This is a genomic window from Kitasatospora purpeofusca (assembly GCF_042691725.1).
Classification (GTDB): domain Bacteria; phylum Actinomycetota; class Actinomycetes; order Streptomycetales; family Streptomycetaceae; genus Kitasatospora; species Kitasatospora purpeofusca_B.
On record NZ_CP170483.1, the window covers coordinates 3057379 to 3113938 of the forward strand.

General features: G+C 74.3%; 45 protein-coding genes and 3 tRNA genes (1 of these 48 cut by a window edge). 23 read left to right on the forward strand and 25 right to left on the reverse strand.

Features of this window, described 5'->3' with window-relative positions:
* Positions 1-71: 71 nt before the first annotated feature.
* From ACFCLZ_RS12755 to ACFCLZ_RS12765, 3 genes are all read left to right on the forward strand, one after another.
* Positions 72-2003 (forward strand): galactose oxidase-like domain-containing protein, encoded by a 1932-nt coding sequence (locus ACFCLZ_RS12755; protein WP_380285017.1) that lies wholly within the window; start codon positions 72-74, stop codon positions 2001-2003.
* A gap of 27 nt (positions 2004-2030) precedes the next feature.
* Positions 2031-4388, forward strand: coding sequence for a Dyp-type peroxidase (locus ACFCLZ_RS12760; protein WP_380285018.1), 2358 nt, complete (start codon positions 2031-2033; stop codon positions 4386-4388).
* A gap of 241 nt (positions 4389-4629) precedes the next feature.
* Entirely contained in the window at positions 4630-5841 is a 1212-nt protein-coding gene (locus tag ACFCLZ_RS12765; RefSeq protein ID WP_380285019.1) for an alpha/beta hydrolase, read from the forward strand.
* A gap of 3 nt (positions 5842-5844) precedes the next feature.
* Here the strand turns inward: ACFCLZ_RS12765 and ACFCLZ_RS12770 are convergent, their stop codons facing one another.
* Positions 5845-6822, reverse strand: a complete 978-nt coding sequence (locus tag ACFCLZ_RS12770) for a helix-turn-helix transcriptional regulator (protein ID WP_380285020.1) — start codon at positions 6820-6822, stop codon at positions 5845-5847.
* A 101-nt stretch (positions 6823-6923) separates the two neighbouring features.
* Here ACFCLZ_RS12770 and ACFCLZ_RS12775 point away from each other — a divergent pair, with 101 nt between their 5' ends.
* Positions 6924-7514, forward strand: coding sequence for a TIGR03086 family metal-binding protein (locus ACFCLZ_RS12775; protein ID WP_380285021.1), 591 nt, complete (start codon positions 6924-6926; stop codon positions 7512-7514).
* Between the two features lie 10 nt (positions 7515-7524).
* On the opposite strand, the gene ACFCLZ_RS12780 is transcribed toward ACFCLZ_RS12775, so the two are convergent.
* On the reverse strand, positions 7525-7986 hold the full coding sequence (locus ACFCLZ_RS12780) for a MerR family transcriptional regulator (RefSeq protein WP_380285022.1): 462 nt from the start codon (positions 7984-7986) through the stop codon (positions 7525-7527).
* A 123-nt stretch (positions 7987-8109) separates the two neighbouring features.
* Here ACFCLZ_RS12780 and ACFCLZ_RS12785 point away from each other — a divergent pair, with 123 nt between their 5' ends.
* Entirely contained in the window at positions 8110-8937 is an 828-nt protein-coding gene (locus ACFCLZ_RS12785; protein WP_380285023.1) for a serine hydrolase domain-containing protein, read from the forward strand.
* Between the two features lie 18 nt (positions 8938-8955).
* Here the strand turns inward: ACFCLZ_RS12785 and ACFCLZ_RS12790 are convergent, their stop codons facing one another.
* On the reverse strand, positions 8956-9732 hold the full coding sequence (locus ACFCLZ_RS12790) for a pirin family protein (protein WP_380285024.1): 777 nt from the start codon (positions 9730-9732) through the stop codon (positions 8956-8958).
* 320 nt (positions 9733-10052) lie between these two features.
* Here ACFCLZ_RS12790 and ACFCLZ_RS12795 point away from each other — a divergent pair, with 320 nt between their 5' ends.
* From ACFCLZ_RS12795 to fabF, 5 genes are all read left to right on the forward strand, one after another.
* Complete coding sequence (locus ACFCLZ_RS12795) at positions 10053-11249, forward strand: PucR family transcriptional regulator (RefSeq protein ID WP_380286153.1); 1197 nt, start codon at positions 10053-10055, stop codon at positions 11247-11249.
* Positions 11250-11339: 90 nt separating this feature from the next.
* Positions 11340-12290, forward strand: a complete 951-nt coding sequence (locus tag ACFCLZ_RS12800; protein ID WP_380285025.1) for an ACP S-malonyltransferase — start codon at positions 11340-11342, stop codon at positions 12288-12290.
* Positions 12287-13321: a beta-ketoacyl-ACP synthase III gene (locus tag ACFCLZ_RS12805; RefSeq protein ID WP_380285026.1), complete on the forward strand. Its 1035-nt coding sequence runs from the start codon at positions 12287-12289 to the stop codon at positions 13319-13321. Before ACFCLZ_RS12800 ends, ACFCLZ_RS12805 begins: the two co-directional genes overlap by 4 nt.
* A 79-nt stretch (positions 13322-13400) precedes the next feature.
* On the forward strand, positions 13401-13643 hold the full coding sequence (locus tag ACFCLZ_RS12810) for an acyl carrier protein (RefSeq protein WP_380285027.1): 243 nt from the start codon (positions 13401-13403) through the stop codon (positions 13641-13643).
* Positions 13644-13785: 142 nt separating this feature from the next.
* A complete protein-coding gene (gene fabF, locus ACFCLZ_RS12815; RefSeq protein WP_380285028.1) occupies positions 13786-15051 on the forward strand; it encodes a beta-ketoacyl-ACP synthase II in 1266 nt (421 codons plus the stop codon).
* 75 nt (positions 15052-15126) lie between these two features.
* On the opposite strand, the gene ACFCLZ_RS12820 is transcribed toward fabF, so the two are convergent.
* Together ACFCLZ_RS12820 and ACFCLZ_RS12825 are read right to left on the reverse strand one after the other, a co-directional pair.
* Entirely contained in the window at positions 15127-15621 is a 495-nt protein-coding gene (locus tag ACFCLZ_RS12820; RefSeq protein WP_350566458.1) for a DUF3145 domain-containing protein, read from the reverse strand.
* 355 nt (positions 15622-15976) lie between these two features.
* Positions 15977-17017 (reverse strand): NADP-dependent oxidoreductase, encoded by a 1041-nt coding sequence (locus tag ACFCLZ_RS12825; protein WP_380285029.1) that lies wholly within the window; start codon positions 17015-17017, stop codon positions 15977-15979.
* Between the two features lie 89 nt (positions 17018-17106).
* On the opposite strand from ACFCLZ_RS12825, the gene ACFCLZ_RS12830 reads away from it, so the two are divergent.
* On the forward strand, positions 17107-17571 hold the full coding sequence (locus ACFCLZ_RS12830; protein ID WP_380285030.1) for a MarR family winged helix-turn-helix transcriptional regulator: 465 nt from the start codon (positions 17107-17109) through the stop codon (positions 17569-17571).
* Positions 17572-17720: 149 nt separating this feature from the next.
* The gene (locus ACFCLZ_RS12835) at positions 17721-19250 is read left to right on the forward strand and encodes an LCP family protein (protein ID WP_380285031.1); all 1530 of its coding nucleotides are present in this window, start codon (positions 17721-17723) and stop codon (positions 19248-19250) included.
* 16 nt (positions 19251-19266) lie between these two features.
* Here ACFCLZ_RS12835 and ACFCLZ_RS12840 read toward each other — a convergent pair whose 3' ends face one another.
* Positions 19267-20190, reverse strand: coding sequence for a 1-aminocyclopropane-1-carboxylate deaminase/D-cysteine desulfhydrase (locus ACFCLZ_RS12840; RefSeq protein WP_380285032.1), 924 nt, complete (start codon positions 20188-20190; stop codon positions 19267-19269).
* Between the two features lie 377 nt (positions 20191-20567).
* Here ACFCLZ_RS12840 and ACFCLZ_RS12845 point away from each other — a divergent pair, with 377 nt between their 5' ends.
* Positions 20568-22517: a hypothetical protein gene (locus ACFCLZ_RS12845; protein ID WP_380285033.1), complete on the forward strand. Its 1950-nt coding sequence runs from the start codon at positions 20568-20570 to the stop codon at positions 22515-22517.
* A 264-nt stretch (positions 22518-22781) separates the two neighbouring features.
* Here the strand turns inward: ACFCLZ_RS12845 and ACFCLZ_RS12850 are convergent.
* Positions 22782-22855 (reverse strand) — tRNA-Ile (locus ACFCLZ_RS12850).
* 194 nt (positions 22856-23049) lie between these two features.
* Between ACFCLZ_RS12850 and ACFCLZ_RS12855 the strand changes: the two genes are divergently transcribed.
* Positions 23050-23841, forward strand: coding sequence for a trypsin-like serine peptidase (locus ACFCLZ_RS12855; protein WP_380285034.1), 792 nt, complete (start codon positions 23050-23052; stop codon positions 23839-23841).
* 99 nt (positions 23842-23940) lie between these two features.
* Here the strand turns inward: ACFCLZ_RS12855 and ACFCLZ_RS12860 are convergent.
* A tRNA-Asn gene (locus ACFCLZ_RS12860) sits at positions 23941-24013 on the reverse strand.
* Positions 24014-24072: 59 nt separating this feature from the next.
* Positions 24073-24145: transfer RNA gene (locus tag ACFCLZ_RS12865), tRNA-Asn, on the reverse strand.
* A 248-nt stretch (positions 24146-24393) separates the two neighbouring features.
* On the opposite strand from ACFCLZ_RS12865, the gene ACFCLZ_RS12870 reads away from it, so the two are divergent.
* The 4 genes from ACFCLZ_RS12870 (at position 24394) to ACFCLZ_RS12885 (ending at position 29331) form a co-directional block, all read left to right on the forward strand.
* Entirely contained in the window at positions 24394-24687 is a 294-nt protein-coding gene (locus ACFCLZ_RS12870; RefSeq protein ID WP_380285035.1) for a hypothetical protein, read from the forward strand.
* A gap of 166 nt (positions 24688-24853) precedes the next feature.
* Positions 24854-26287 carry an FGGY family carbohydrate kinase gene (locus ACFCLZ_RS12875; protein WP_380285036.1) on the forward strand — a complete coding sequence of 478 codons (1434 nt, stop codon included), beginning with the start codon at positions 24854-24856 and terminating at the stop codon, positions 26285-26287.
* Between the two features lie 166 nt (positions 26288-26453).
* Entirely contained in the window at positions 26454-27860 is a 1407-nt protein-coding gene (locus tag ACFCLZ_RS12880; protein ID WP_380285037.1) for a glutamate decarboxylase, read from the forward strand.
* Between the two features lie 433 nt (positions 27861-28293).
* Positions 28294-29331 carry a DUF2690 domain-containing protein gene (locus tag ACFCLZ_RS12885; RefSeq protein ID WP_380285038.1) on the forward strand — a complete coding sequence of 346 codons (1038 nt, stop codon included), beginning with the start codon at positions 28294-28296 and terminating at the stop codon, positions 29329-29331.
* 29 nt (positions 29332-29360) lie between these two features.
* Here the strand turns inward: ACFCLZ_RS12885 and ACFCLZ_RS12890 are convergent, their stop codons facing one another.
* The 5 genes from ACFCLZ_RS12890 to ACFCLZ_RS12910 all read right to left on the reverse strand — a co-directional run bounded on the left by ACFCLZ_RS12890 (position 29361) and on the right by ACFCLZ_RS12910 (position 36201).
* Positions 29361-30527 carry an RNA polymerase sigma factor gene (locus tag ACFCLZ_RS12890; RefSeq protein ID WP_380285039.1) on the reverse strand — a complete coding sequence of 389 codons (1167 nt, stop codon included), beginning with the start codon at positions 30525-30527 and terminating at the stop codon, positions 29361-29363.
* A gap of 119 nt (positions 30528-30646) precedes the next feature.
* Positions 30647-32551, reverse strand: a complete 1905-nt coding sequence (gene dnaG, locus ACFCLZ_RS12895; RefSeq protein ID WP_380285040.1) for a DNA primase — start codon at positions 32549-32551, stop codon at positions 30647-30649.
* Between the two features lie 67 nt (positions 32552-32618).
* Entirely contained in the window at positions 32619-33935 is a 1317-nt protein-coding gene (locus tag ACFCLZ_RS12900) for a deoxyguanosinetriphosphate triphosphohydrolase (protein WP_380285041.1), read from the reverse strand.
* Positions 33936-34055: 120 nt separating this feature from the next.
* Positions 34056-35060, reverse strand: coding sequence for an SGNH/GDSL hydrolase family protein (locus ACFCLZ_RS12905; protein WP_380285042.1), 1005 nt, complete (start codon positions 35058-35060; stop codon positions 34056-34058).
* Between the two features lie 196 nt (positions 35061-35256).
* Positions 35257-36201, reverse strand: coding sequence for a proteasome assembly chaperone family protein (locus tag ACFCLZ_RS12910; RefSeq protein ID WP_380285043.1), 945 nt, complete (start codon positions 36199-36201; stop codon positions 35257-35259).
* 706 nt (positions 36202-36907) lie between these two features.
* Here ACFCLZ_RS12910 and ACFCLZ_RS12915 point away from each other — a divergent pair.
* Positions 36908-37636, forward strand: a complete 729-nt coding sequence (locus tag ACFCLZ_RS12915) for a GNAT family N-acetyltransferase (RefSeq protein WP_380285044.1) — start codon at positions 36908-36910, stop codon at positions 37634-37636.
* 3 nt (positions 37637-37639) lie between these two features.
* Here ACFCLZ_RS12915 and ACFCLZ_RS12920 read toward each other — a convergent pair whose 3' ends face one another.
* The gene (locus ACFCLZ_RS12920; RefSeq protein ID WP_380285045.1) at positions 37640-38887 is read right to left on the reverse strand and encodes an ADP-ribosylglycohydrolase family protein; all 1248 of its coding nucleotides are present in this window, start codon (positions 38885-38887) and stop codon (positions 37640-37642) included.
* A gap of 111 nt (positions 38888-38998) precedes the next feature.
* On the opposite strand from ACFCLZ_RS12920, the gene ACFCLZ_RS12925 reads away from it, so the two are divergent.
* The gene (locus ACFCLZ_RS12925; RefSeq protein ID WP_380285046.1) at positions 38999-40000 is read left to right on the forward strand and encodes a hypothetical protein; all 1002 of its coding nucleotides are present in this window, start codon (positions 38999-39001) and stop codon (positions 39998-40000) included.
* Between the two features lie 24 nt (positions 40001-40024).
* Here the strand turns inward: ACFCLZ_RS12925 and ACFCLZ_RS12930 are convergent, their stop codons facing one another.
* The 6 genes from ACFCLZ_RS12930 to ACFCLZ_RS12955 all read right to left on the reverse strand — a co-directional run bounded on the left by ACFCLZ_RS12930 (position 40025) and on the right by ACFCLZ_RS12955 (position 48202).
* The gene (locus ACFCLZ_RS12930) at positions 40025-40579 is read right to left on the reverse strand and encodes a ribonuclease domain-containing protein (protein WP_380285047.1); all 555 of its coding nucleotides are present in this window, start codon (positions 40577-40579) and stop codon (positions 40025-40027) included.
* 257 nt (positions 40580-40836) lie between these two features.
* The gene (ppdK, locus tag ACFCLZ_RS12935) at positions 40837-43563 is read right to left on the reverse strand and encodes a pyruvate, phosphate dikinase (protein ID WP_380285048.1); all 2727 of its coding nucleotides are present in this window, start codon (positions 43561-43563) and stop codon (positions 40837-40839) included.
* Between the two features lie 546 nt (positions 43564-44109).
* Entirely contained in the window at positions 44110-45183 is a 1074-nt protein-coding gene (gene dusB / locus ACFCLZ_RS12940; protein WP_380286154.1) for a tRNA dihydrouridine synthase DusB, read from the reverse strand.
* Positions 45184-45489: 306 nt separating this feature from the next.
* Positions 45490-46338: a DUF4097 family beta strand repeat-containing protein gene (locus tag ACFCLZ_RS12945; RefSeq protein WP_380285049.1), complete on the reverse strand. Its 849-nt coding sequence runs from the start codon at positions 46336-46338 to the stop codon at positions 45490-45492.
* Positions 46339-46340: 2 nt separating this feature from the next.
* Positions 46341-46985: a response regulator gene (locus ACFCLZ_RS12950; protein WP_380285050.1), complete on the reverse strand. Its 645-nt coding sequence runs from the start codon at positions 46983-46985 to the stop codon at positions 46341-46343.
* Positions 46973-48202 (reverse strand): histidine kinase, encoded by a 1230-nt coding sequence (locus tag ACFCLZ_RS12955; protein WP_380285051.1) that lies wholly within the window; start codon positions 48200-48202, stop codon positions 46973-46975. Before ACFCLZ_RS12955 ends, ACFCLZ_RS12950 begins: the two co-directional genes overlap by 13 nt.
* 134 nt (positions 48203-48336) lie before the next feature.
* Here ACFCLZ_RS12955 and ACFCLZ_RS12960 point away from each other — a divergent pair, with 134 nt between their 5' ends.
* A complete protein-coding gene (locus ACFCLZ_RS12960; RefSeq protein ID WP_380285052.1) occupies positions 48337-48978 on the forward strand; it encodes a hypothetical protein in 642 nt (213 codons plus the stop codon).
* A gap of 389 nt (positions 48979-49367) precedes the next feature.
* On the opposite strand, the gene ACFCLZ_RS12965 is transcribed toward ACFCLZ_RS12960, so the two are convergent.
* Positions 49368-50270, reverse strand: coding sequence for a helix-turn-helix transcriptional regulator (locus ACFCLZ_RS12965; RefSeq protein WP_380285053.1), 903 nt, complete (start codon positions 50268-50270; stop codon positions 49368-49370).
* Between the two features lie 100 nt (positions 50271-50370).
* On the opposite strand from ACFCLZ_RS12965, the gene ACFCLZ_RS12970 reads away from it, so the two are divergent.
* Complete coding sequence (locus ACFCLZ_RS12970) at positions 50371-51822, forward strand: MFS transporter (protein ID WP_380285054.1); 1452 nt, start codon at positions 50371-50373, stop codon at positions 51820-51822.
* 62 nt (positions 51823-51884) lie between these two features.
* Here the strand turns inward: ACFCLZ_RS12970 and ACFCLZ_RS12975 are convergent, their stop codons facing one another.
* From ACFCLZ_RS12975 to ACFCLZ_RS12985, 3 genes are all read right to left on the reverse strand, one after another.
* Positions 51885-52151: a hypothetical protein gene (locus tag ACFCLZ_RS12975; RefSeq protein WP_380285055.1), complete on the reverse strand. Its 267-nt coding sequence runs from the start codon at positions 52149-52151 to the stop codon at positions 51885-51887.
* Complete coding sequence (locus tag ACFCLZ_RS12980; RefSeq protein WP_380286155.1) at positions 52151-52657, reverse strand: RNA polymerase sigma factor; 507 nt, start codon at positions 52655-52657, stop codon at positions 52151-52153. Before ACFCLZ_RS12980 ends, ACFCLZ_RS12975 begins: the two co-directional genes overlap by 1 nt.
* A 1000-nt stretch (positions 52658-53657) precedes the next feature.
* On the reverse strand, positions 53658-55967 hold the full coding sequence (locus tag ACFCLZ_RS12985; protein ID WP_380285056.1) for a hypothetical protein: 2310 nt from the start codon (positions 55965-55967) through the stop codon (positions 53658-53660).
* 224 nt (positions 55968-56191) lie between these two features.
* On the opposite strand from ACFCLZ_RS12985, the gene ACFCLZ_RS12990 reads away from it, so the two are divergent.
* On the forward strand, positions 56192-56560 hold the 5' portion of the coding sequence (locus ACFCLZ_RS12990; RefSeq protein WP_380285057.1) for an NADAR family protein. 246 nt of this gene lie beyond the right edge of the window; 369 of the gene's 615 nt are visible here — the first part of the coding sequence; its start codon is at positions 56192-56194; the stop codon falls past the right edge of the window.

Genomic DNA, 56560 nt, shown 5'->3' on the forward strand with positions numbered 1-56560 from the left:
GCCCGTGGCCGTTCCCCCTCGCCCGCCCGGAGTTCCGAGCCGGACGGCCCCTGTTCTGTTCGAGGAGTTCCATGTCCCTGCCCCCGCCACGGCCCGGCCGGCGCCTTCCGAGCGTGCTCGCCGCCGCCGTGGTCTGCACGCTGACCGCCGGCACCGCCCTGACCGCCGTCGTACCCGCCGCCGCCCACGGTCCCGGCGGCCATGACACCCCCGACGGCGCGACCGCCGTCGCCCCCAAGGTCGCCGACCCCCGGGTGCTCGCCGAGCTGCGCGACGACGAGGTCGCCGCGCTCGGCCAGGAGCACGCCGAGGAGCACGCCCGGATGCGCGCGGCCGTCCGCGGCATCGGCGACTACCCGCAGACCACCCGCACCAACCGGCTGAACGCGCTGACGGAGTCCCAGGCCAGCCACAACAAGGGCTTCGCCGCCGGGACCTTCGGGACGTTCAACCAGTACTTCCCCTCCCCCGACTTCGGCGACCACGTCGCGCTGCTGCCCACCGGCAAGGTGCTGCTGTTCTCCTTCGAGCGGATCGAGACCAACCCGGAGAAGGAGCCCGCCCCCACCCAGACCACCGGCCGGGAGAACGCCGGCCGGGCGTTCCTCTGGGACCCGGCGGCGGGCTACGGCAAGGACGCGTTCAAGCAGGTCACCCCGCCCGTGGTCAACATGCCCGACGGCCTGGACCAGCCCCGCCCGGCGCCGTTCTTCTGCGCCGGCCACTCCTTCCTGCCCAACGGCATGCTCGGCGTCTTCGGCGGCAACCTCGGCGGCAACGGCGGCACCGGCGCCAAGCTCTCGCTGATCTTCGACCCGTGGACCGAGACCTGGACCCGCAACCCCGACATGTCCGTCGGCCGCTGGTACCCCACGGTGGTGACCGGCGCGGACGGCCGGCAGCTGATCATGTCCGGCCAGTCCGAACTCGGCTGGGGCACCCCCACCCCGGTGGTCGAGCGCTTCCCCGCCAAGAACTACCCGGTGCCCTCGCTCAAGACCGACACCCCGAAGAACACCCCCGTCGACCGGTTCAAGGTCGACGCCCCGTTCACCCTGGACTACCCGCACCTGTTCTCGCTCAACGACGGCAACATCTACGGCTTCGGCCGGCAGGCCCCCGAGCAGTGGAAGTTCGACCCGGTCGCGGAGTCCCGCAGCGACCTGCCCGCCCGCCCTGACGGCCGCAAGCGCAACTACGGCTCGGCCGTCCTGCTGCCCGGCGGCGCCAACGGCCCGGACTCCGCGCTGATCCTCGGCGGCGACCGGGACAACCCCAGCACCCTGCGCTTCTCCAACGGCAGCTGGACCGCCGAGAAGTCCCGCGCCTTCGGCCGCACCCAGGACGACACCCTGCTGCTGCCCAACGGCCGGCTGATGACCGTCAACGGCGCCTACGACATCCGCGACTACGGCAACGGCCCGTACAACCCGAACGCCGACCTCAAGTACCGCCAGGTCGAACTCCGCGACGACCAGGGCAACTGGCAGCTCGGGCCGGTCCAGCGGCTGCCGCGCGGCTACCACTCCAACGCCGTCGTCCTGCCCGACGGCCGCATCATGGTCACCGGCGACGAGCTCCAGCAGCTCGCCAACAACCCGGACATCAACGGCACGGTGGCCGACATCCCCGGCACCCAGGGCCCGGTCACCATGAACGGGACCATCGAGATCTACGAGCCGGCCTACCTCCACCAGGGCGACCGCCCGTCCCTCGACCGGGCCCCGACCACCCCCGTCGGCTACGACAAGACCTTCCAGGTCACCACCGACACCCCCGGCCTGGTCTCCAGGGCCGTGCTGCTCGCGCCCACCACCTCCACCCACTCGATCAACACCAGCCAGCGCCACCTCGACCTGAGGCTCAGCAGCCGGGCCGGCAACCGGCTGGAGTTCCAGGCCCCGCCGGACGCCAAGGCCGCGCCGCCCGGCTGGTACATGCTCTTCCTGCTCAACGACCAGGGCGTGCCCTCCGTCGCCAAGTGGATCCAGCTCACCGCCTGACCCCGCACCGAAAGGAACCCCACCCCCATGGCAACGGATCTGTTCCTCCGCGACAGCGAGGAGATCCAGGGCGACATCCTGGCCGGCTTCAAGAAGGACAACGTCAGCGTCCTGTTCCTCAAGTTCGAGGACGCGTCCCGGGCCCGCGACTGGCTCCGGCAGCTCATCCCGCAGATCGCCACCACCCGCGAGGTCGCCGCGTTCAACGAGGCGTTCAGCGAGGCCCGCAGGACCTCCGGCGGTGACGACCCCAAGACGCTCAAGGCGACCTGGCTGGGCGTCAGCCTCACCTACGAGGGCCTGCGGACGCTCTCCACCACCGACCCGTTCCCGCAGCCCCCGCCGGTCGGCAGCGGCCTGGAGGCGTTCAAGGAGGGCTCGGCCAAGCGGGCCGGCGCGCTCGGCGACACCGGCGAGAACTCCCCGGCGAACTGGCTGTTCGGCAACGGGCGGAGCCAGCCGGTGCACGCCGTGCTGAAGCTCTCCGCGGACACCGAGACGGACCTCCGCACGGCGATCGAGGCCCAGCGGATCGCCGCCGCCGAGTACCGGGTGCTGATCGTCTACCAGCAGAACGCGCAGACCCTGCTCGGCAGCCGCCGCGGCAAGGAGCACTTCGGCTTCAAGGACGGCATCAGCGAGCCGGGCATCCGGGGCTTCGATCGGCCCGACCCGAACCGGCCCGAGGAGGTCGAGGGCCACCCGGGCACCCGGATCATCCCGGCCGGCGAGTTCGTCTGCGGCGAGGAGCCGGCCCCGGGCAGCTTCCGGGACTTCCCCGACTGGGCGCGCGCCGGCTCCTTCCAGGTGGTCCGCCGGCTCGCCCAGGACGTCCCCGGCTGGTGGTCGCAGGTCGCGGTCAAGCTGAAGGAGCTCAGGCTCGCCAAGGCCGTCCCGGACACCGCGACCACCGAGTGGCTGGCGGCCCGGCTGGTCGGCCGCTGGCGCTCCGGCGCCCCGGTCTGCCGCTTCAGGGACCACGACGTCCCCAACACCCCCGGCGCCGCCTCGGACAACGACTTCGACTTCCGGGACGACCTGGAGGGCCTGGTCACCCCGCTCTGGTCGCACCTGCGCAAGACCAGCCCGCGGGCCGGCCTCCAGGCACCCGACCCCAGCCACCCGCCGTTCGACGCCGGCGAGCTCGACGGCCGCCGGATCATGCGCCGCGGCACGCCGTACGGGGCGCCGTTCGACCCGGCCTCGGAGGGCCCGGGCGGGCCCGACGACCCGCGCGGCCTGCTGTTCGTCTGCTACCAGGCCGACATCCAGCGGCAGTTCGAGTTCATCCAGGCCGACTGGATGGACCAGCCGGACTTCCCGCCCGGCCGCAATCCGGTGCCGGGCAAGGACCCGGTCACCCAGGAGGCCCCCGACGTCGACTTCGAGAGCCGGGAGTCGGACGGCACGGTCAAGCACACCCCGCTGAGCTTCGCCCAGTTCGTGCAGACCACCGGCTCGGTGTACGCCTTCATGCCCTCCCTCAGCACCCTGCGCGGGCTCGCCGACGGACGGCTGGTCGGCCCCGACCGGACCGCCGCGGGCGGCCAGACCGGCCAGACCGGCCAGGGCAGCCAGGGCGGCGGGCAGAGCCAGACCCAGACCCAGCAGGGCGGCCAGACCACCGCCCCGGGCGGGCCCGCCTACCCCTGCGACGACTTCCTCGCCGTCCCGGACCAGTGGCGGCGCGACGGCCAGAGCCGGTTCTGGGCCTACCACGGCGACCGCTACCGGCAGATCTCGGTGGCCGACGGCACCGCCCACACCGACCGGGCGGTCGACGGCGACGCCCCGCTGAGCGGCCACCCGGCCTTCCAGGGCATCGGCCGGATCGACTGCCTCCTGCCCATGCCCGACCTGCAGAACCCCGGCGGCAAGAGCTGGTACTGGGCGTTCCACAGCACCGGCGGCGGTCAGCGCTACCGGGCGGTCTCGATCACCTCCGGCAGCGGGTACACCTTCGCGCTGGAGCGCCCGGACCGCGACCTCGGTGCCTGGCCCTCGCTGTCCGGCGTCGACCGGGTGGACTGCTTCCTGCCCGTGCCCGACCAGCAGCGGGTCGGCGGCAAGAGCTGGTACTGGGCGTTCCACACCACCGGCGGCCGCCAGCGGTACCGGCTGATCTCGGTCGCCGACGGCGCCGCCCACACCGACGTGCTGGAGCGCACCGACCGCGAACTCTCCCAGTGGGGCTCGCTGAACGACGCCGCCGCGGTGGACTGCTTCCTGCCCGTCCCCGACGCCCAGCGGGTCGGCGGCAGGAGCGAGTACTGGGTGTTCCACGGTGACAGCTACCGCCGGATCTCGGTCGCCGACGGCAGCGGCCACCCGGACCGCCTGGTCAGCGGCTCGCGCTCGGTCTCGGCCTGGAACTCGCTGCTCTGAACCGGGCCCCGCGCCCACCGCCTCCGCCCCCGCGGCCACCCCGGCCGCGGGGGCGGAGCGCTCTTCGCGCGAACGACCACGACGCATCCGGGACACCTGCGGTTCATGTGATCCTTCCCACAGTTTGAGCCGGACTCAGCGCGCCTCCTGGCCCCTAGGCTTGCACTGGGAAGTTGGCAGTCGTACCACCCTCCGGGCTCCCGTCCGGGATCGGTGACGGGACTCTCAGGGAGTTGAGGCGATGCGCCGTCGGCGGTGGAAGCACGTCCTGATCGGCGCCTTCGCGGGTGCCGCCGTCCTCGCCGACGCCGGCGCGGCGGCCGCCCAGGCCGCGGCCGCCACCGAGCAGTTGGCCATCTCCACCCCACCCGCCGGCAGTGCCGCCTGGGTCGAGGACCACTCCTACGGGCACGACCTGCCCGACCCGGCCACCACCGCCCCGGCCGCCGTCGCCGAGTTCTTCGCGCAGCTCACCCCCGCCGAACTGAACCGGCTGGTCGAGGCCTACCCGCTGGTGGTCGGCAACTTCGACGGCGCCCCGCTCGCCGTGCGCTACCGGGCCAACCGGATCGCGCTGGCCGCCGATCGCGACCACGCCCGGACCCGCGCCGGCGACCAAACCCTCCCCCCGGAGCAGCGCGCGCTCGCCGTCTCCCGGGCCAACGACGCGCAGAGCCTGCTCGCGCCCGGCCGGCAGATCCTCGCCTTCGACCCGCGCGGCCGCGGCCTGCTCACCGAGGTGTGGGGCGATCTCGGCGGCGCCGACCGGGTCGCGGTGCTCGTCCCCGGCTCCGACGCCGACCTCGGCCACTTCGACCAGGCCGTCGAGCCGCTGCGCTCACCCGCCGGGATGGCCCGGGCGCTGTACCAGGAGGAGCACCGGCAGTCCCCGGGCACCCGCACCGCGGTGGTCGCCTGGACCGGCTACGTCACCCCCTCCGGCCTCGGCCCGGACGCGGTGACCTCCCGGCTCGCCGACGTCGGCGCACCCCGGCTGCGCCGGCTGCTGGCCGGCCTCAAGGAGACCACCCGGCCCCAGGCGCCGCCCACGCTGTTCTGCCACTCCTACGGCTCGGTGGTCTGCGGCACCGCCGCACCCGACATCCCCCGGGCGGCCGCCTCGCCGACCGACACCACCGGGATCACCGACCTCGTGGTGTTCGGCTCCCCCGGCATGGGCGTGGAGAGCACCTCGGAGCTGGGCGACGGCGTGCACGTCTGGGCCACCCGCAACGAGACCGACTGGATCGGCAACGTGCCGTACCTGGAGGTCGGCGGGCTCGGCCACGGCGCCGACCCGACCTCGCTGGACTTCGGCTCCGAGCGGCTCTCCTCGGCCCGTTCCTCCGGCCACAACGGCTACTTCGCCGCCGGCACCGACAGCCTGCACAACTTCGCGGCCGTCGCCCTCGGCGCCTACCAGGACGTGCTGCGCCCCGCCCCGGAGGCCTGACGCCTACCTGGCCTCCGGGTAGAGCCGGACGGCCTCGGCGGCGGCCCGGCCCATCTCCCGGCGCGCGGCCGGCGGGGAGAGCACCTCGGCGTCCGCGCCGAACGCGAGCAGCGCCCGGACGGCCGGCAACGACTGGAAGCCGAGCGCGAGTTCGACCCAGTCGTCGGGCGCCCCGCCCCCGGTCTCCGGCGGCGGGGCGGCGAGCCGGGTGCCGTGGATCCGGACGAACATGTCCAGCCGCCCGCGCCGCACCCGCACCTTCACCGTCAGCTCCCTGGGCAGCCGCTCCACCTGCTCGCGCAGCACCGCCCAGACCTCGCCCAGGCCCACCCCCGGGCGTCGGCGCACCGGTTCGTCCGAGGTCTGCGCGTCCAGCACCCGGTCGGCCCGGAACAGCCGCGGCTCGCCGTGCAGATCGGCCACCAGGTACCAGACCGCCGCCTTGCTGACCAGGCCGTACGGGTCCACGGCGTACTCCACCGGCGCGGGCGTGCCGCTGTGCCGGTAGCGCAGCCGCAGCCGGCGGTCGGCGAACACCGCGTACTGCAGCTCGCCCAGGTCCGGCCCCGGCGGCACCCCGGCCTGCAGCCAGCGCGCCGGGTCGACCAGCACCCGCTCGCTGATCCGCTCGGCGCCCGGCCGGTGCGGGGCGGGCAGCGCGGCCATCACCTTGCGCAGCGCCGAGCCCAGCGCGCCGTCCAGCCCCAGGTCGCTGTGCGCGCCCTGGGCGGAGAGCACGAACAGGGCGCGCGCCTCGTCGGCGGTCAGGCCGCTCACGTCGGTGCGGTAGCCGGGCAGCAGGCTGATGCCGCCGTGCCGGCCGCGTTCGGTGTAGACGGGCACGCCGGCCGCCGAGAGCGCCTCGACGTCGCGGTAGATGGTGCGGACCGACACCTCCAGCCGTTCGGCCAGTTCGGTGGCGGGCACCCGGCCGCGGGTCTGGAGCAGCAGCAGGATCGAGAGCAGGCGGTCGGCCTTCATGGCACGAGGATCCCAGCAATCATGACGAGGGCTGTCAGGTTTTACCGGGAGATTGCCTCCCGAAACGAAAACCTTCCGTACCAATGGAGTTGACCCACCCCATGGACACCACCCAGGACCCGCGCCCGCTGTACCGGCTCGCCCTCGACCAGCTGGAGAAGCTGATCGCCGAGGCCGGGCCGGAGCATCTGGACCGGCCCACCCCGTGCACCGAGTACGACCTGCGGGCCCTGCTCGGCCACGTGGTCGGCGGCATCCACCGGCTCGCCCACACCGGCGAGGGCGGGCTCTGCACGGACGTCGCGGCCGCCACCGGCGGGGTCGCCGACGACGGCTGGCCGGCCGCCCTCGGCCGGGCCCGCGCCCGGGTGAGCGCCGCCTGGGCCGAGGACGCCAAGCTGGACCGTCCGACCTCCGTCCCCTGGGGCGAGGTGCCCGGCCGCGACGCGGTCGGCGGCTACGTCCTGGAGACCGTCGTCCACTCCTGGGACATCGCCCGCGCGCTCGGCACCGGCTTCCCGCTGGACGAGCGACTGGACGAGCGGCTGGGCGAGGCGGCGCTGGCGATCGCCCTGGCCGCGCTGCCGGCCGAACCGCGCGGCGGCGACGTCCCGTTCGGCCCGGTCCGGCCCGCCCCGGCCGGCTCCGACGCCTACACCCGGCTCGCCGCCCACACCGGCCGCGCGGTCTGACGCACACGCCTCAGTGGCTCCGCGCGCACTGCGCGAGCCGCCCGTTGTACACGTCGATCTTGTGGTCGAGCACGGCCAGCGTGGCGTGCAGGTCCGCGATCTGCTGCCGCACCGCCTCCCGGTGGGCGAGCAGCAGGTCGCGGCGGTCCGCCGAGGTCCGCTCGCCCTCCCGGGCCAGCTCCACGTACCGCAGCATGTCGGCCACCGGCATCCCGGTCAGCCGCAGCCGCCCCAGGAAGGCCAGCCGGTGCAGGTCGGCGTCGCTGTACCGGCGCTGGCCCGAGGCCGAGCGGTCGACCGCGTCGAGCAGTCCGATCCGCTCGTACCAGCGCAGGGTGTGCGCGGTCAGTCCGCTGGCCGCCGACACCTCGCCGATGGTGTGCCGCGGCGTGCGGTCGGGCGCGCCGACCGGATCCCGGAACACGTCCCAGCAGGTGCGCAGCTCGGCCTCGAACGATGCGAGTACGGTCATGGTCGGTCCCCCGGTGGTGAGCGTGGCGACGACGCTAACGCCTTGGAGTGCACTCGAAGCAAGTGCGCCGCGGCCAAGCCTGCCATCCCGCCGGGCCGGCGGCCCCGGTTAGAGTCGGGCCCCATGGAGAGCTTGCGGAAGATCGAGACCTGGCCGGTGCCGCACGCGGCGGCGGCCGTCGTACGGGGCGCGGACGGCGCGGTGCTGGGCGCCCACGGACCGCAGGACCACCTGTTCCCGCTGGCGTCCGTGACCAAGCTGCTCACCTCGTACGCCGTGCTGGTCGCGGTCGAGGAGGGCGTCTTCGAGCTGGACGACCCGGCCGGGCCGGAGGGCTCGACCGTCCGGCACCTGCTGGCCCACACCTCGGGCCTGGCCTTCGACGAGCACCGGGTGATGGCCGCGCCCGGCAACCGCCGGCTCTACTCCAACGCCGGTTTCGACGTGCTGGCGCAGACCCTGGAGCGGGCCGCCGGCATCGAGTTCGGCCGGTACGCCGCCGAGGCCGTGTTCCAGCCGCTCGGCATGCACGCCACCCTGATCAACACCGCGCACCGCTCCCCCGCCGGCGCCGGCGGCCTGTCCACGCTCGCCGACCTCACCCGGTTCGCCGCCGAACTCCAGGCGCCCAGGCTGCTCGACCCGGGCACGCTGGCCGCCGCCACCCGCGAGGTCGCCTTCCCGGGCACCAGCGGGGTGCTGCCCGGCTTCGGCCACCGCCGGCCGAACGACTGGGGCCTCGGCTTCGAGATCCGCGACGGCAAGGCACCGCACTGGACCGGCACCGCCAACTCCCCGGCCACCTTCGGCCACTTCGGCCAGTCCGGCACCTTCCTCTGGGTCGACCCGCAGGCCGGCGCGGCCTGCGTCGCGCTCACCGACCGGGACTTCGGCCCGTGGGCCGCCGAAGCCTGGCCGGCGCTGAGCGACGCCGTCCTCGCAGAGCTCTAGACGCCGCGCCGCAGGCCGTCAGCCGTACGAGACCGGCGTGTGCATCTCCCACAGGAGCAGCTCCGCGCCGGCCTCGCCGGCCGTCGGCGCCGCGAAGGCGTCCCCGGTGATCCGCACGCTGTCGCCGGGCACCATCGAGCGGCCCCCGCCCTGCGGTCCGGGCACCGTCCGGTAGCCGAGCGAGCCGGCCGTCAGGTGCGCGTAGCGGTAGGCGGCGGTCGGCAGCGCGGGCAGCGGCTGCCACGGCCCGGCGGTCACCAGCCACAGCGCGGCGTCGCCGCGCCGCAGCCGCAGCGCCCCGGTGCCGGTGTCCCGCGCCAGCCCGGAGGCGAGCAGCGTCAACCCGTCGGCCGCGCGCTCCACCCCGCGCAGCCCGTACGCGGGGGGCGCGTCGAAGACATCGGGCTGGAGCCACATCTGGACGAAGCGGACCGGCCCCTCGGCGCCGCCGACGTTCCGCTCGGTGTGGGTGACGCCGGAGCCGGCGCTCAGGTGCTGGACCATGCCGGGCCGCACCACCCCGCCGTGCCCGCAGGAGTCCCGGTGGGCGAGCGCGCCCTCCAGCACCCAGGTGAGGATCTCGGTGTCCCGGTGCTTGTGCTCGTCGAACCCGCCGCCGGGGGCGAGGAGTTCCTCGTTGCACGCGAGAAGTGCCCCGAAGTGGGTGTTCTTCGGGTCGTAGTGCCCGGAGAAGGAGAACGCGTGCCGGGTCTCGACGCCCTCGGCGGGCGTCGAACGGTAGCGCTCGGCGGCGCGGCGCAGGTCGGCACGGGGGCGGGCGGGGACGTCGGTCACGGACCCACCGTAGCCTGCTCGATGGCTCGGTCCGGGCGCTCCGGACCCGGTGCCGACGCTCTCCCCCAGCCTGGCGGCCGGGAGGTGCCCCCATGCTCCGGCCCTCCCACTCGCGTGGCACCCGTGACGGGTGTGACCGCCACCACCCCGCCCGTCCACCGGGGGCTGTGCACGAGCAGTCACTCCGGTGAGGCAGTCTTGTCCCTGTGCCAGCCGCATCCGCGAACTCCAAGAGCGATCCGACCGCCAATCCCGACAAGAGCGGGAAGAGCCCGACACCGGGCGCCGGGAGAGACCGGCCCGGACGGGCGGCGCCGCGCCTGACCGCGCAGGAGCGCCGGCTCGCCGCCGAGCGCGCCGAGCGCCGGGCCGCGACCCTCAAGCGGCTGGAGAAGTCCTCGGGCAAGCTCGCCTCGGCGGCGATCGCCCGGATGGACGACCAGCTCGGCTGGTACCGGCGGATGCCCCCGGAGCACCGCTCCTGGATCGGCCTGGTCGCCCAGGCGGGTATCGCCGCCTTCACCGAGTGGTACCGCAAGCCGGACGCCCCCCAGGCGATCTCCACCGACGTCTTCGGCACCGCCCCGCGCGAGCTGACCCGGGCGATCACCCTGCGCCAGACCGTCGAGCTGATCCGCACCACCATCGAGGTGATGGAGGAGGCCATCGAGGAGGTGGCCTCCCCCGGTGACGAGGCCGACATGCGCGAGTCGGTGCTGGTCTACGCCCGGGAGATCGCCTTCGCCACCGCCCAGGTCTACGCCCAGGCCGCCGAGGCCCGGGGCGCCTGGGACGCCCGGCTGGAGGCGCTGGTGGTCAACTCGCTGCTCTCCGGCGACGCCGACGAGGGCGTGCTGTCCCGGGCCGCCGCGCTCGGCTGGGGCCAGCCCAGCCAGGTCCGGGTGGTGATGGGCTCGGCTCCGGACGGTGACAGCGAACTGGTGGTCGAGGCGATCCGCCGGGCCGCCCGGTACGCCAAGCTGCACGTGCTGACCGGGGTGCTGGGCAAGCGCCTGGTGGTCGTGGTGGGCGGCGAGAAGGAGCCGGTGCACGCGGCCCGGGCGCTGATCGGCCAGTTCGCGCCGGGTCCGGTGGTGGTCGGCCCGACCGTGCCGGACCTGCTCTCGGCGACCCGCTCGGCGCACGCCGCGGCGGCCGGCCTGCGGGCCTGCGCGGCCTGGCCGGACGCACCGCGACCGGTGCTGGCCGACGACCTGCTGCCGGAGCGCGCGCTGGCCGGGGACCAGGCGGCCCGGCGCCAGCTGGTGGAGGAGATCTACACACCACTGGACGAGGCGGGCTCGGCACTCCTGGAGACCTTGAGTGTCTACCTGGAGCAGGCCTCCTCCCTGGAGGGAGCCGCCCGGATGCTCTTCGTCCACCCCAACACGGTGCGCTACCGGCTCCGACGTGTGACCGACGTCACGGGCTACGCCCCCTCCGACGTACGTTCGGCGTTCACCCTGCGTATCGCACTGGCACTGGGGCGGCTCACGGCCTCGGGGGAGCCAAGCTGACCCCGCTGTAGGGACCTTACAATCCCGGATGCTTTTCTTCGTTACCGTCGCCTACCCGCCCCCGGGCGCCTGGCGAGAGAGGGTTGAACCGTGCTCGTAATCGTCGCCCCTGGACAGGGTGCCCAGACCCCCGGTTTCCTCAGCCCCTGGCTGGAGCTCGACGGTGTCGCCGACCGCCTGCAGGGCTGGTCGGAGGTCGCCGGGCTCGACCTCGTGCGCGCCGGAACCGAGGCGGACGCCGAGGAGATCAAGGACACCGCCGTCGCCCAGCCGCTGCTGGTGGCGGCCGGTCTGGTGACCGCGCGTGCGCTGTTCCCGGACGAGGACGCCGCCCGCGCGCTGGTCGGCGCGGTCGCCGGCCACAGCGTCGGCGAGATCACCGCCGCGGCCGGCGCCGGTGTGCTGAGCGCCCGCGACGCGCTGACCTTCGTGCGCGAGCGCAGCCTCGCCATGGCCGAGGCCGCCGCGGCCACCGAGACCGGCATGCTCGCCGTGCTCGGCGGCGACGCGGAGGTCGTCGCGGCGAAGCTCGCCGAGCACGGCCTGACCCCGGCCAACAACAACGGCGGCGGCCAGATCGTCGCGGCCGGCACCCTGCCGCAGCTGGACGCGCTGCGCGAGGACCCGCCGGCCGGTGCCCGGCTGATCGCGCTGAAGGTCGCGGGCGCGTTCCACACGACCCACATGGCCCCCGGTGTCGAGCGGCTGGCCAAGCTGGCCCCGACCCTGCCGGTCGCCGACCCGAAGGTGGCGTACGTCTCCAACCAGGACGGCGGAGTCGTCACCTCCGGCGCCGAGGTGCTGAGCCGCCTGGTGTCGCAGGTCTCCAACCCGGTCCGCTGGGACCTCTGCATGGAGACCCTGCGGGAGCTGGGCGCGACCGCCGTCATCGAGCTCGCCCCCGCGGGCACCCTCACCGGACTGGTCAAGCGCAACCTCAAGGGCGTGGCGACGCTTGCCCTCAAGACCCCCGCCGACCTGGACAAGGCCCGCGAGATCGTCGCGGAGCACGGCGGTCAGGAGCAGGAGCAGCAGGCATGAGCAACACCCCCCAGATCCGCCCGGTCACCGGGGCGCGGTACGCGCGCATCCACGGTGTGGGCGGCTACCGCCCGGTCCGGGTGATCCCGAACGCCGAGGTGCTGACCTGGATCGACTCCTCGGACGAGTGGATCCGCACCCGCAGCGGGATCGCCGAGCGCCGCTGGGCCGGCCCCGAGGAGTCGGTCGCCGAGATGTCGGTGCAGGCCGCCGGCAAGGCGATCGCCCAGGCCGGGATCGACCCGGCGCGGATCGGCGGCGTGATCGTCGCCACCGTCTCGCACCTCAAGCAGACCCCGGCCATCGCCACCGAGATCGCCGAGCGGCTCGGCTGCGGCACCGCCCCGGCCTTCGACATCTCGGCCGCCTGCGCCGGCTTCGGCTACGGCCTCGGCCTGGCCGACGGCCTGGTCCGCGGCGGCAACGCCGAGTACGTGCTGGTGATCGGCGTGGAGCGGCTGAGCGACCTGACCGACACCTCGGACCGCTCGACCGCGTTCATCTTCGGCGACGGCGCCGGCGCCGCGATCGTCGGCCCGTCCGACACCCCCGGCATCGGCAAGGTCGTCTGGGGTTCGGACGGCTCGCAGAAGGACGTCATCTCGCAGACCCAGGCCTGGGACACCGCGTTCGCCAAGGAGGACGCCGTCAACGGCGCCGGCGAGCGGCTCACCTGGCCCGCGCTGCGGATGGAGGGCCAGACGGTCTTCCGCTGGGCGGTCTGGGAGATGGCCAAGGTGGCCCAGCAGGCGCTCGACGCCGCCGGGATCACCGCCGACCAGCTCGGCGCGTTCATCCCGCACCAGGCCAACATGCGGATCACCGACGCCATGATCAAGGCCCTCAAGCTGCCCGCCTCGGTGCCGGTCGCCCGCGACATCACGGAGACCGGGAACACCTCGGCGGCGTCCATCCCGCTGGCGATGGAACGCATGCTGGAGAGCGGAGAAGCCCGCAGCGGCGACCTCGCCCTGATCATCGGGTTCGGGGCGGGTCTCGTGTACGCCGCGGCAGTCGTTACGCTCCCCTAGGCGTTTTCGCCCGATCCACCCGCAAACCTGCGTCCGTCCGCCGGGCGGCCGCATTCACCACCGAAGAGGAGCAGCCAGTATGGCTACCAAGGACGAGGTTCTGGAAGGTCTCGCCGAGATCGTCAACGAGATCGCCGGCATCCCGGCCGAGGACGTCGAGCTCGACAAGTCCTTCACCGACGACCTGGACGTCGACTCGCTGTCCATGGTCGAGGTCGTCGTGGCCGCCGAGGAGCGCTTCGACGTCAAGATCCCGGACGACGAGGTCAAGAACCTGAAGACCGTCGGCGACGCCGTGGACTACATCCTCAGCCACGCCTGAGCAGTCGACGCGTTCGACGCCTGACCTCGGCCGGCTCCTCCGAGCCGGCCGACCCGCCGGCCGGGACGCCCCACCGGGCGCCCGGCCGGGCTCACCTTCGGCCGCCGCCGACCCCCGCACAAACGTGAGAGAAGAAGATCCAGTGACTGTTGAGAACCGTACCGTGGTCGTCACGGGTATCGGCGCCTTCACGCCGCTGGGCGGCGACGCCGCCACCACCTGGGAGAACCTGCTCGCCGGGCGCTCCGGGGTGGCTGCCCTGACCGAGGAGTGGGCCGCCGAGCTGCCCGTGCGGATCGCCGCGCGGACCGCCGTCGAGCCGGGCGAGATCCTGCCCCGCCCGCTGGCCCGCAAGCTGGACCGCTCGGCCCAGTTCGCGCTGATCGCCGCCCGTGAGGCCTGGGCCGACGCCGGCTTCGAGACCCCGGCCACCGACGAGTCGTCCAAGCTGGCCCCGGAGCGCCTGGGCGCCGTGATCGCCTCCGGCATCGGCGGCGTGACCACCCTGCTCGACCAGTACGACGTGCTGAAGGAGAAGGGCGCCCGCAAGGTCTCCCCGCACACCGTCCCGATGCTGATGCCCAACTCCCCGGCGGCCAACGTCGGCCTGGAGGTCGGCGCCCGCGCGGGTGTGCACACCCCCGTCTCCGCCTGCGCCTCCGGCGCCGAGGCGATCGGCTACGCGATCGAGATGATCCGCAGCGGCCGCGCCGACGTCGTGATCGCGGGCGGCACCGAGGCGGCGGTCCACCCGCTGCCGATCGCCGCCTTCGCCAACATGATGGCGATGTCCAAGAACAACGACGAGCCCGAGCGCGCCTCCCGCCCGTACGACAAGGGCCGGGACGGCTTCGTGCTCGGCGAGGGCGCCGGCGTGGTCGTGCTGGAGTCGGTGGAGCACGCCGAGGCCCGCGGCGCCCGGATCTACTGCGAGGCGGTGGGCCAGGGCCTGTCCTCGGACGCCCACCACATCGCCCAGCCCGAGCCGACCGGCGCCGGTGTGGCCCGCGCGCTGGCCGACCTGTTCGACCGCAACCAGCTGGACAAGGCCGAGATCGTGCACGTCAACGCGCACGCCACCTCGACCCCGCAGGGTGACACCGCCGAGCTGAAGGCGCTCCGCAAGGAGCTGGGCGAGGACCTCGGGCACATCGCCATCTCGGCCACCAAGTCGATGACCGGTCACCTGCTGGGCGGCGCCGGCGGCATCGAGACGGTCGCCACCGTGCAGGCGCTGTACCACCGCGTCGCCCCGCCGACCATCAACGTCGACGAGCTGGACGAGGACGTGGACGCGGACATCGTCCGCGGCGAGGCCCGCAAGCTGCCCGAGGGCCGGATCGCCGCGCTGAACAACTCGTTCGGCTTCGGCGGCCACAACGTGGTGCTGGCCTTCCGCACCCGCTGACCCCGGGCCCGGACGACGGGGAGAGGGGGCCGGCGCTCATCGCGAGCGCCGGCCCCTCTCCCCGTCTCCGTCCGGTCAGACCACCTGGTGCAGCCAGCGCACCGGCGCGCCCTCCCCGGCGTACCGGAAGGGCTCCAGCTCGTCGTCCCAGGGCTTGCCGAGCAGCATGGCGATCTCCGCCTCCAGGTCCGCCCCCTCGCTGCGGGCGCGCAGCAGCACGGCCCGCAGCCGGTCCTCGGGGATCAGGATGTCCCCGTGGATGCCGGTGACGGCGTGGAAGATGCCGAGCCCGGGCGTGCTGCTGTACCGCTCGCCCTCGGCCGCGGCGCAGGGCTCGCTGGTGACCTCGTAGCGCATCAGCTGCCAGCCGCGCAGCGCGGAGGCGAGCTTCGAGGCCGTACCGGGCTCGCCCTGCCAGGAGAGCTCGGCACGCCAGTGCCCGGGCGCGGCCGGCTGGCGGATCCAGTCCAGGCTCACCCGCACGCCGAGCACCCCCGCGACGGCCCACTCGACGTGCGGGCACAGCGCGCGGGGCGCGGAGTGGATGTACAGGACTCCACGTGTCGTCACCGGGACCTCCAGGCTGTGGACGAGGGTCGCCTTCCCCAGCTGCCTCGTGTTCGTGCCCGTAGTTGATCCACAGTTACCCACGTTAGCCGACATTAAGCCACTAAATTGAGCAAAACGGACAGGCTTTCGCTCAATGCTAGTCGAAACCGCAACGAGGTCCACCCCTCGGTCGGATCTCTCCCCCGAACGGCCCCATCGCCGGGCGGGACCACCGTACCGCGCCGCCCCGTAACAGGGATGACGCACTTTCGGATCCGGCCGGAATGCGGTAGTGCGGCCGGAGCCCCTCCGCCGGGTACGCAAACCGCCTCGCGCCGGCCGGGCCGGTGCGAGGCGGAATGGAGCCGACGCCGCGTCAGCCGTCCAGGCGGACCACCATCTTGCCGGTGTTGCCGCCGCGCAGCAGGTCCAGGAAGGCCTGCGGGGTGTTCTCGAAGCCGTCCACCACGGTCTCCTCGAAGCGCAGCTTCCCGTCCTTCAGCCAGCCGCCCACCTCGGCGAGGAACTGCGGCCGCAGCGCGTCGTGGTCGCCGACCAGCACGCCCTCCAGGCGCAGCCGCTTGCCGATGGCCATCGCCAGGTTGCGCGGACCGGGCGCCGCGGAGGTGTCGTTGTACTGGGCGATGGCGCCGCACAGCACGGCCCGGCCGTGCACGCCCAGCGCGCTGATCGCGGCCTCCAGGTGCTCGCCGCCGACGTTGTCGAAGTAGAGGTCGATGCCCTCCGGGGCGGCCTTGGCGAGCTGCTCGCCGACCGGGCCGTCCTTGTAGTTGAAGGCGGCGTCGAAGCCGTACTCCCCGGTCAGCCGGGCGACCTTCTCCGCCGAACCGGCCGAGCCGACCACCAGCGAGGCGCCCTTGAGCCGGGCGATCTGGCCGACGATCGAGCCGACCGCGCCGGCCGCGCCGGAGACGAACACCCGGTCGCCCTCCTTGAGGGCGCCGACCGCCAGCAGGCCCGCGTACGCGGTCAGGCCGGGCATGCCGAGCACGCCGAGGTAGGCGGAGAGCGGCACGCCCTCGATCCGCGGCACCTTGACCGCGTGCTTCGCCGGCACGGTGGCGTACTCGCGCCAGCCGAGCCCGTGCAGCACCGCGTCGCCCGGGGCGAAGCCCTCGTCGCCGGAGGCGACCACGTACCCGACGGCGCCGCCGTCCATCGCCTCGCCGAGCCGGAACGGCGGGATGTAGGACTTCACGTCGTTCATCCGGCCGCGCATGTAGGGGTCCACCGACAGGCGGGTGTTGCGGACCAGGACCTCGCCCGGGCCCGGAGTGCGGACCGGCGCCTCGACGAGGGCGAAGTCGGCCGGGACCGGCCAGCCCCGGGGGCGGGCGGCGAGGTGCCACTCACGGGCGGTGGCGGGCGCTTGCGGCACGGTCGGCTCGGCAGCCATGATGATTCTCCACATGAAAGGTTGAGCTGGTGAAGTAACAATGGGCATGAAAGGTTCACGTTGTCAAATGTTCAGGTAGACTGGTTGCCATGAACGCCCAGCCGATCCGGGACACCGCGCAGCCGGCCGACGAGATCACCCGTGAGGTCGTCGACCTCATGGCCAACCTGGTCGCCCTCTTCCACCGCGAGTACGAGGAGGCCGCCGCCGCCCGCTCGCTCACCGGTGCGCAGGCCAAGGTCCTCGCCCTGCTGCGGCGCGGCCCCATGCCCATGCGCCAGATCGCCCAGACGCTCAGCTGCGAGCCCTCCAACATCACCGGCATCGTCGACCGGCTGGAGACCCGGGGCTTCGTCACCCGCCAGCCCGACCGGCAGGACCGCCGGGTCAAGCTGGTCGCCACCACCGACACCGGCAGCACCGCCTCCGAGGAACTGCGCGAGTCGCTGAACTTCGCCCGCGAGCCGCTGGCCGCGCTCGGCCCGGACGAGCGGACCCAACTGCGCGACCTGCTGCGGCGGATGCTCGCCGGCGCCTCCGGACCCGGCGCGTGAGGAGCATCACAGCTCCGGCCGCCGAATTCTCGGCCGATCGGAGGTAACCGAACACTCCCCCGAAACGTCTAACGTTCGAAAGCCGACACCCGCCCGCGAGCAGGCGGTACGGGTGGGGAAAGAGAACGGAAAACGGGGGGACGGGAAGGATGAGCAGCAGCTCGCGCCGTCGGCGTGTCATACGGACCGTCATAGGACTCGCCGCCGTTCTGGTGCTGTCCGTGGCCGGGGCGGGGGCCTGGTTCTACCACCGGCTCGACACCAACATCACCACCTTCGACGCCGGCGGCGTCGCCACCGAACGCCCGCCCGCGCCCGTGCCGGCCGCGCCGGGCGCCTCGGTGCCGGTCAACGTCCTGCTGCTCGGCTCGGACACCCGCAACGACGGCAACGCCGACCTCGGCGGCGGCGACGAGGGCGTCGGCCACTCCGACACCGCGATCCTGCTGCACGTCTACGCCGACCGCAGGCACGCCGTCGGCGTCTCCATCCCCCGCGACACCCTGGTCACCATCCCGTCCTGCCGGCTGCCCAGCGGCGACTGGACCAAGCCGCGGACCAACCAGATGTTCAACGAGGCCTTCACCATCGGCGAGTCCGCCCAGGGCAACCCGGCCTGCACCCAGAACACCGTCGAGGCCCTCACCGGCCTGCGCATGGACCACACCATCGTGGTCGACTTCAAGGGCGTCGCCGCGATGACCGAGGCCATCAACGGCGTGGACGTCTGCGTCCCCAACGACGTCAACTCGCACAACATCAAGCTCAAGAAGGGCCTGCAGAAGATCGCCGGCCAGCCGGCCGTCGACTACCTGCGCGCCCGCTACGGCTTCGGCGACAACTCCGACATCGGCCGGATGAAGCGCCAGCAGGCCTTCCTCTCCTCGATGATCCGCAAGATCCAGTCCCAGGGCTTCTCGCTGCCGACCCTGCTCCCGCTGGCCGACGCCGCGACCCGCTCGCTCACCGTCGACGAGGGCCTGGGCACCGCGATGAAGCTGGTCGACTTCGCCCAGTCGATGCAGCAGATCAAGCTCTCCGACATCACCTTCGTCACCGCCCCCTGGCGGTTCTCCACCGTGCAGACCGGCCGGATCGACCTCGTCCACCCCGACGTGGACACCCTGTGGCGGCTGCTGCGCGAGGACCGCACCCTGGACGGCCAGGCCACCGGCGAGCTCGCCGACCCCGCCGGCCCGAGCGCCGACCCCGGCGCCGCCGGGCCGACCACCGCCGGGCCCTCCCCGACGGCCACCCCGCTCACCGCCGAACAGCTCGCCACCCCGGTCACCGTGGTCAACGGCGTCGGCACCGACGGACTCGCCGGCCGCGGCTCCGCGGCGATCCGCGCCCAGGGCTTCCAGAACGTCTCGCTCGGCCAGACCACCGGCGGCCGGCTGAGCACCGAGATCGCCTACGACCCGCTGTTCAAGGCCGTCGCCGAGCAGCTCGCCCCGCTCTTCCCGGGCTCCCGGACGGTCGAGGAGCCGGGCTCCGAGGGCATCACCGTCACCCTCGGCCGCGACTACCGCCCCACCGCCGCCGCCCCCTCCCCCGGCACCCCGGGCGCCCCGTTCGCCGCCCCCACGGTTCCGCTGCCCACCGGCGTCCCCAGCGCGATAGCCGAGAACAGCCGCAGCGCCGACAGCGCCCCCTGCAGCGACCTCACCTTCGGCTAGGGCGTGTCCGGACGGGTCACGCCGGATCGGGCAGCCCGGTGACGACGGCGGTCAGCCGGGTGCCGGGCGGGAAGGCGCCGGCCGCCGTGAGGTCGTACAGGGCGGCCAGCGTCTTGGCCACGTAGCGCCGCTCCAGGGCGATGCCGTGCCGCCGCTCGAACCCGGCCGCGAACTCCTCCAGCGCGGCCGGCACCCGCCCGTACCCGCCGCCGTGGTGCCCGTGGTCGATCCGCCAGCCGCCGAACTCCCGCCCATACGCCTCCCGGTGCAGCCGCGCCACCTCTCCCTCCAGGTAGCCCTCGCCGCCGCGCAGCACCGCCACGCCCAGCGCCCGCGCCCCCGGCGGCAGTGCGGCCGCGATCCCGGCCAGCGTGCCGCCGGTGCCGACCGGGCAGCAGATCACGTCCCGCTCCCCGAGCCCCTGCGACTCCTCCAGCTCCGCCACGATCGCCCGCGCGCCGTGCGCCGCGAGCGCGTTGGAGCCGCCCTCCGGCAGCACCAGGCACGGCCCCCAGCGCCGCCGCAGCGCCGCCTCCCCGGCGCCGCCCCCGGCCCCCCGCCCGGCCTCCTCCCGGTAGTCGGCCCGGGACAGGAAGACCAGCTCCATCCCGGCCTCCTCGGCGGCCCTCAGCGACCAGTTCCGCGGCGCCCCCGCCAGCTCCTCGCCCCGCACCAGCCCCACGCTCGACAGCCCCAGCGCCCCGGCCGCCAGCGCCACCGCCCGCAGGTGCGTCGAGTACGCCCCGCCGAAGGTCACCAGCCGCCGGTGCCCCTCCCGCACCGCGAGCTCCAGATTGGGCGCCAGCTTGCGCCACTTGTTCCCCGGCACCAGCGGGTGCACCAGGTCGTCCCGCTTCAGCCGCAGCCCCACCCCGGAGCGCTCGAACACCTCGTCGGCGCAGTCGGTGAGCGGGGTCGGCAGCAGGGCGTCGGCAAACATCCGAAAAGGATACGAACCCCTCGGTCAACCCTGTCGAACAGTAAAGCTTTGATAAATTAAGACAACCCTATGACCCTATGAGGCGTCACGCCTGAGGACGGGCACATCGCGGTCCGCGCCGTCGACTACCGTCTCGTCAGCAGGCGAATCACTGTCGCATCAACCGCCGGGGTCCCAGGAGCGTCCTGGAAGACCCCGGTGTTCTTCACCATGTGGGGGAAATCGTGTCAATCGCGTCACCGCTCGCCCCGGATTCGGCGGAGGCCCCGTCCGAGCCCGGAGCTCCGGGCCGGACCGGCGGACCCGCCGGCGGCGGGCGGCCGTCCTTGATCGGCCGGAGGCCGCCCCGCGCCGGACTGCCGTGGTTCGCGGCCGCGGTGCTCGGGCTCCCCCCGGTGTTCCACCTGGTCGGCGCCGACCTGCTCGGTTTCCTGCTGCTCTGGGGCGCCGCCGCCACCCTGATCCGCTCCAGGGCCACCGCCTTCGACCGGCTGATGATCTCCGGCGTCACGCTGGTCGGCTGGACCTGCGCGCTCGGCCTGGTCGTCGGCCACTGGCGCCACGGTGTCCACCCGCTGACGCTGGCCGAGCCGACCGCCCTCGCGCTGGTCGTGGTCCGCGCCCTCGCCGGGCCCGCCCCGGCCCGGCCGGGACTCCCCCTGCGGGCCCGGGTCCGCGCCCTGGTCCCCACCCGCGACCATCCGCTGCTGCTGACGGCCGCTCTGGCCGTCGCCTTCGTCATGTACCCGGTGCTCCACCGGAGCACCGCCGAGCGCCTGGCGCTGATCACGTCGGCGGAGGACCTCGCCCGCCACAGCGCGCTCTACGACACGATCCTGCGGGTCGGCGGCCTCGTCTCCATCCGCCAGGCCGAAGCGGCCGCCACCGTCCAGGAGCACCTGGAGACCTACCCCCAGGGCAGCCATCTGATCCTGGCGGTCATCACCAGTTTCCTGCGCGGCGGGAACACGCACGGCGGCATGCAGATCTCGCTGTTCGTGCTGCTCTACACGGTGACCGCCGCGGCGCTGGCCGTCGCGGTGCTCTGGGCGGTCCACCGGGCGGCCGGGCCCGCGCTGCGGGGCTGGCGGGGCCTGGCCCTGCTGCTGCCCGTCGGCGCCTTCCTGGTCGTCGCCGAACTGCCCAAGCTGTACTTCAACGGCTTCATCAGCGAGCTCTTCGCGCTGGGGCTGCTGGCGGTCCTGGTCGCCCTGGCCATCCGCCCGCTCGACCGGATCCACGAACAGTTGGTCGTCATGGGCGCCCTGGTCGCCGGCATCTCCTTCGGCCACTACCTGCTGCTGCCGGCCGCCGGCGCGACCGTGCTCAGCTGGGCCGTCTGCCACTGGAGCACCTGGAGGCGCCACTGGGTGAGCGCGCTGGCGGTCTCCGTCGTCGCCGGCGGGCTCGCGCTCTTCCCGATCGGCGTGAACCTCTCCACGGCCGGCTCCGCCGAGGTGCTGACCGTGCCCGGCGGCATCACCCCGGTCGGCCGGCACGTGCTGTTCCCGCTGGTCGCCGCCACCCTCGCGGTGCTGCTGACGCGCTCCGCGCGCGCCGACCGGGCGCGCCGCGCGGCACTGGGGGCCTGCGGCTCGATCGTGCTGTTCTCCTTCGGGATCAGGCAGTACCAGCTGCAGAAGACCGGCGACACCTCGTACTTCTACGAGAAGGTGCTCCACCAGCTGCTGGTGATCGGCCTGGTCACGGCGGCCGCCGCGGTGCTCCCGCTGTTCGGCCGCCGGATCGTCGCCGGCGAGCGGGGCGCGGCCGGCTCCGGGCCCCGCAGCGGCCTGCGGTCGGCCGTCGCCGTCGTGGCCGCGACCGGCTGCCTGCTGTACGGCGTGGTGTTCAACAGCCAGCCGGACGTCAGCAAGGCCGCCGGGTGGGAGGGCAGCCCCGGCCGGAACCTGCTCCGCGGCGGGCAGGCCCGCTGGGACGTCGCCGAGCGGGTCACCGCGATCCACGACTCCCGGCCGGCCGACGACCAGCGGGTGGCGGTGTCCCTGGGCGGGCGCCGGGTGTGGGACGAGGTGAAGCCCGACTGGGGCTCCTCCGAGGACAACCTCTGGCTCGGCGTGCTCAACAGCGACCAGGGCCGCTCCTGGCGGTCCTGGATGTGGGGGCTGGGCCGGCACAGTGCCGGGGACATCCTGTACTACGCGAGCATCACGCCCGAGCCGCTGCGGATCTACCTCGACGACCCCAAGCTGGCCGCCGAGGTCAAGGCGCTGGCGAGCCAGGGCAAGGCCCCCGACCTGGAGGTCAACCTGCTCCGGCGGGACGCCTCGGGCCGGCTGGTGGTCGTGCCCTTCCCGCTGAGCTGAGCCGGACCTGACGACGCGGCCGGGTACCCACCCGGCCGCGTCGGCCGTTCCGGGGGGCGCCGTAGGGGACCTGGCCGTCCATCAGGACCGTGGAAGGGCCGACGGAAGGGCGGGCGGAGGCCGGCAGGGTCAACGTGGCTGCGGGGCGGACCTGTTCGAGTGATTCCCGGCCTGTCGGCGCGGTCCGCGGTGCCGCCGGCCACTAGAGTGCGGGCAGACTGACCGCACCTGGTCAAGTCCGGTCGTCCGGACGACTGCGCGGGGTGGGGCGGGTGGGACTCGAACCCACGACCAAGGGATTATGAGTCCCCTGCTCTAACCGGCTGAGCTACCGCCCCGGTTCGCAGCACGCGACGGCAGGCCGGTCGCGGCAGCAGCAGACGGCCCCGAAAGGCCGTCCCGGGCAGCATAGCCGGTCGATCACCCGTGGTGCGCGCCGGGGGCGCACCCGGGTGCGCGCCCGGGGGCGGGCGGGCGGCGGTGGCGCGGGGCGGGCCGGGCTGGTAGATCTTGGTCCCGAACGGCGGAACACGTGGACGAACGCGCCCGCCCCGAGGACGACACGGAGCCCTGGATGCCCTCCCGCCCGGCCCGCACCGCGCGCGCCACCAGGACGGCCGCGGCGGCGGCCCTGCTACTGGCCGCCGCGATCGCCTGCGGCGGGGGGCAGGACGGCGGGCGGACGGCGGCGGTGGCCCCGCAGAACCCGGCCTGGGACCGGGTCGGCACGCTCTCGGTGCACACCCCCCAGGGACCCCGGGCGTGCACGGCGAGCGTGGTGCAGAGCCCTCGGCGCAATCTGCTGGTGACCGCCGCGCACTGCGTGCAGAACCACCGGATCGGCCTGCTGGACGGCCTGGTGTTCACTCCCGGCTACCGCAACGGGTACTCGCCGTACGGGAGTTGGCCGGTCAGGTCGGTCACCGTCGATCCGCGCTGGTCCGCCGACGCCGACCCCGAGTACGACGTGGCGTTCGTCACCGTGGGCCCGGTGGGCGGGCGGCAGGTCGAGGACGCCGTCGGCGGCAACCCGCTCGGCACCGACCAGGGCTTCGGCCTGGCGGTCTCGGTCACCGGCTACCCCAACGAGGGCGACGAGCCGATCACCTGCTCGGGCGTGACCGCCTCGCAGAGCCCGACCCAGGAGCGGTTCGACTGCGCGGGCTACACCGACGGCACCAGCGGCAGCCCCTGGCTCACCACGAACGGCCGGGTGATCGGGGTGATCGGCGGCTACCAGGAGGGCGGCGAGACGCCGGGCACCTCGTACAGCATCACCTTCGACGAGCGGGTCGCCGAGCTCTTCCAGCAGGCGGCGACGTGAGGCGGATCACGCCGCCGGGACGGCCCGGGGCAACACGAAGGCCCCCCGGTCTACCGAGGGGCCTTCGCTCTGAGCAGTCACCGGGCGGACCCGGCGCAGCTCCCGCATTTGGACTCGAACCAAAAACCTGCCGGTTAACAGCCGGCTGCTCTGCCAATTGAGCTATGCGGGATCGCGGTACACAACTCCCGTACCACGCACGGACGAACGGCCCGAGGGCCGCCACCCGAGCTCCCCCAATTGGACTCGAACCAATAACCTGCCGATTAACAGTCGGCTGCTCTGCCAATTGAGCTATGGGGGATCGAGCTTCCCGCTCCGGCTCCCGGTCTCCCGGGCTCCTCGGCGCTCGCTGCGGGACATACATTAGCGCACTCGGGGGGGTGGTCCGCCAATCGCTTTCCCCGGCCGCCACCGGGCGCCCCCGCACGGCGCGTTCCCCGCGCGCCCCGGGTGCCGTCCGTGGATGCTGGGGTCACCGGCGGGTTCACCGTCCCGGCAGACGGGTAGGGCAATGCGGCAATGGCCGCCAGGAGAGGGTGGAATCCGACCATGTGGAAGCTGTCGTTCGGTGTCGGACTCGCGACGGGCTATGTCCTGGGCACGCGGGCGGGGCGCCAGCGGTACGAGCAGATCGCCAGGGTGACCCGGCAGGTCGCCCAGAACCCCGCGGTGCAGGGCGCGGCCGGCAAGGCCCGGCAGCAGGCCGGCACGGTCGCCGGGAAGGCCGCCGGCGCCGTGGCCGGGAAGGTCGGCGACCGGCTGCCGAGCTCCGTCACCGACCGGGTGTCGTACTTCAACCGGGCCAGGAACGGGGACGACAGCTGGGGCACCTACCGGCCCTGACCGCCGTCCCGCACCCGGGCGCGGCACCGTCCGGCACCCGTCCGTGACGGGCGGGTGAGCGGGCGGTGACGGCCGGCCGGACAAGGGCTTCCGGGCGCGGTACCGAACGGGCAACGGTTGCCCGGCCGGGCCGCGTCCGGACGTCCGCTGAGGCATGATCTCGACTATGGCCATCGTCGCGGGGATAGACAGCTCGACCGGTCGCACCAGGATCGTCGCGTGCGACGCCGGCACCGGCGCCGTCCTGCGCTCCGGCAAGGCCCCCCACCCCGCACCCGAGGATCCCGACACCCGGCCCGGCGAGGCCGACCCGCAACTCTGGCTGCACTCGCTGGGCGACGCGGCGGCCGGCGGCCTGCTGGAGGGCGTGCGGGCGATCGGGGTCAGCGCGCAGCAGCACGGCATGATCGGCCTGGACGCCGGCGGCGTGCAGGTCAGGCCGGCGATCCTGTGGAACGACCCCCGCTCCAGCGGCGCCGCCGCGGCCCTGCTGGCCGAGCTGGGCGGCCCGGCGGCCTGGACGGCGGCGATCGGCGCCGTCCCCAGCCCCGCGTACACCGTCGCCAAGCTGCGCTGGCTCGCCGAGTTCGAACCGGCCAACGCCCGGCGGATCGCCGAGGTGCTGCTGCCGCACGACTGGCTGGTCTGGCAGCTGCTCGGCCACCCCAAGCGCCGCACCACCGACCGGGGCGACGCCTCCGGCACCGGCTACTGGTCCCCCGTCACCGGCGAGTACCGGCAGGACCTGGTCGAGCTGGCGCTCGGCCACCAGCTGAAGCTGCCGGACGTGCTCGGCCCCGCCGAACCCGCCGGCCACACCCCCGAGGGCCTGCTCATCTCGGCCGGCACCGGCGACAACATGGCCGCCGCGCTCGGCCTCGGCCTCGGCCCCGGCGACGCGGTGGTCTCGCTCGGCAGCTCCGGGACGATCTTCGCGGTGCACGAGCAGGCCGTGGTGGACGCCACCGGCCTGGTCTCCTCCTTCGCCGACGCCACCGGCCGCCACCTGCCGATGGTCGCCACCCTGAACGCCGCCCAGGTGCTGCGCTCCACCGCCGCCCTGCTCGGCCGCGACCTGGAGGGCCTCAGCGACCTCGCCCTGCAGTCCTCCCCCGGCGCGTACGGGCTGGTGCTGCTCCCCTACCTGGACGGCGAGCGGACGCCCGCGCTGCCGCACGCGGCCGGCACGCTGACCGGGCTGCGGGCGGAGTCGATGGCCCCTCAGCACCTGGCCCGGGCCGCCGTCGAGGGCATGCTCTGCAACAGCGCGGACGCCCTGGACGTGCTGCGCGCCCGCGGCGTCGAGGTGAAGCGGGTCTTCCTGCTCGGCGCCGCCGGGCGGCTGGCGGCGGTGCGGCACGTCGCGCCGCAGCTGTTCGGCGTCCCGGTGGTCGTCCCGCCGCCCGGCGCGCACGCGGCGCGCGGTGCGGCCCGGCAGGCGGCCTGGGCGCTGGCCGGGACACCCGAGCCGCCGCGCTGGGACCTGCCGGGGGCCGTCACCGTGACCCCGGACGCCGAGCACGACCTGCCGGTCGGGTCCGCGGTCCGCCGGCAGTACCGGGCCGCCCGCGAGCAGGTCCACCCGGAGACGGCCGGCTGAGACGGCCGCCGCGACGGCCCCGGCGGGCCCTCGGACGACCCGGGGCGGCCCGGAACGGCCCGGGGCGGCACTCGGGAGCGGGCGGCGCCGGGAAGATGCGTCACCCGGCGTCCGGTGGCAGCGTGGGAGGTGAAGCGGCCACCGGACGGAAGGGCGGCAGGATCCCATGGCACTGCACAAGGGGGCCGGCGGCGACCGCCGGCTGACCGTCGGCCCGTTCCTCGGCACCGCCGCCGACCCGCTCGGGTCGATGGAGCTGGCGCCCCCGCTGCACCGGCTCGCGGACGGCCCCGTCCCGGCCGACACCGCGTACCAGCTGATCCACGACGAGCTGCTGCTGGACGGCAACGCCCGGCTCAACCTGGCGACCTTCGTCAGCACCTCGATGGAGGTGCAGGCCACCCGGCTGATGACCGAGTGCCTCGACAAGAACATGATCGACAAGGACGAGTACCCGCAGACCGCCGAACTGGAGCGGCGCTGCGTGGCCATCCTCGCCCACCTGTGGCACGCCCCCGACCCGGACGCCGCCGTCGGCTGCTCCACCACCGGCTCCAGCGAGGCCTGCATGCTGGCCGGCCTCGCCCTCAAGCGGCGCTGGATGCGCCGCAACGCCCACCGCTACGCGGCCGGGGCCCGGCCCAACCTGGTGATGGGCGTCAACGTGCAGGTGTGCTGGGAGAAGTTCTGCGCCTTCTGGGAGGTCGAGGCCCGCACCGCGCCGATGGACGGCGAGCGCTTCCACCTCGGCCCCGAGCAGGCGGTGGGGCTCTGCGACGAGAACACCATCGGCGTGGTCGGGGTGCTCGGTTCGACCTTCGACGGCTCCTACGAGCCGGTCGCGGAGATCTGCGCCGCGCTCGACGACCTCCAGCGGCGCACCGGCCTGGACATCCCGGTGCACGTGGACGGCGCCTCCGGCGGCATGATCGCGCCGTTCCTGGACGAGGACCTGGTCTGGGACTTCCGGCTGCCCCGGGTCGCCTCCATCAACACCTCCGGCCACAAGTACGGGCTGGTCTACCCCGGCGTCGGCTGGGCGCTGTGGCGGGACCCCGAGGCGCTGCCCGAGGAGCTGGTGTTCAAGGTCAACTACCTGGGCGGCGAGATGCCGACCTTCGCGCTCAACTTCTCCCGGCCCGGCGCCGAGGTGATCGCCCAGTACTACATGTTCCTGCGGCTCGGCCGGGCCGGCTTCCGGGCCGTCCAGGGCGCCTGCCGGGAGGTGGCCGGGTACCTCGCCGACGGGATCGAGGGCTTGGGCGGCTTCCGACTGCTGACCCGGGGCGACGAGCTGCCGGTGTTCGCGCTCACCACGACGGACGGCGTGCCGTTCGACGTCTTCGACGTGTCGCGGCGGCTGCGCGAGCGCGGCTGGCAGGTGCCCGCCTACACCTTCCCGGCGAACCGGGAGGACCTCGCGGTGCTGCGGGTGGTCTGCCGCAACGGCTTCTCCCGCGATCTCGCGGACCTGTTGCTGGAGGACCTGGGGCGGCTGCTGCCGGAGCTGCGCCGCCAGCCGTTCCCGCTCAAGGAGCTCGGGGTGCCGGCCCGGACGGGCTTCCACCACTGACGGACCGGCGGACGCCGGGGCACCGGCGAGCGGCGGGCGTGGTCACGGCGGGGGCGGGCGCATCGGATGCGCCCGCCCCCGCCGCGCGTCCCTGCGGTCCGGGGCAGCCTCCCCCCGTGGAGGCTGCCTCGCACCGGTGGGGGCCAGGGCACGGCAGGTGCCGGGCCGTCGGGAACCGTCCCCGGACGAAGGACCGGGTGGCGAACCGCTCCGGCCGAAAGAACAATGCCCGACGGCCATATGAATGTTCGAGCCCCTCCCGCCGTTGTGAGACACTTCCGTCCGTCTCAGCGCCAGGACCTGCGCTTTGGGACGCCGGGCCGCCGAGGTTTGAGACGCGAAGGCGCCCGCCCGGGTCCGCAGCGGCGCCCCGCGGGGTGCCGCCTGTTCCAGCCCCGCCGCCCCGCCCGCCCGCATGTTTGGAAGAGACCGCATGGGTTCCGCCTGGAAGCAGCTGCCGGACGACCTGTCCGACCCCGCCAGACGCCTGACGGAGGAACTGCGCGCCGTCAAGGACGCGACCGGGCTCTCGCTCTCCGAGCTGGCCGCCCGGACCCACTACAGCCGGGCCTCCTGGGAGCGCTGGCTGAACGGCAAGCGGGTCGTCACCGAGCAGGCCCTCGACGCGCTGATCGGGGCCGTGGAGTGCGACGGTCCGGCGCTGCGGGCGCTGTGGCACCGGACCGCGGCCGCGGCGCCGAGCCAGGCGGTGGCGGACGGTGAGGCGGTGGCGGACGGCGGCGCGGGTGCGGAGCCGGCTCCGGAGGCCGCGGTGGACACGGCGGCCAACGCCGCGGTGGACGCCGAGGCCGCCCCGGCGGGCCCGCACCGGACCCGGCGCCGCCCGGCGGCCCTGGTCGGCGCCTCGGTGCTGGCGCTGCTGCTGGCGCTGCTCGGCGTGCGGGTCCTCTCCTCCTCCGACGAGGGGGGCGCCACGCCGACCGCCGCCACCGTGGCACCGTCCGCCCAGGCAGGCGGCTCCTCCCCGGCCGCCACCGCTCCCGCGGTGCCCGCCAACCCCGCCCCGCCGGTCCCCGCCTGCCAGGCGCTCGGCTGCGTCCACAAGGACCCCAAGGCGACCGGCTGCGGCGGCGACGCCCGGACCCTGCTGACCACCAACGTCGGCAAGGTCGTCGTCTACCTCCGGTACAGCCAGAAGTGCCAGGCGGCCTGGGCCGCGATCACCGAGGGCCAGCCCGGCGACCAGGCGACCATCACCACCAGCGCCGGCGAGTCGGAGACCGCGCTGATCCACTGGGGGTACGACAACTACTCGTGGATGGTGAACGCGGCGGACCCGGCGGTCACCATCCAGGTCTGCGGGCAGCGCAAGGACCCGGAGGGCGCCGCCTGCTCGCCCTCGACCTCCGACCTGGCCCGGACGGTCGCCTCGACCCCGATCCCGCCCGGCCCGGCCACCCCGCCGGCGGCCGCCACCGACCCGGCCCAGCCCACGGCGTCGGCCCAGTAGGCCCAGTGGGCCCCGTCGAGCCGGCCGAGCTAGTCGAGGTAGCCCCGCAGCTGGGCCGCGAAGGCGTGGTCGCGGAGCTTGACCAGGGTCTTGGACTCGATCTGGCGGATCCGCTCCCGGGTGACCCCGAAGAGCACCCCGATCTCCTCCAGCGTGCGCGCCCGCCCGTCGTCCAGGCCGAAGCGGAGCTGCACCACCTGCCGTTCGCGCTCGCCGAGGGTGGCCAGCACCGCCTCCAGGTGCTGACGCAGCAGCAGGAAGGCGGCCGACTCGGCGGGTGAGGCCGCGTCGGCGTCCTCGATGAGGTCGCCGAGCGCGACGTCGTCCTCCTCGCCGACCGGCGTGTGCAGCGAGATCGGCTCCTGGGCCAGCCGGAGCAGCTCGCGCACCCGCTCCTCGGTGAGCTCCAGGACGGCCGCGATGTCGGCCGGGCCCGGCTCGGTGCCGCGCTCCTGGAGCAGCGAGCGCTGCACCCGCACCACCCGGTTGATCAGCTCGACCACGTGCACCGGCACCCGGATCGTGCGGGCCTGGTCGGCCAGCGCGCGGCTCATCGCCTGGCGGATCCACCAGGTCGCGTAGGTGGAGAACTTGTAGCCGCGGGCGTAGTCGAACTTCTCGACGGCCCGGATCAGTCCGAGATTGCCCTCCTGGACCAGGTCGAGCAGGGTCAGCCCGCGGCCGACATAGCGTTTGGCGACGGAGACCACCAGGCGCAGGTTGGCCTCGATCAGCCGGCGCTTGGCGAGCCGGCCGACCGCCACCAGGGCGTCCAGCTCGCGGGCCAGTCCGTCGGCGGGCGGAGGCCGGCGGTTCAGCCGCTCCTCGGCGAACAGTCCGGCCTCGATCCCGCGGGCCAGTTCGACCTCCTCGGCGGCGGTCAGCAGCCGGATCCGGCCGATCTCGCGGAGGTACTGGCGGAGCAGGTCGGCCGCCGGGCCGCCGGGCTCGGCACCGGGAGGCCCGGGGGCCTCCTCGTCCTCCTCGGCGTCGCCGCCCCCGGCCTGCCTGGCGTCGGGGTGGCCCGGCGGCAGGCCCTGGGCGGGCACCCGGGCGCCGTCCGGTGGCGGCACCCCGGCCCGGCCGTGGTCCTCGGCCGGGGCGTCCCCGGCCCGGGCGCCGTCCTGCGGCGCGGGCGGGGCGAGCGGGTCGGTGGCGGGCTGGGCGGTCACGGTGGGGCCTCGGTCCACGGGCATCCCCTCGGGGCGCGCGCGACTCTGGCGGACCCGCGCTGAACGGAGGTGGGACGCCCTCCAGTGTGCGGCACGCCACACTCCGTGGCCGAGACTCGTGCGCGGACTTTCTGAACGCGGCCCTACAGGGCGGCGGCGCCCCGGCTGCGCAGCGACTGCCCGTACTGCTGGAGCTGCCACAGCTCGGTCTGCACCGCGTGCAGTTCCTCGGGGGCGGCCCGGTTGCCCAGCCGCTGGAGGTGGGCGCGGACCTCGTCGACCCGGCGGTCCACGGCCAGCATCCGCAGCTTGACCAGGAACTCGCCCGCGTAGATCGCGTCCGCCTTGCGGCGCGAGCGCACCGGCTCGACGGTCAGCTCGGTGACCAGCGAGCGCACCCGGTCGTCCGGGCAGATCTCGCGCACCACGGCGGTGAAGTCGGCCAGCGCGGCCCCGTACGCGGCGCCGCCGGCCTGGCCGATCGCACGGCGCACGGCGGTGTACGGCGGGGTCGGGAACTCGTCCTCGCCGTAGTTGTCGAAGGCCGGCGCGACCAGGTCCGGGTGCTGCAGGGCCAGCTTGAGCAGCTCGCGCTCGACGAACTGCGCCGGGTCGCGCGGGTTGAGCACGAAGGCGGGCCGGGCCGGGCCGGCCGGTTGCACGGGCCCGGGGCGGCGCTGGCCGTTCGCCCGCGGGTTCTGCTGGCGCTCGCGGTCCCAGCGGGCCAGCTGGGAGACCCGGCGGACCACGAACGGTTCGTCCAGGATGCCGAGCATGCCGGCCAGCCGGACGGCGTACTCGTGCTGGATCGAGCGGTCCTTGATCTTGGCGACGATCGGCGCCGCCTCCTCCAGCGCCGCCGAGCGGCCCTCCGGGGTGTCCACCCGGTGCTTGGCGACCGCCGAGTTCAGCGCGAACTCGAAGAGCGGGACGGGGTTGTCGATCAGCTCGCGGACCGCCTCGTCGCCCATGGCCAGACGCAGCTCGCACGGGTCCATGCCGCCGGGGCTGACCGCGATGGAGGTCTTGGCGGCGAACTTCTGGTCGTCCTCGAAGGCGCGCAGCGCGGCCTTCTGCCCGGCGGCGTCGCCGTCGAAGGTGAAGACGGTCTCGCCGCGGTACTGGGAGGTGTCCATCAGCAGCCGGCGGATGATCTTGATGTGGTCCTCGGCGAAGGCGGTGCCGCAGGTGGCCACCGCGGTGGTGACCCCGGCCAGGTGGCAGGCCATCACATCGGTGTAGCCCTCGACCACCACCGCCCGGCCCGACTTGGCGATCTCCTTCTTCGCCAGGTCGATGCCGTAGAGCACGTGCGACTTCTTGTAGATCGGCGTCTCGGGGGTGTTGAGGTACTTCGGTCCGTTGTCGTCCTCGCGCAGCCGCCGGGCGCCGAAGCCGATCACCTCGCCGGCGATGTCGCGGATCGGCCAGACCAGCCGGCCCCGGAACCGGTCGATCAGACCGCCGCGCTGGCCCTGCGAGGCCAGGCCGCCGAGCAGGATCTCCTTGTCGCTGAACCCCTTGCCGCGCAGATAGCGGACCAGGTGCTCCCAGCCGGCCGGGGCGTAGCCGACGCCGAAGGTCGTCGCGGCCTCCTCGTCGAAGCCGCGCTCGGCCAGGAAGCGGCGGCCGATCTCGGCCTCGGGCGAGGCGAGCTGCTCCCGGTAGTAGGCGGCGGCCACCTTGTGCGCCTCGACCAGCCGGGTGCGCTCGCCCTGCTGGTGGCGGGGGCTGTAGCCGCCCTCCTCGTAGCGCAGGGTGATGCCGGCCTGGGCGGCCATCCGCTCGACGGCCTCGGCGAAGGTGAAGTGCTCGATCTTCATCAGGAAGGCGATGGTGTCGCCGTTCTCCTGGCAGCCGAAGCAGTGGAAGACGCCCTTGGAGGGGTTGACGTAGAAGGAGGCGGACTTCTCGTCGTGGAAGGGGCAGACGCCCTTGTACTCGCCACCGCCACCGTTGGTCAGCTGTACGTAGTCGCCGACCACCGCGTCGATCGGCAGTGCGCTCCGCACCGCCTGTACGTCTTCGTCCCTGATCCGCCCGGCCACCCCGGAAGTCTACTGGGGCGGCCGGGCCGAACGGCGGGACGACCGCCTGGGGCGGGGCCGGGCCCGGTCAGCTCCGGTCCGCGCCGGTCAGCCGGGCGTGCAGGGCCAGGGCGGAGGCGTCGGTGAGGGTGGCGATCTGGTCGATCACCGTGCGCAGGGCGGCCCGGTCGTCCTCCGCCTCGCGGTACATCGCCGCGAAGACCGGGTCCAGCGTCTCGGGGGCGCACCGGCCGAGGGCCTCGGCCAGCTCGGCAATCACGATCCGCTGCCGGGCCCGCAGCTGGGCCTGCTCGTCGCGCTGCATCACGTACCGGACGGCGACCGCCTTGAGCACCGCGCACTCCAGCCGGACCTCGCGCGGCACCACCAGCTCGGCCGCGTAGCGGGTGAGCCGGCCGGGGCCGTAGCGGGCCCGGGTGGCCTGCTCGGCGGCCAGGCAGAACCGGCCGATCAGCTGGCTGGTGAGGTCCTTGAGGCCGGAGCGGGCGCGGGCGGTGCCGTCGTAGGACTCGGGCCACCACTCCTGGGCGAGCAGCCGGTCCAGGGCGGCGGCCAGCTCCTCGGGCTCGGCGTCCCGGGCGTAGCGCTCGGCCACCTTGAACAGCTCGGCCCGCTCGCTCGGGGCGCGCAGCGCGGCCGGGTCGATGTGGCCGGCCTGGAGGCCGTCCTCGACGTCGTGGGTCGAGTAGGCGACGTCGTCCGACCAGTCCATGACGGTGGCCTCGAAGCACTTGCGCCCGGGCGGGGACCCGGCCCGCAGCCAGCGGAAGACCGGAAGGTCGTCGGCGTAGACGCCGTACTTGGGCGAGTCCGGGTCGGTGGGGTGGGCGCCGTGCGTCCACGGGTACTTGGTGGCGGCGTCCAGGGCGGCCCGGGTCAGGTTGAGGCCCACGCTGCGGCCCGGCCAGGGGGCCAGCCGGGCGGGCGTCTCGTCCTGCGGGGCGAAGCGCTTGGGCTCCAGGCGGGTCAGGATGCGCAGCGACTGCGCGTTGCCCTCGAAGCCGCCGCAGGCCTCGGCGGCCTGGTCGAGCGCCTCCTCCCCGGTGTGGCCGAACGGCGGGTGGCCGATGTCGTGGGCCAGGCAGGCGGTCTCGACGAGGTCCGGGTCGCAGCCGAGGGCGGCGCCCAGCTCGCGGCCGACCTGGGCGCACTCCAGCGAGTGGGTCAGCCGGGTGCGCGGGAAGTCGCTGCGCATCGGGGCGACCACCTGGGTGGTGCCGGCCAGCCGGCGCAGGGCGGCGGAGTGGAGCACGCGGGCGCGGTCGCGCTGGAACGCCGTGCGGCCGGGGCGCTTGTCCGGTTCGGGCACCCAGCGGACCTCGGCGGCGCGATCGTACGGGGTCGGGGCCGGAGCGGCGGTGAGGCGGTGCGCGGTGTCGTCCATATGCCCTTCACGGTACGCCGCGGCGGTGACACCGCAGGTGTGCCGCGCACGACGGCGCGCGGGCCGGGGCGTGAACCCTGGCCCCCGCGCCGGGTACCGCTGCGGGGTGCCCCACTCCGGTCAGCCGCGGACCGCCTTGAGGACCGCCTCGGCGGCGCCCTCCTGCCCCTTGGCGTTCGGGTGGATCGCCGCCAGGCCGTGCGCCGGGAACGGCGGCTCCACCCAGCGGGCGCCCTCCCCGGCGCACATGTCGTGGCCGGCCGAGGGCGCCGTGAGGTCCACGAAGACCGCTCCGGCCGCCTCCGCCCGCCGTTTGAGCATGGCGTTGAGCTGCTGCTCCTTCTCCACCAGGAAGCCCAGGTCCCCGCCGGCCACCGTGGCGCCCAGCACCGGGAGGCAGCTCGCCGGGTCGGCCGGCAGCAGCGACGGGTAGCCGACCACGTAGACCCGGGCCTGCGGGGCGCGGCGCTTGATCTCCTTCAGCTGCTGGCCGAGCCGCTCGCCCGCGGCGTCCACCTTGTGCTGCACCTGGTCGCCGCCGTCCGCGGCGGCGTAGGAGTCGCGGCACGGCGCGGCGGCGCGGTCCGAGCCGACCAGGCCCTTGAGCGCGTCCACCAGGTTCTCCTTGGCGCACTGGCCGACGACGTCCATGAACCCGGCGTCGTTGCCGCCGATCCCGAGGGTCACCAGGCGGGTGGCCTGGGTGAGCGCGTCCAGCTGCGGCGGGTTGCTGCCGCCGTCGGTGCTCTGGGCGCCGGTCAGGTCGCCGGTGCGGGCCCCGCTGCAGCTGACGTCGCGGAACCGCTCCCCGGACAGGCCGAGCGCCTTGGCCACCAGGGACGGGTAGTTGACCGCCGAGCGGGAGCAGCCCTTCGGCTCCCCCACCTGCGGGCCGATCTTGATGCCCGCCGTGTAGGAGTCGCCGAGCGCCACGTACGGCCCGGTGGGTGTGGGCGTCGGGCTCGGCTTCACCGCGGCGGCCCGCGCCGGCGCGGAGCCGTCCGGGGCGCCGCCGGCGACGGTCCCGGAGCCGGTGGAGCCGGAGCAGCCGGCGACCAGCACGGCGGCGAGGCCCGCGCTCACCGCGCCGGTGAGCGCGGCGGTCGGGCGTACGGACAGTGGCACGGGTTCCCCCCGGGTAGCAGCCGATGGCGTTTCTTCCCACGACGGCCCGTCCCCCGGGCACCGCAACGACCAACGGACGGGCGCGCCCGATCGCTCCCGCCCGGGCGGTGAACTTCCGGTGGCCGCGCGCCCCTCGGGGAGCGCGGCCGCGGGGCCGCTGCTCGGGCCCGCTACTCCCGCCCGTTGCTCCCGCCCGCTACTCCGGCCCGCGCTCGTGCTCGGCCAGGAACTGCTCGAAGCGCCGGCCCAGCTCGTCCGCCGACGGCAGGTCCACCGGCTCGGCCAGCAGGCTCTCCCGGCCCTCGGCGCCGGCCACCGCGTCGTACTGGCCCTCCATGCCGCGGATCGCCGAACGCAGGTCGCTGTCGCCCTGCGCCAGCTGCTCCTCGATGTCGGCGTAGACCACGTCGACCTGCTCGCGCAGCGAGGTCCCGGGCAGCACCAGCCCGGTCGCGGACTGCACCGCCTCCAGGATCTGCACCGCGGCCGCCGGGTACGCCGAACGCGCCACGTAGTGCGGCACGTGCACGGCGAAGCCCAGCACGTCGTGCCCGGCCTCGGCGAGCCGGTACTCCAGCAGGGCCTGGGCACTGCCCGGCACCTGGGCCTGCTCGAACCACTGCGGGTAGCCGGCCGCGAGGTCCAGCCGGTTGCCGTGCGGCGTCACGCCGACCGGACGGGTGTGCGGCACGCCCATCGGGATGCCGTGGAAGTCGAGGCTCAGCCGGACGTCGAAGCGCTCGACCAGCGCACGGACGGCGGCGGCGAAGCGCTCCCACTCGACGTCCGGCTCGGGCCCGGTGAGCAGCAGGAACGGCGAGCCCGCGGTGTCGTGGACCAGCTGGAGCAGGATCTCCGGCGGCTCGTAGGACGACCAGCGCTCGCGGTCGAAGACCATCGCGGGGCGGCGGGCCCGGTAGTCCACCAGGCGGTCGTGGTCGAAGCGGGCCACCACCTGCGGGGCCCCCGTCTCCAGCAGGTGGGCGACGACCTGGGCGCCCGCCTCGCCGGCGTCCATGAAGCCCTCGAAGTGGTGGAGCAGCACCAGGCCGGCACCGGTGTCCGCCAGCGCGGCCCTCGCCGCGGCCACGGCCGCCACGCCCTGCTGGTCCAGCTCGTACAGCGCCTGGGGATCACGCACCGCTCACCCACACCCCGTTTCTCTCCTCGTCGCGGTTCACCGCGTCCGCTCCCCCGCGCGTCGGCCCGCGCGCGGGCTCGGGCCCGGCTCTCCTGGTCCAGCGTGCGGGGCGCCGCCGGAATTCCCGGCGGGCCGGTCCCGTTTTGCCCGGACCGCCTCCGGCGGGCCCCCGGCGGGCCGGCCGGACCATGATCGCATCCGTCGGAGAAAGTGCCTGGTCAGGGGGGAGCGGACGGCCCCGCCGAACCGTCCCGGCGCGGTCGCGGGGGCCATTCGTGTGCCGCGAAGTGACGCACCGACTTCTTACGGGTATCGTCCTCTCGCTGCCTCGCATCGTCGCGTCGTCGTCACGTCGTCCGTAACGCCGTCGACCACGTCCCGGACCGGTGCTCGGCCAGCCACCCACGACGCATCTTGCCTTCATCTGGCCGCCCGCTTCCCTTCGCGCTCTCGTTTCCTCCTCGGCCATCTCGCGGACGCACACTGTCCCCTCGCTCATCCCGCCGGACCGGTCCGTCGACCCGTGTCCGTTCCGGCACCGCGCTGCCCGTCTCCGGGCCGTCGCTCCCCGCCCCGCCCGACCGGACTCCGGCGTGCGCGGGCACCGGTGGGCGCACTCCGGGACGGGGCGAACCAGTCATCGCTCGCCCGCGCCGCACCCCGGCACGGGCCTGCGCCCTCCGACCGATGAAGGACCGAAGGTTCCGTGCCCGTACCTGTCATCCTCACCGGCCGCACCGTGCGGCTGGAGCCCCTCGCCGCGCACCACGCCGAGGCCATCGCCAAGGCCGGCGCCGAGGACCGTACGACCTACGCCTTCACGCCCGTCCCGCACGGCCTGGAAGCGGCCCACGAGTACATCGCGCGCGCCCTGGCCGACCAGGCCGCGGGCCGGTCGCTGCCGTTCGCCACGGTGAACCAGGCCGACGGCCGGGTGGTGGGCTCCACCCGGTTCCTGGAACTCGACTACTGGCAGGGGCCGCTGGTCTGGCCGCCGGTGCCGGGCGTGCCGTTCGGCGACCCGGCCACCGCCGTCCCGGACGCCGCCGAGATCGGCAACACCTGGCTGTCGCCGCGCGCCCAGGGCACCGGCATCAACACCGAGGCCAAGCTGCTGATGCTCCGGCACGCCTTCGAGGTGTGGGGCGTGCAGCGGATCTCGCTGCGCGCCGACGCCCGCAACCTGCGCTCGCGCACCGCCGTCGAGCGGCTCGGCGCGACCTCGGAGGGCGTCCGCCGGGCGCACTCGCGCGGGCTGGACGGGGTGGTCCGGTCGACGGCGTTCTACTCGATCCTGGACAGCGAGTGGCCGGCCGTCCGGGACATCATCGAGCTGCGGATCGCCGCCGCCACCTCGCCGAGCGCCCCGGATCCGGCGATCAACCAGGAGTGCCTTAGACACGGCGGCGGCGCCGGGCACCTGATCACGGCCTGACCGTCAGGGCCCGGCCGTCCCTCCCCCGGGAGCGGCGGCCCCCAGCAGGCGCGCCAGCAGGCCGGCGTCCTCGCCGTCCCGCAGCCCGGGCGCGCGGTGCGGACAGGTCTCGACGACGGCCGACACCGGGCGCCACCCCGCCCGGCCCGGGGCGACGGCCAGCTCCCAGACCGGGTGGCCGTCCGCGCGGCAGAGCCGCAGGACGCCCTCCCGGGTGCGGGCCCGCCAGCGGCGGTCCGGCAGCACGCCGGTCCGCAGCGCCTGCCACTGCGCGTCCGTCCACACCACGTCCGGCACCGGGTGCGGCCGCGGCACCAGCAGGTCCGCGCCGCCCCGGCCGTCGGGGACGCCGCCCGGCTCCGGGAACGCCCAGGCGGGCAGCGGCTCGCGGGCGGCCAGCCAGGCGGCGGGGATGCCGGCCGTCCCGGTGCGGGCGGCGACCACGCCGCCGGTGATCGCGGCGACGGTGTCCATGTCGCCGCCGGCGGCCACGGCCTCCCGGACCGCCGCCGGGTAGTCGGTGAGCCGCCGGGCCGCGCACCAGAGGGCGTACGGGACGGTGTCGGCGGCGCTGGTCCGGCTGCCGTTGCCGAGCACCCGGGCGGCGCGCTCGTGACCCGGCTCGGCGAGCAGCGCGATCGCCTCGCCGAGGCCGTCGCGGACGGCGCCGCTCGGGGTGAGCCGGCGGACCTCCGCCAGGAAGCCCTCCGGCGTCATCCGCGTGGTGCGGGCCCGCACCGCGAAGGCCGCGGCCACCGCGACGGCGACCGCGCCGTCCACCGCCTGCGGGTGGGTGTGGGTGATCAGCGCCGTCTCGACGGCCGGGCGCACCGCCTCCACCGGGTCGGCCGCGTACGCCGCCCCGAGCGGGGCGACCCGCATCGCGGCGCCGTTGCCGTACGAGCCCCGGCCGTCGAACAGCCCGGCGGCCAGCTCCCGGGCGTCGCCGCCCTCGCGGACCAGCCGCAGCAGGCGGTTGGCGGACGGGCCGTAGCCGCGGTCGAAGTCGTGCCGGCGGGCGAAGGCGTGGGTGAGGTCGAACACGTCGAGCGCCCCGCGCTCGGTGTGCGCGGCGTACACCGAGCACGCCATCTCGGTGTCGTCGGTCCAGGGCCAGGGACCGGGCGGGGTGGTACCGGCCGCGAAGTGGGTCCGGGCGGTGGCGGGGACGAAGAACTGGGCGCCGAGGGCGTCGCCCACGGAGAGGCCCTGGAGCGCGTCGAGCGCCGGGCCGGTGTGAGGAGTCGTCATCGGGGGCAAGCTCACCCGCCCCACCGCCCGCGCGTCAACCTCGTTTGACCGGGCAGTCCCCCGGCGGGCGATGTTCCGCATACCGCCGATCCGCGCGGGAACCACCCGGGCATGACCAGCGCCAGTTCCCTCGTCGACCCGCTGCTGCTGCTCGGCGCCGACCAGCAGCACATCGCCACCCGCGCCCAACTGCGCGGGCTCGGCGTGCCGTCCGGCACCATCGCGCACCGGCTGCGGCCCGGCGGGCCGTGGCAGCGGGTCCTGCCCCGGGTGATCTGCCTGCAGACCGGGCGGCTGACGGCGCACCAGCGGCTGCGGGCCGCCGTCGCCTACGCGGGGCCCAAGGGGCTCACCACGTCGCCCGACGGGGAGGTGCTGCTCACCGGGGTGGCGGTGCTCGCCGACGCCGGGCTCCCCTCCGCCGGGCACCCGGCGGACCTCACCGAGGTGGACGTGCTGATCCCCGCCCGGCGCAAGGTCGGCGACCGGGGGTTCGTCCGGATCCACCGGGCGAGCGGGGCGATGCCCGGCGGCTTCGAGCGCGACGACGGGCTCTGGAGCACCTCGGTCGCCCGGGCGCTGGCCGACCTCGCGCCCCGGGAGAGCGGACGGCACCGGTTCCGCGCGCTGTGCGCCGAGGCCGTCCAGCGCCGGCACTGCGAACTCGGCGAGCTGCTGGACCAGTTGCTGGCCCGGCCGGACGCGCGCGAGCTGCCCCGGCTGGCCGGGGTGGTGGAGGAGCTGACGGCCGGGGTGCGCTCGGTGGTGGAGGGCGAGGCGCGGGACGCGGTGCGCGGAGCCGGGCTGCCCGAGCCGCTCTGGAACCCGGTGCTCTTCCTGGACGGGCGCTTCCTGGCCGTGCCGGACGCCTACTGGCCGCAGGCCTGCGTCGCGCTGGAGATCGACTCCCGGGCCTGGCACCTTCGCCCGGCCGACCACGAGCGGAGCCTCACCCGCGCCAACCGGCTGACCGCCGCCGGCCTGCCGGTCGTCCGCACCACCCCCGTCCAGCTGCGCCGCGACCCGGGACCGGTGCTGCAGGAACTGGCCGTCCTCCTCGCGGGCGGCCCGCACGGCCCGCACACCCGCATCAGCTGGCGCCGCGCCCGTTGATCAGCACCGCGGGCACCGGGGCGGTCAGCAGCGGGCGTCGATCTCCTCGAAGGTGCTGTAGTGGTCGGCCGTCCAGTACTGCTCGCCGGAGTCGCCGGTGACCACGCGGCGGGCGCCGCGGTCGCCGGAGCCGGGGGTGACCACGGTGAACTCGTGGTAGTAGCCCGAGGTCTTGCGCGGGAGGCGGCTCTCGCGGTTCTCGAAGACGATGCCGTCCGAGCGGTAGGGGTAGGGGCCGCCCTTGGCGATCAGGCCCAGGGTGTCGAGGGCCTGGCCCGGCAGCGTGGTGCGGCAGACGTCGGCCATCGCCGGGTCGGTCGGCACCCAGCCGGTGGCGGCGCCCGCCGCGGGCGGGGTGGCCGGGGCGGAGGGCTTGGGCGCGCCGGACTTGGGCGGGCTCGGCTTCGGGGCCGAGGGGCTGCCCGACGCGGCGGCCGGGGCGGTGGCGGTCGCGGTGGCGGTCGCGGCGGCCTTGGGGGCGCCGTCGCCGGTGCCGTCGGACGCGACGTAGCCGACTGCGGCGGCGATCGCGCAGAGCAGCACGGCGAGGACGGTCCACAGGCGGTTCTTGCTGGTCATGGGCTCCAGCTTGGCAGCCGGCGGGCCCGTGCGCGGCCAGCCACACATGTGGCCGCGGCCACATCCGGCCGCCCGCCGCGTCCGGCCGCGGGAACGCGCACGGCCGGGGCGGGTACGGACGCCGTTGTCCGTTCCCGCCCCGGCCGCTTCACGTACGCCGGTTCTCCTGCGCCGAGCTCCGGTGTACGCCCCTCCCCGATGGAGGGGACGCGGTCAGCGGTCGCGCCCGGCCGGGGGGCTCAGCACCCCCCGGCGTCTCAGCGCGAGTCGCTGCCCGCAGTCTCGATGGCGGCGCGGCCGGCCTCCAGGCGCGCCACCGGGATCCGGAAGGGGGAGCAGGAGACGTAGTCCAGCCCCACCTCGTGGAAGAAGTGGACCGATTCCGGGTCGCCGCCGTGCTCGCCGCAGACGCCGAGCTTGAGGTCGGGGCGGGTGGCCCGGCCGGCCTCGACGGCGTGCTTGACGAGCGCGCCGACGCCGTCGCGGTCGATGGTCTCGAACGGCGAGACCCCGAAGATGCCCTTCTCCAGGTAGGCGGTGAAGAAGGAGGCCTCGACGTCGTCGCGGGAGAAGCCCCAGACCGTCTGGGTGAGGTCGTTGGTGCCGAAGGAGAAGAACTCGGCGGCCTCGGCGATCTGGCCGGCCGTCACGGCGGCGCGCGGCAGCTCGATCATGGTGCCCAGCTTGATCTCCAGCTGGACGCCGGTGGACTGGGCGACCTCGGCGAGCACGCGCTCGCACTCGTCGCGGACCAGCTCCAGCTCCTGGACGGTGCCGACCAGCGGGATCATGACCTCGGGGCGCGGGTCCCCGCCGGCCAGCCTGCGCTCGGCGGCGGCCTCGGCGATGGCGCGGACCTGCATGCCGAACAGGCCGGGGATGACCAGGCCGAGGCGCACGCCGCGCAGGCCGAGCATCGGGTTCTGCTCGTGCAGCTTGTGCACCGCCTGGAGCAGGCGCAGGTCGTTCTCGTTCGGGTCCTTGCGGGCCTCGGCGAGGGCGACGCGCACCGACAGCTCGGTGATGTCCGGCAGGAACTCGTGCAGCGGCGGGTCGAGCAGGCGGACGGTGACGGGCAGGCCGTCCAGCGCCTGGAAGAGCTCGACGAAGTCGCCCTTCTGCATCGGCAGCAGGGTGGAGAGCGCCTGCTCGCGGTCCTTGTCGTTGTCCGCGAGGATCAGGTGCTCGACCTCCTTGCGGCGCTCCTCGCCGAGGAACATGTGCTCGGTGCGGCACAGGCCGATGCCCTGGGCGCCGTAGCGGCGGGCGCGCGAGCCGTCCTCGGCGTTGTCGGCGTTGGCGCGCACGGCGAGCCGGCGGCGGACGTCGGCGTGCGACATCAGCCGGTGCACGGCCTGGACCAGGCCGCCCTGGACGTCGGCGCCGGCGTGCAGGGTGCCCTCGAAGTACTCGACCACCGGGGAGGGCAGCACGGGGACCTCACCGAGGTAGACCTTGCCGGTCGCACCGTCGATGGAGACGATGTCGCCCTCCTCCAGCACCAGGCCGTCGGCGGTGGTCATCCGGCGGCGCTTGGTGTCGACCTCCAGCTCCTCGGCGCCGCAGACACAGGTCTTGCCCATGCCGCGGGCGACGACGGCGGCGTGCGAGGTCTTGCCGCCGCGCGAGGTGAGGATGCCCTCGGCGGCGATCATGCCGTCCAGGTCGTCCGGGTTGGTCTCGCGGCGGACCAGGATGACCTTCTCGCCGGAGCGCGACCACTTCACGGCGGTGTAGGAGTCGAAGACGATCTTGCCGATCGCGGCGCCGGGCGAGGCGGCGAGGCCCCAGGCGATCTGCTTGGACTCGGCGTTCGGGGCGAAGCGCGGGAACATCAGCTGGGAGAGCTGGCCGCCGGTGACCCGCATGAGGGCCTCGTCCAGGTCGATCAGGCCCTGGTCGACCAGCTGGACGGCGATCCGGAAGGCGGCCGCGGCGGTGCGCTTGCCGACCCGGGTCTGGAGCATCCAGAGCTTGCCGCGCTCGATGGTGAACTCGATGTCGCAGAGGTCGCGGTAGTGGTTCTCGAGCGTCTGCATGATCGTCATCAGCTCGTCGTACGACTTCTTGTCGAGCTTCTCCAGCTCGGACAGCGGCAGGGTGTTGCGGATGCCGGCGACGACGTCCTCGCCCTGGGCGTTGGACAGGTAGTCGCCGTAGACGCCCTGGGTGCCGGTGGAGGGGTCGCGGGTGAAGGCGACGCCGGTGCCGGAGTCCTCGCCGAGGTTGCCGAACACCATGGTGCAGACGTTGACCGCGGTGCCCAGGTCGTTCGGGATCCGCTCCTGGCGGCGGTAGAGCCGGGCCCGGTCGCCGTTCCAGGAGTGGAAGACGGCGTGGATGGCGAGGTCCATCTGCTCGCGCGGCTCCTGCGGGAAGGCCCGGCCGGTCTCGCGCTCGACGATGCCCTTGAACACCTCGACCAGCTGCTTCAGGTCGGCGGCGTCCAGATCGAGGTCGTTGGCGGTGCCCTTGGCGTGCTTGGCCTCGTCCAGGGCCTCCTCGAACAGCTCGCCGTCGACGCCCAGCACGGTCTTGCCGAACATCTGGACCAGGCGGCGGTAGGAGTCCCAGGCGAAGCGCTCGTTGCCGGACTGCGCGACCAGGCCCGCCACCGAGGCGTCGGAGAGGCCGATGTTCAGGACGGTGTCCATCATGCCGGGCATGGAGAACTTGGCGCCCGAACGCACCGAGACGAGCAGCGGGTTGTCGGCCTGGCCGAGCTTCTTGCCCATCTCCTGCTCGAGGGCGTCCAGGTGGGCGCTGATCTCCTCGTGCAGCGAGGTGGGCTCGCTGCCGGTCTCCAGGAAGACCTTGCAGGCCTCGGTGGTGATGGTGAACCCCGGAGGGACCGGGAGGCCCAGGTTGGTCATCTCGGCCAGGTTCGCGCCCTTACCGCCAAGAAGATCCTTGAGGTCCTTGTTTCCTTCAGTGAAGGAGTAAACAAACTTCTGCTGGGACGCCACGGGACGGTCTCCTCGCACACGGTTGCCCTGACGCCGGAGAACATACCCATTTCGAAGGCTCTTCCGCGCCGCCAATAGGGCGTACGTCGTCAGGATCGGCAGGTAACCCGCTAGATCGAATGCACTGAATGGCGTTCACCTCTGGTGGTGAAATCGTCCGGCTGACGCTAGCGAGCGTTCAAGTCTTGAAGTCAGTGAAACCGGAAGATCACGTCACCGGAACGCACCGTAGCCGCGGACGCTCCGGCCTGACGGATCGGCTTGATTTCCTGCACCCTCAGTGCCCGATCCGCCGCCGCTCCCCTTCGGGAAGCGATCCGCCCCCGACTTGTTCATTTCGTCCTGTCGGTCACCTCCGACCGCCAGGGTATGTGGCCAGCGTCACGGACGCATCTCAACGTTCGGGCGTAGACCGGCTCCGCCCATCGTCGCACTGCGTCCAGAAACGTGTCCGCTCCGTGATGTTCCACTGCCAAAAAGGAGCCCTCTTGGCCATATCGGCAAAGAGGGCTGGGCCGCAGTGGCAGTCGGCCCCCGGGGGCCATTTTTGCCACTTCGGCGCTATCACCCTCCAGAGGTGTCCGATTCGGCATCTTCGCCCGGCCGGGCGCAGTCATACGGATCGTCCAACCAGCCCTCCGGCAGAACGACCCGGTTGTTGCCGCTGGTCCGCCCGCGCGGGCCGTCCGCGCCGGTCGGCCAGGCCTGGGACTGCTCCACCAGGGCGAGGGTTTCGGCCAGTTCGGCCAGCGAGGAGGAGTTGGCCAGCTTCACCCGCAGCTCCGAGCCCACCGAGAAGCCCTTGGTGTACCAGGCGACGTGCTTGCGGAAGTCGATCACGCCGCGGGCCTCGTCGCCCAGCCACTCACCGAGCAGCTGCGCGTGCCGGACCATCGCCCGCGCCACGTCGGCGAAGGTCGGGCGGGCGTGGTCGACCTCGCCCTCGAAGATCGCCACCAGGTCCTTGAACAGCCACGGCCGGCCCAGGCAGCCGCGGCCGACCACCACGCCGTCGCAGCCGGTCTCGCGCATCATCCGCACCGCGTCCTCCGCCGACCAGATGTCCCCGTTGCCGAGCACCGGGATCTGCGCCGGAACGGACTCGCGCAGCCGGGCGATCGCCGACCAGTCGGCGGTGCCCCCGTAGTGCTGGGCGGCGGTGCGGCCGTGCAGGGCGATCGCGCAGACGCCCTCCTCGGCGCCGATCCGGCCGGCGTCCAGGTAGGTGAGGTGGTCGTCGTCGATGCCCTTGCGCATCTTCATGGTGACCGGCAGGCCGCCCGCGTTGGCCACCGCCTCGCGCAGGATCTCGCGCAGCAGGTTGCGCTTGTACGGCAGCGCCGAGCCGCCGCCCTTGCGGGTCACCTTGGGGACGGGGCAGCCGAAGTTGAGGTCGATGTGGTCGGCGAGGCCCTCGTCGGCGATCATCCGGGCCGCCTTGCCGACCGTCACCGGGTCCACCCCGTACAGCTGGATCGAGCGCGGCTTCTCGCTCGGGTCGAACTTGATCAGCTGCATGGTCTTGGCGTTGCGCTCGACCAGGGCCCGGGTGGTGATCATCTCGGACACGTAGAGGCCCTTGCCGCCGCTCTGCTCGCGGCACAGGGTGCGGAACGGCGCGTTGGTGATGCCGGCCATCGGCGCCAGCACGACGGGCGGCCAGACCTCCAGCGGGCCGATGGACAGCGGCGCGAACTCGGCGGGCGCGGCGGTGACGGGCGCGGCGGTGGCGGTGGCGGTCGCCGGGGTGTCGCCGTCGGCGGGGCCGGTCGCGGTGCTCGGCTCGGTGGGTGCGGGCGGGACTGTCATGCGCGGCTGACCTCGGGGACGGCGGGTGGGGGACTCTTCATTGTCCCCCACCCGGCCGAGCCGCCCGGGGCCGTCACTCCCGGCCCGCCCCCCGACGGCCGCGGCCGTCCCCGTCGGCCGCGCCGTCCCGCGCGGTCACTCCTCGGGCTCGGGGTCCTTCGCGAGGACCGTCAGCGAGCCGGAGCTGAGCGAGATCCTGATCTTGTTCGGGCTGGAGCGGTCGGCCAGCGTCGGATCGATGCCGCCACGCGCCAACGGCGAGACCCCGCCGTCGAAGTCGTAGCGGGACCCGCGCGGCAGGCCCAGCACCACCGACCCCGAGGTCACCCCGATGTCCACGGTGCGCGGGGCCGCGGCGAAGCCCACATCGATCGATCCCGAGGTCGCGGCCGCGTTGACGCTCGACGAGGTGAGGCGGCTGCCCCGGAGGGAGCCGGAAGTGGTACGCACGGTCACCGGACCGGACACGTCGGCCAGCGCGACCGTCCCCGAGGTCGAGAGCAGATTGATCTCCCCCCGCACCCCGGAGACCTCGATGCTCCCGTTGGACTGCTTCCCGGTCACCGCGACCCCGGGCGGCACGTCCAGCTCGATCTGCGCGCCGCAGCCGAGGTCACTGACCGGCAGCACCTGGTTGCAGTGCATCCGGATGTCGAGCTGGTCCTGGTCGAAGAGCGCCGAGACGACCGGCATCCGGATCATCCAGTTCAGGTACTGGCGCACCACCACCCGGCCCTCCTCCCCCGGCCGGATCCGGACCGTGGCGTTGCCGGTGTCCAGCCGCACCTTGGTCACCGCGACCGGGTAGGAGAGCTCCGAGCGCCGCTGCTGCTGCACCGCCATCGCCCAGGTCTGCACGGCGCCGACGACCAGCACCACGGTCAGCGCGAGCGTGCCGAGCACCCGCCAGCCCCGCCGGCGTCGGCGGGCGGCCCCCGCTGTCTGTCCGCCCGCGCCGTCCGCCGGCCGCCTGTCCGTCGTCATCGTCATCCCACTTCCAGGAAGCGCAGCACCGCGAGCACCCGCCGATGGCTCTCGTCGGCGGGCGGCAGGTCGAGCTTGGCGAAGATCGAGTTGATGTGCTTGGCCACCGCGCTGTCGCTGACCACCAGGGCGCCGGCGATCGCGGCGTTCGACCGGCCCTCCGCCATCAGGGCGAGCACGTCCCGCTCACGCGGGGTCAGCCGCTCCAGCGGATCGCGGTGGCGGCGCACCAGCAACTGGGCGACCACCTCCGGGTCCAGCGCCGTACCGCCCTCGGCGACCCGCTGCAGCGCGTCCACGAAGTCGTCGACATTGGCCACCCGCTGCTTGAGCAGGTAGCCGACGCCGCTGGTGTTGGTGGTCAGCAGGTCCGCGGCGTACCGCTCCTCCACGAACTGCGAGAGCAGCAGCACCGCCACCTCCGGCCACTGCCGGCGGATCACCAGCGCGGCCCGCACCCCCTCGTCCGTGAAGCCCGGCGGCATCCGGACGTCCGCGACCACCACCTGCGGACGGTGCTCCTGCACCGCGGCGAGCAGTTCCTCCGCGTCCCCGACGGCGGCGGCCACCTCGTAGCCCACCGCCTCCAGGACCTTGACCAGCCCGACCCTGAGCAGGACCGAGTCCTCGGCGATCACAGCACGCACGGCAACTCCACGGTGATGGTGGTCGGGCCCCCGACGGGGCTGATGACGGACAGGCAACCGTCGACCGAGGCGGTGCGCTGGCGCAGGCCGGTCAGGCCGGTGCCGCGCGCGGCGTCCGCCCCGCCCACGCCGTCATCGCTGATGACCAGGCGCAGCCGGCCGCCGGCCGTGCGCACCGAGACGTCCGCCCGGGAGGCCCGGGCGTGCTTGACGACGTTGGTCAGCGCCTCGGAGACGGTGAAGTAGGCGACCGCCTCGACGGTCGGCGCTATCCGCTCCGCCACCTCGACGTCCAGCCGGACCGGCAGCGGGGCGCGGGCCGCGATGCCGGAGAGCGCCGCGTCGAGACCGCGGTCCTCCAGGACGGCCGGGTGCAGGCCGCGGACCAGGTCGCGCAGCTCGTCGATGGCCGCCTGCGCCTCCTCGTGCGCCTCGACGATCACCTGCATCGCCTCGGACGGGACGTCCTTGAGGGTGCGGCGGGCCAGGCCGAGGTTCATGGCGAGCGAGGTGAGCCGCTGCTGGGCGCCGTCGTGCAGGTCGCGCTCGATCCGGCGGCGCTCGGCGTCGACCGCGTCGACCAGGCCGGCCCGGCTCTCGACCACCTCCTCGATCCGGTGCTCCAGCTCCGCGGTGCGGCCCGGACCGAGCATCCGCACCGCGAGCGCCTGGTCCAGCCGGGCCAGCAGGGCGGCCGCCGCGGGCAGCACCACGAGCAGCAGCAGGCCGCCGACGGTGAGCGGGACGTTCAGCTTGGCCCACTGGTCCTGGACGGGCGAGGAGGTCGGCATCAGCCAGCACCAGCCGGAGACCGTCGAGGCCACCAGGGCGGCGCCCCACCCGTAGACGACGATCAGCGCGCCGCCCGCGACCAGCGGGCCGACCACCAGGTGGTAGCCGACCTGGCGCCAGCTGACGCCGGTGCGCAGCGCGGTGAACAGGCCGGCGGGCGTACCCGTGGACCGCAGCAGCGGCGGGATCTCCACGCCGCGCAGCGCGCGCAGCCGACCGCGCTGGGCGGCGGTGAGCGGGCGGACGGAGAGCAGGATCGCGCCCAGCAGGACCAGCGTCACCTTCGGGGTGAGGAGCATCAGCCAGGCGGGCAGGGAGAGCGGGATCCCGGCGGCCAGGAATCGGGTGTCCCGCCAGGCCGCCCTCGACCACGGGGGCCGGGCGACGCTCCTGGCGGGCGCGCTGCGCGACGTCGTGGAGGACATGGCGGACAGCCTAGAGCCCGGTGATCAAGCGTCACCATGAAGGGCACTGCCGAGAAATGGTGAAGCTAGGTACACCTCCGATTCGGATCGGCGCACTACCGACAACGCGGCCCGCGACGACGAGTCTTGACGGCATGACGAGCACCGCATCGCACTCCGCCACTCCGCCGCACGGGCGGCCGGCCCACGGCACCGCCCGTGCGGCCCGTACCGTGTCCGCCGCCGCTGCCCTGGCCGCCGCGGACGAGGGCCGGCTGCCGGTCGGGCCGGGCGGTGCGTTCGACGGGCTCGGCGGGCTCGGCGCGCCCCGCGGCCCGGTCGGGCCGTGGTCGGTGCGCAGTGTGCCGGCCGGTCGCGGGCGGCGGGCGGCGCTGGAGGTGTACGAGCACGGCGAGCTGGTGGACGTGCTGGTCGCCGCCCGGCTCGGCCGCGGGCTGCTGCGCGGCGCCCGCGCCTGGGCCGGTGCCGGTGCCGGTGCCGGTGGACGCCGCCGCGCCCGGCACGGGCTCGCCTGGGGGCGGCTGCCGCACGGCGGCGGCGCCCCGGCCGTCGGGTTCACCGGCGGGCGGCTGCTCCGGCTGCCGGGGCGGCCCTCGCCGGTGGTCGCGGCGGGCGAGGTGGTCACCGTCGCCGGGGAGTTCTGGCTCGCCTGGGCCGAGGGCGTCTTCGACGGCGTGCTCGTCGAGACGGCCGACGGCGCCGGGAGCGAGCGCTCCCCGCTGACCCGGGTCCGGACCGCCCGCGCCGCCGCCGCGGAGTCGGGGGGCGTCCGATGAGCGCCGCCGTCCTGCCCGGCCGCCCCGGCCGCCCCGCCCTCCCCCCGCTCGCCCCGTTCGCCGCGCGGGTGCCCGTCTTCGCCGCCTTCGCGCTGCTGCCCTGGGTGGCGGTGCTCGCGGCCACCGGCGAGACGGCGTGGGTCGTCCTCGACCTGTGCGAGTTCGCCGCCCTGCTCCGGCTGGACGCCGTGCTGCGCCACCGCCGGCCGGGCGGCGCCGTCGCGCCCGCCGGCGTGGTCGCCCTGCTGCTCGCGGCCGACGCCCTGGTCGACATCGCCACCGCGGGCCCGGGCGCCGAGAAGCTGGCCGCGCTGATGATGGCGGGCTGCCTCGAACTCCCGCTCGCCGCGCTCTGCCTGGCCCTCGGCCTGGCCCGCGCGGGGCGGTCGTCAGTGCGACGGCAGCCGGGTGGGCAGCCGCGCCAGCAGCGCGTCGGTCTCCCCGTCCTTCGGGGTGTAGACGACCATGCGCGTTCCCTGGGAGGGGCCCAGCCAGAGACTCGTGTACTCGAAGCGCAGCAACCCGACCTCCGGAAGCAGGAAGCGCTTCAACCCGTTGCCCGGCCGCAGCACGTCGTGCCGCTGCCAGGCCTCGTCGAACGCCGGGGAGGCCCGGCGCAGCCGGCAGAGCAGCGTCCGCCCGGCGGGCTCGTCCCCGTGCTCGCCCATCCCGGAGCGGAACCGGGCCACCATGACCTCCCGCTCCTCCTCGTGGTCCACCAGCACCTCGCGGAAGCGCGAGGGGGTGAACGCCAGCCACATCAGATTGCGGTCCCGGGGCGGCAGCGCCTCCAGGTCACCGACGATCCCGGTGTACGAGGCGTTGTACGCCAGCACGTCGTAGCGGGAGTTGATCACCGCGGCCGGGTAGGGCGCCATCCGCTCCAGCGTCAGCCGCACGGCCGCCGTGACGGTCGGGCACTCCCGCACCGGCGCCGGATCGTCCGCCCCGGCCAGCGTGAACAGATGGGCCCGCTCGCTCGGGTCGAGCAGCAGGGCGCGCGCCACCGCGTCCAGCACCTGGACGGATACCTGGATCTCACGGCCCTGCTCCAACCACGTGTACCAGGTGACCCCGACGGCGGCGAGCTGCGCCACCTCCTCGCGACGCAGCCCCGGCGTGCGCCGCCGGCCGGTCATCGGCAGCCCCACCTGCTCGGGGGTGATCCGCTCCCGGCGGCTGCGGAGGAACGCCGCCAACTGTTGCCGCCGCGGATCGGCGGGCGCTCTCCCGGTGGCGGCCGTGACGGTGCTTGCCGTGGCGGTGCTTGCCGTGGCAGTGGTCAGACTCATTCCACCAGGATGCGCCACTCGTCATCCTGTTTCCAGGTACTTCTTATACCCGGATAAGCACACTCTGGTACCAGGGTGCGGTGCGGCGGATCGTAGGACCGTGACCCAGCAACTGACCGCCACCAGGCCCCTCGCCCCTGCCTCCTCGACCGCCCTCTCCTCCCCTTCCCTCCCCTCCCTCGGCACCGCCGGACTGGTCACCGTCCTGCTCGGGGCGTTCCTCCCGATGCTCGACTTCTTCATCGTCAACGTCGCCCTGCCGACCATCGACCACGACCTCGCCGCCGGCCCCGCCGTACTGGAACTGGTGGCCGCCGGGTACGGCATCGCCTTCGCCGTCCTGCTGGTCCTCGGCGGCCGGCTCGGCGACATCTTCGGCCGCCGCCGCGTCTTCGTCGCCGGGGCCGCCACCTTCGCCGTGACCTCGCTCGCCTGCGGGCTTGCCCCCGGCGCCTGGTCCCTGGTCGCCGCCCGGGCCGCCCAGGGCGCGTCGGCCGCGCTGCTGATCCCGCAGGTCCTCGGCACCATCACCGCCACCACCCACGGCGCCCGGCGCGGTCGCGCGCTCTCCGTCTACGGCGCGGTCGGCGGCATCTCGGTGGTCATCGGGCAGGTGCTCGGCGGCATGCTGGTCGCCGCCGACCTCTTCGGCAGCGGCTGGCGCTCGGTCTTCCTGCTGAACGTCCCCTTCGCCCTGCTGGCCCTCGTCCTCGCGCTGCGCTTCGTCCCGGAGAGCCGCGCCGAGCGGGCCGCCGAGGTCGACATCGCCGGCACCGTCCTGCTCACCGGGACCCTGCTGGCCCTCCTGGTCCCGCTGATGGAGGGCCGCGCCGCCGGCTGGCCGCTCTGGTCCTGGGTGCTGCTCGCGCTGTTCCCAGTGCTCGCCACCGCCTTCGCGCTGGTCGAACGCCGCGCCGAGCGCCGCGGTGACACCCCGCTGGTGCCGCCCACCCTGCTGCGCATCCCCGAGATGCGGCGCGGCCTCGGGATCGCGCTGCCCTACTTCGGCGGCTTCGGCGGCTTCATGTTCGTCATCGCGGTCGCCCTCCAGCAGGACCTCCACCTCGGCCCGGTCGCGGCCGGCTGGGCGCTGGTCCCGATGGCCGTCGGCTACTTCACCGCCTCCCTCTGCGGCCCGCGCCTGATCGGCCGCTTCGGCAGCCGCGTCCTCACCGCCGGCGCCGCCGTCCAGGCCGCGGGCCTGGCCACCCTGGCCGTCACCGTGCTGGCCGACCCGGCCGGCTTCTCCCCGCTGCGGATAGCCCCGGGCGTCGCCCTCGCCGGCATCGGCCAGGGGCTGATCGGCACCCCGCTGTTCCGCGTCGTCCTCGCCAAGGTCCCCACCGACCGGGCGGGCGTCGGCAGCGGCGTGCTCGCCACCAGCCAGCAGTCCAGCCTCGCCCTGGGCGTCGCCACCCTGGGCTCCCTCTACCTGGCCCTCTCGCCCACCCTCGGCATGGACCACGCGCTCGCCCTCTGCCTGGGCATCCAACTCCTGGGCTCGTTCACCATCTTCTACCTGACCACCCGCCTCCCCCGCTCCATCGGCTGACGGCGGGCCGGGTCCCCGGACCCGTCGTGGCCACCCCGCTCCCCGGGGTGGCCACCACGGGCTTACGTCCCCCCGCCCTTGCGCAACTCGCACCGCCCGTCGACACACCCGCGCCGCAGCCGCCCCCGCGACACCGTCTCCACCAGCCCGATCACCCAGCACGTCGGACACCCGCGGAAGGCGAGCAGCCCGACCGGCAGCAGGAGCAGCGCCACCGGCCCGGCGAACGGCAGCAGCGCGAACGCCCCGAGCAACGCCCCGAAGCCCACCCCGCCCCGCGCCAGATGCCTGGCCACCGTCCGACTGGCGTACCCCGAGTCCCCGGCCATCACCGCTCCCCTCCGACGGTGACCGCCCGGACCGCGGCCCGCGCCCGGTGCAGCCGCGACTTCATGGCGGCCGTGCTGAGCCCCAGCGCATCGGCGACCATCCGCCCGCTGAGCCCCTGAACGTCCCGCATGATCAGCACCCGCCGCTGGTCCTGCGGCAGCCCGGCGATCGCCTCCGCCACCCGCCCGGCCTCCAGCCGCCCCAGCACCTCGTCCTCGGCCGACCGGAACGGCGCCTCACCGAGCGCCGGACGCTCCCACAGCACCGAACGGGCCCGCCGCAGACACTCGTTCCGCACGATCCGGAACATCCAGGAGGCCAGCGCCCCGGTCGCACGCAGCATCCCGATCTTGCGGTACAGGATGATCAGCGCCTCCTGCGCCGCGTCCTCGGCGTCCTCCGGCGTGGCGCACAGCGAGCGCGCGAACCGCTGCACGTGCGGGTGCGCCCCCGACACCAGCGCCGCGATCGCCTCCACGTCCCCGTCCTGCGCGGCGGCCACCACCGAACTCCCCGGCCACCCCCGCACCTCAGCCACGCCGCCGCCCCCGCTTCCGCAGCACGGTCACACTGCACGTCACGATCAGTGCCACGCCGACCACCACAGCCGCCCAGAGCATCATCACAGCCTCCTCTTCCGCCACCGGCCCTCGCCGAAGCTGCTCATAGGAGGCGGCGACCCCTCAAAAGGATTCACCCCACCCGCTACCGTTCTTCTCGCCAGGGGCGGGGGACCAGGGGGAGGGCCGTGTCACTCTGGCCGTGGAAGCGCAGGCCGTCGAGGCGGCGGTCCAGGCCTGCTTCCCGCGCGTACGTGAACCGGACGACCTTGCCGGCGCCCGACCGCTCCCGTCCCCACCCCGTCGCGGACGCACTCGCGCGCGATCGAGCCCAACGTGCGGGGGCGTTGCGGGGCGAGGACCCGGTCGGACTGGCGGGGGTCTCCTGCCGCGCGGACGGGCCGGACGCGTGGTTCGCGGAGGCCGCCCCCGACCTCGGCGGGCGGCCGGCTGCGGTGCTCCCGGCGGAGCGGTACCGAATCGGACGAGGCCGCGCACACGGCCGACGGCGAGCTGCTGGTGGACCGCGCCGACCGGCTGCTCGCCGTCCGGGACGGCCTTCCGCCCCGGGGGGGGCCGAGCCGCGGACGGTGGTGTACGTACGCCCCCCGGCGCCGGAGGAGCCGGGGGTGCGGGTGCTCGACGAATCGCACGCCGACCGGGCCGCGTACGAGGCGCACGGGCGGCAGCCGCACATGCGGCTGTTCCGGGCCGAGCGGGAGCGGTGTCTCGCGGCGACGGAGGTGACCTCCGCGGAGGTCACTCCGAACCAGCGGGCTTGCCGAGTTCGGTGAGGAGGGTGAGCCGGAGGGCTCCGGGGGCGTCCAGGGGGAGTCCGCGGACGGCGGGGGAGGCGTCGGAGGGCTGGGACACCTCGGCTCCGGTAAGGGAAGGCGGCCCCACCGACAACTGCGGTGGGGCCGCCTTCATTTCACCGGTGGAGCGTCAGTGCCGGTGGCTGCGGCGACGCGAGGCGAGCACGAGGGCCGCGCCGCCGAGGACGACGGCGGCGCCGATGCCGCCGATCAGCGCGACCTGGCTGCCCGTCGCGGCGAGGCCGCCGCCACCGCCCGGCTGCTGCGGCGTGCCGGTGAGCGCCGGATCGGCGCTCCCGCTGCCGCTCTCGGTGGGCGCCGAGGAGGACGAGGGCGAGGAGGTGGGCGAGGTGGTCGGGTCGGTGGAGGGCGAAGCCGAGGGGGACGCCGTGGGCGACGGCGTGGACGTGGTCACCGTCACCGTGGCCGTGCACTCCCCCGCCGTCGAACCGGCCGGGCAGTTGCCGCCGGGCCGGTCGGCCACCACGGTGTTGCGCAGCGTGTGGTCCCCGGCGGCCGGGTCCTTCACCTTCACCGTGTACGTCACCCGGGCGCTGCCGCCGACCGGCAGGTCGCCGGTCCAGCTCAGCACCGGCTGGGCATAGGACACCGTGCCGGCGGTGGCGGTGGCGTCGGCGCCGTACGTGGCGTCGTCGAGGACGGCGCTCAGGTCGTCGGTGACGTTCAGTGCGGTGAGCGGCGCGTTGCCGGTGTTGGTGATGTCCACGCGGTAGGTCACCGTGTCACCGGGGAGGGCCTGGGCCTTGTCGGCGCTCTTGGCGAGCCGGTAGCCGGCGTGCTCGGAGACGGTGTTGCGCACGGTGTTGCTGGTGCGCTGCTGGTCGCGGCCGGTCTGGGCGCCGCGGTAGGAGAGCGACGAGGTGTTGTCGAGCTCGGTGCCCGGCGCGAGTCCGGCGTCGACCTTGGCCCGGAAGGAGACGGTGGTCTCGGCTCCCGGCGCGAGGTCGGCGGCCTTGCAGGTGACGTTCCGTCCGGAGGCGGTGCAGCCGGGGCCGGAGCCGTCGACGTAGCTGGTGCCGGCGGGCAGCGCGTCGGTCAGGGTGACGCCGGTGGCGGTGTCGAGGTCGGCGCTGGTGCCGTCCTTGTGACGGTTGGCCACCGTGAAGGTGTAGGTGATCTCGGCGCCGGGGTCGACGGTGCCGGGCGGGTTGTTCGTGGTGGAGCCGGCCGGCTTGTTGGCCTTGGTGATCTGCAGATCCGGTTCGAGGGCGTCGACGGCGAGCCAGACCGCCTGCGGGTGCAGCGCGTCGCCCGCGCCGTTGATCCGGAGCACGGCCTGGGTGCTGCCGGCCGGGATCTTGCCGGTGACGTCGATCATCCGGGCGTCGTAGCCGTAGTTGTTGACCGGCGCCGGGTCACGGGTCGTGAGGTTGGTGCCGGTCCCGTCCGCCGCGACGCGGTCGATCCGGCTGGTGAACGCGTTGTCGGTGGCGACGCCGGCGGGGCCGGGCATCGGCAGCAGCGTCAGGTTGTCCGCCGCGGAGCCGACCAGCAGTTGGTCGCCCTGGATCGGCACGTCGCCGTCGCCGACGGTGACGCCCATGGTGGCCGGCGGGGCCGTGGCGGGCGTGCGGATGCCGGAGAGGGTGAGCGTCGCCAGGTTGTCGGGGCTGCGCAGCAGCTGGAAGCCGTCCCAGACCTGGAGGTAGCGCAGCGGCTCCGCCTGGTTCTCGTACGCGACCACCAGCGACCAGCCGCCCCAGCAGCCGACGTTGTTGCCGCCGAAGTTCTGCGCGGAGGAACGTCCGGCGCACGCCTGGATGTTCGCGACGGTGTAGCTGCCCGGGCCGGCGGCCTTCACCTGGGCGGTGACGTCCTTGACTCCCGCCCCGGCCAGCAGCGGCTCCGGCGGGGTGCCGCCGACCCGCTGGTCGAACCAGTCGTAGGTGTCGGCGGTGAGCTGCTCGTAGGAGCCGCCGCCCGGGACCTTCCAGGAGACCTGGTCGCCCAGGTTGATGTCCCCGGAGGAACCGCCGGCCGTGCTGGTGTTGGTCGGGTTGAACTGCCAGTACAGGCGGGCCGACAGCACCTGGGCCCCGGCCGGGATCACCAGCTCCGCGGAGGACGCGTTGTTGCCGGGCGCGTTCGGGTCGGTCTTCACGTACTTGGTGCGGCCGTTGTTGGTGCCCTCGGTGTCGCTGCAGACCGAGCCGTCGCTGTCGTCGCAGGTCAGCACCGAGTTCGACGCCATCGTGAGGTTGCCGTGCGCCAGCAGGTCGACCTCCGGGTCCGGGCCGATCGGCCGCTCGGTCCCGAGACCGCGAGCCGCCTTGGCGGCCGGAGCGGCGGCCGACGCCGACGGGGCGGCGAACGGCGCGGACGGTGCGAGCACGAGCGCCGAGGCGGCGAGCGCACCGAGCACCGCCCGTCCGGGCAGGCGCCGGGTCCGGGAGTCGGGTGCCGGGCGTATCCCGCCCATGGCGGTTGGCGTGCGGTCTCTCACGGGGGACTCCAGGGGTGTTCGAGGGTACGGGAGGGTGAGGGGATCCTCCAGGGCGAATCGTGACGTTACGTCCGAATTCGACCGGTCGAATACTATGTCACATTTATCTGTCTGCCATTCACGAGCGGCCGCCACCCCGCCGACCAGGGCGGGAGCAAATCCGCTGGCCGCCCCGCACCCCTTCGTGTCAGCATGACGATATGAGCGACGAACGCACGAACGACCCCGTCGACACCCGCAACCGCGCCGCCCTGCTCGCCGCCGTGGCGGCCGGGGCGGAGCCCAAGTGGCTGATGTTCTGGGGGCATCAGGGCCAGCGGGACGGATCGCTCGGCCCCGGGGTGCTGAGCCAGTGGTGGCCCGGGCACCCGTTCACCGTCGACGGCGTCGAGTACACGACCGCCGAGCACTGGATGATGGCGGGCAAGGCCCGGATGTTCGGGGACGAGCGGACGCTCGCCCGGATCCTCGCGGCGCCGAGCCCCGCCGAGGCGAAGAAGCTGGGCCGCCAGGTCCGGAACTTCGACGACGCGACGTGGACGGCCGGGCGGTTCGAGCTGGTCACCGAG

What these genes read in the sequence shown, in the direction of transcription:
- ACFCLZ_RS12755 (WP_380285017.1), top strand. Translation starts at nt 72, where the DNA reads ATGTCCCTGCCCCCGCCACGGCCCGGCCGGCGCCTTCCGAGCGTGCTC.
- ACFCLZ_RS12760 (WP_380285018.1), top strand. Translation starts at nt 2,031, where the DNA reads ATGGCAACGGATCTGTTCCTCCGCGACAGCGAGGAGATCCAGGGCGAC.
- ACFCLZ_RS12765 (WP_380285019.1), top strand. Translation starts at nt 4,630, where the DNA reads ATGCGCCGTCGGCGGTGGAAGCACGTCCTGATCGGCGCCTTCGCGGGT.
- ACFCLZ_RS12770 (WP_380285020.1), bottom strand. Translation starts at nt 6,822, where the DNA reads ATGAAGGCCGACCGCCTGCTCTCGATCCTGCTGCTGCTCCAGACCCGC.
- ACFCLZ_RS12775 (WP_380285021.1), top strand. Translation starts at nt 6,924, where the DNA reads ATGGACACCACCCAGGACCCGCGCCCGCTGTACCGGCTCGCCCTCGAC.
- ACFCLZ_RS12780 (WP_380285022.1), bottom strand. Translation starts at nt 7,986, where the DNA reads ATGACCGTACTCGCATCGTTCGAGGCCGAGCTGCGCACCTGCTGGGAC.
- ACFCLZ_RS12785 (WP_380285023.1), top strand. Translation starts at nt 8,110, where the DNA reads ATGGAGAGCTTGCGGAAGATCGAGACCTGGCCGGTGCCGCACGCGGCG.
- ACFCLZ_RS12805 (WP_380285026.1), top strand. Translation starts at nt 12,287, where the DNA reads ATGAGCAACACCCCCCAGATCCGCCCGGTCACCGGGGCGCGGTACGCG.
- ACFCLZ_RS12810 (WP_380285027.1), top strand. Translation starts at nt 13,401, where the DNA reads ATGGCTACCAAGGACGAGGTTCTGGAAGGTCTCGCCGAGATCGTCAAC.
- ACFCLZ_RS12825 (WP_380285029.1), bottom strand. Translation starts at nt 17,017, where the DNA reads ATGGCTGCCGAGCCGACCGTGCCGCAAGCGCCCGCCACCGCCCGTGAG.
- ACFCLZ_RS12830 (WP_380285030.1), top strand. Translation starts at nt 17,107, where the DNA reads ATGAACGCCCAGCCGATCCGGGACACCGCGCAGCCGGCCGACGAGATC.
- ACFCLZ_RS12835 (WP_380285031.1), top strand. Translation starts at nt 17,721, where the DNA reads ATGAGCAGCAGCTCGCGCCGTCGGCGTGTCATACGGACCGTCATAGGA.
- ACFCLZ_RS12840 (WP_380285032.1), bottom strand. Translation starts at nt 20,190, where the DNA reads ATGTTTGCCGACGCCCTGCTGCCGACCCCGCTCACCGACTGCGCCGAC.
- ACFCLZ_RS12870 (WP_380285035.1), top strand. Translation starts at nt 24,394, where the DNA reads ATGTGGAAGCTGTCGTTCGGTGTCGGACTCGCGACGGGCTATGTCCTG.
- ACFCLZ_RS12875 (WP_380285036.1), top strand. Translation starts at nt 24,854, where the DNA reads ATGGCCATCGTCGCGGGGATAGACAGCTCGACCGGTCGCACCAGGATC.
- ACFCLZ_RS12880 (WP_380285037.1), top strand. Translation starts at nt 26,454, where the DNA reads ATGGCACTGCACAAGGGGGCCGGCGGCGACCGCCGGCTGACCGTCGGC.
- ACFCLZ_RS12885 (WP_380285038.1), top strand. Translation starts at nt 28,294, where the DNA reads ATGGGTTCCGCCTGGAAGCAGCTGCCGGACGACCTGTCCGACCCCGCC.
- ACFCLZ_RS12890 (WP_380285039.1), bottom strand. Translation starts at nt 30,527, where the DNA reads ATGCCCGTGGACCGAGGCCCCACCGTGACCGCCCAGCCCGCCACCGAC.
- ACFCLZ_RS12900 (WP_380285041.1), bottom strand. Translation starts at nt 33,935, where the DNA reads ATGGACGACACCGCGCACCGCCTCACCGCCGCTCCGGCCCCGACCCCG.
- ACFCLZ_RS12920 (WP_380285045.1), bottom strand. Translation starts at nt 38,887, where the DNA reads ATGACGACTCCTCACACCGGCCCGGCGCTCGACGCGCTCCAGGGCCTC.
- ACFCLZ_RS12925 (WP_380285046.1), top strand. Translation starts at nt 38,999, where the DNA reads ATGACCAGCGCCAGTTCCCTCGTCGACCCGCTGCTGCTGCTCGGCGCC.
- ACFCLZ_RS12930 (WP_380285047.1), bottom strand. Translation starts at nt 40,579, where the DNA reads ATGACCAGCAAGAACCGCCTGTGGACCGTCCTCGCCGTGCTGCTCTGC.
- dusB (WP_380286154.1), bottom strand. Translation starts at nt 45,183, where the DNA reads ATGGCCGGCATCACCAACGCGCCGTTCCGCACCCTGTGCCGCGAGCAG.
- ACFCLZ_RS12945 (WP_380285049.1), bottom strand. Translation starts at nt 46,338, where the DNA reads ATGACGACGGACAGGCGGCCGGCGGACGGCGCGGGCGGACAGACAGCG.
- ACFCLZ_RS12955 (WP_380285051.1), bottom strand. Translation starts at nt 48,202, where the DNA reads ATGTCCTCCACGACGTCGCGCAGCGCGCCCGCCAGGAGCGTCGCCCGG.
- ACFCLZ_RS12960 (WP_380285052.1), top strand. Translation starts at nt 48,337, where the DNA reads ATGACGAGCACCGCATCGCACTCCGCCACTCCGCCGCACGGGCGGCCG.
- ACFCLZ_RS12965 (WP_380285053.1), bottom strand. Translation starts at nt 50,270, where the DNA reads ATGAGTCTGACCACTGCCACGGCAAGCACCGCCACGGCAAGCACCGTC.
- ACFCLZ_RS12975 (WP_380285055.1), bottom strand. Translation starts at nt 52,151, where the DNA reads ATGGCCGGGGACTCGGGGTACGCCAGTCGGACGGTGGCCAGGCATCTG.
- ACFCLZ_RS12985 (WP_380285056.1), bottom strand. Translation starts at nt 55,967, where the DNA reads ATGGGCGGGATACGCCCGGCACCCGACTCCCGGACCCGGCGCCTGCCC.